Origin of the sequence: Amycolatopsis sp. VS8301801F10 (genome assembly GCF_046195355.1) — a bacterium.
In the GTDB taxonomy this organism is placed as follows: Bacteria; Actinomycetota; Actinomycetes; order Mycobacteriales; family Pseudonocardiaceae; genus Amycolatopsis.
The window spans coordinates 226786-284311 of the sequence record NZ_CP176065.1 but is presented as its reverse complement, the minus strand read 5'-3'; the positions used below and the strand labels follow the sequence as shown (position 1 = coordinate 284311).

The 57526-nt window shown below is 69.5% G+C and carries 49 protein-coding genes, 1 other RNA gene and 1 pseudogene (2 of these 51 running past the window's edge); 34 read left to right on the top strand and 17 right to left on the bottom strand.

Annotation, left to right across the window (positions count from 1 at the left end):
- The 6 genes in view from F9C11_RS01295 to F9C11_RS01270 are tightly spaced (at most 25 nt apart) and all read left to right on the top strand, a layout consistent with a single transcriptional unit that may run on beyond the window.
- Positions 1 to 148, top strand: partial view of an ROK family transcriptional regulator gene (locus F9C11_RS01295; RefSeq protein ID WP_409186784.1) — the 3' portion only. 1049 nt of this gene lie to the left of the window's left edge; the window shows 148 of its 1197 coding nt (coding positions 1050-1197); its start codon lies off the left edge, out of view; its stop codon occupies positions 146 to 148.
- A gap of 25 nt (positions 149 to 173) precedes the next feature.
- On the top strand, positions 174 to 1550 hold the full coding sequence (locus F9C11_RS01290) for an extracellular solute-binding protein (RefSeq protein ID WP_409183124.1): 1377 nt from the start codon (positions 174 to 176) through the stop codon (positions 1548 to 1550).
- On the top strand, positions 1547 to 2536 hold the full coding sequence (locus tag F9C11_RS01285; protein ID WP_409183123.1) for a carbohydrate ABC transporter permease: 990 nt from the start codon (positions 1547 to 1549) through the stop codon (positions 2534 to 2536). The genes F9C11_RS01290 and F9C11_RS01285 overlap by 4 nt, the downstream gene beginning before the upstream one ends.
- Positions 2533 to 3423, top strand: coding sequence for a carbohydrate ABC transporter permease (locus F9C11_RS01280; protein WP_409183122.1), 891 nt, complete (start codon positions 2533 to 2535; stop codon positions 3421 to 3423). The genes F9C11_RS01285 and F9C11_RS01280 overlap by 4 nt, the downstream gene beginning before the upstream one ends.
- On the top strand, positions 3420 to 4685 hold the full coding sequence (locus F9C11_RS01275) for a 6-phospho-beta-glucosidase (RefSeq protein ID WP_409183121.1): 1266 nt from the start codon (positions 3420 to 3422) through the stop codon (positions 4683 to 4685). The genes F9C11_RS01280 and F9C11_RS01275 overlap by 4 nt, the downstream gene beginning before the upstream one ends.
- On the top strand, positions 4682 to 5662 hold the full coding sequence (locus F9C11_RS01270) for an N-acetylglucosamine kinase (RefSeq protein WP_409183120.1): 981 nt from the start codon (positions 4682 to 4684) through the stop codon (positions 5660 to 5662). The genes F9C11_RS01275 and F9C11_RS01270 overlap by 4 nt, the downstream gene beginning before the upstream one ends.
- Positions 5663 to 5705: 43 nt before the next feature.
- Here F9C11_RS01270 and F9C11_RS01265 read toward each other — a convergent pair whose 3' ends face one another.
- The 4 genes from F9C11_RS01265 to F9C11_RS01250 all read right to left on the bottom strand — a co-directional run bounded on the left by F9C11_RS01265 (position 5706) and on the right by F9C11_RS01250 (position 8506).
- On the bottom strand, positions 5706 to 6215 hold the full coding sequence (locus tag F9C11_RS01265) for an SRPBCC domain-containing protein (RefSeq protein ID WP_409183119.1): 510 nt from the start codon (positions 6213 to 6215) through the stop codon (positions 5706 to 5708).
- Positions 6212 to 6553: an ArsR/SmtB family transcription factor gene (locus tag F9C11_RS01260; protein WP_409183118.1), complete on the bottom strand. Its 342-nt coding sequence runs from the start codon at positions 6551 to 6553 to the stop codon at positions 6212 to 6214. The genes F9C11_RS01265 and F9C11_RS01260 overlap by 4 nt, the downstream gene beginning before the upstream one ends.
- A gap of 94 nt (positions 6554 to 6647) precedes the next feature.
- A complete protein-coding gene (locus tag F9C11_RS01255) occupies positions 6648 to 8015 on the bottom strand; it encodes a gluconate:H+ symporter (RefSeq protein ID WP_409183117.1) in 1368 nt (455 codons plus the stop codon).
- A complete protein-coding gene (locus tag F9C11_RS01250) occupies positions 8012 to 8506 on the bottom strand; it encodes a gluconokinase (protein ID WP_409183116.1) in 495 nt (164 codons plus the stop codon). Before F9C11_RS01250 ends, F9C11_RS01255 begins: the two co-directional genes overlap by 4 nt.
- A 126-nt stretch (positions 8507 to 8632) precedes the next feature.
- Between F9C11_RS01250 and F9C11_RS01245 the strand changes: the two genes are divergently transcribed.
- Together F9C11_RS01245 and F9C11_RS01240 are read left to right on the top strand one after the other, a co-directional pair.
- The gene (locus tag F9C11_RS01245; RefSeq protein WP_409186783.1) at positions 8633 to 9316 is read left to right on the top strand and encodes a FadR/GntR family transcriptional regulator; all 684 of its coding nucleotides are present in this window, start codon (positions 8633 to 8635) and stop codon (positions 9314 to 9316) included.
- Positions 9317 to 9341: 25 nt separating this feature from the next.
- Positions 9342 to 10242: pseudogene (locus F9C11_RS01240) on the top strand (cobalamin biosynthesis protein).
- Between the two features lie 4 nt (positions 10243 to 10246).
- Here the strand turns inward: F9C11_RS01240 and F9C11_RS01235 are convergent.
- The 3 genes from F9C11_RS01235 to F9C11_RS01225 all read right to left on the bottom strand — a co-directional run bounded on the left by F9C11_RS01235 (position 10247) and on the right by F9C11_RS01225 (position 12266).
- The gene (locus tag F9C11_RS01235; protein WP_409183115.1) at positions 10247 to 10855 is read right to left on the bottom strand and encodes an FMN-binding negative transcriptional regulator; all 609 of its coding nucleotides are present in this window, start codon (positions 10853 to 10855) and stop codon (positions 10247 to 10249) included.
- Between the two features lie 67 nt (positions 10856 to 10922).
- On the bottom strand, positions 10923 to 11756 hold the full coding sequence (locus F9C11_RS01230) for an SURF1 family protein (protein WP_409183114.1): 834 nt from the start codon (positions 11754 to 11756) through the stop codon (positions 10923 to 10925).
- Positions 11757 to 11804: 48 nt separating this feature from the next.
- On the bottom strand, positions 11805 to 12266 hold the full coding sequence (locus F9C11_RS01225) for a low molecular weight protein-tyrosine-phosphatase (protein WP_409183113.1): 462 nt from the start codon (positions 12264 to 12266) through the stop codon (positions 11805 to 11807).
- Between the two features lie 40 nt (positions 12267 to 12306).
- Between F9C11_RS01225 and F9C11_RS01220 the strand changes: the two genes are divergently transcribed.
- The 4 genes from F9C11_RS01220 to F9C11_RS01205 all read left to right on the top strand — a co-directional run bounded on the left by F9C11_RS01220 (position 12307) and on the right by F9C11_RS01205 (position 16947).
- Complete coding sequence (locus tag F9C11_RS01220) at positions 12307 to 13125, top strand: Nif3-like dinuclear metal center hexameric protein (RefSeq protein WP_409183112.1); 819 nt, start codon at positions 12307 to 12309, stop codon at positions 13123 to 13125.
- Between the two features lie 17 nt (positions 13126 to 13142).
- The gene (locus F9C11_RS01215) at positions 13143 to 13880 is read left to right on the top strand and encodes a zinc ribbon domain-containing protein (RefSeq protein WP_409183111.1); all 738 of its coding nucleotides are present in this window, start codon (positions 13143 to 13145) and stop codon (positions 13878 to 13880) included.
- On the top strand, positions 13877 to 15019 hold the full coding sequence (locus F9C11_RS01210) for a bifunctional RNase H/acid phosphatase (protein ID WP_409183110.1): 1143 nt from the start codon (positions 13877 to 13879) through the stop codon (positions 15017 to 15019). Before F9C11_RS01215 ends, F9C11_RS01210 begins: the two co-directional genes overlap by 4 nt.
- A 182-nt stretch (positions 15020 to 15201) precedes the next feature.
- Positions 15202 to 16947, top strand: coding sequence for a hypothetical protein (locus tag F9C11_RS01205; RefSeq protein ID WP_409183109.1), 1746 nt, complete (start codon positions 15202 to 15204; stop codon positions 16945 to 16947).
- Here the strand turns inward: F9C11_RS01205 and F9C11_RS01200 are convergent.
- Entirely contained in the window at positions 16944 to 18122 is a 1179-nt protein-coding gene (locus tag F9C11_RS01200) for an SLC13 family permease (protein WP_409186782.1), read from the bottom strand. The genes F9C11_RS01205 and F9C11_RS01200 overlap by 4 nt on opposite strands.
- Before the next feature lie 77 nt (positions 18123 to 18199).
- Positions 18200 to 19330: a dimethylsulfone monooxygenase SfnG gene (sfnG, locus tag F9C11_RS01195; RefSeq protein ID WP_409183108.1), complete on the bottom strand. Its 1131-nt coding sequence runs from the start codon at positions 19328 to 19330 to the stop codon at positions 18200 to 18202.
- Positions 19331 to 19440: 110 nt separating this feature from the next.
- Here sfnG and rnpB point away from each other — a divergent pair.
- The 9 genes from rnpB (at position 19441) to F9C11_RS01150 (ending at position 31586) form a co-directional block, all read left to right on the top strand.
- Positions 19441 to 19833, top strand: an RNA gene (gene rnpB / locus F9C11_RS01190) — RNase P RNA component class A.
- Positions 19834 to 19855: 22 nt separating this feature from the next.
- Complete coding sequence (locus tag F9C11_RS01185) at positions 19856 to 20713, top strand: SCO6745 family protein (protein WP_409183107.1); 858 nt, start codon at positions 19856 to 19858, stop codon at positions 20711 to 20713.
- 480 nt (positions 20714 to 21193) lie between these two features.
- Positions 21194 to 21460: a hypothetical protein gene (locus tag F9C11_RS01180; protein WP_009073098.1), complete on the top strand. Its 267-nt coding sequence runs from the start codon at positions 21194 to 21196 to the stop codon at positions 21458 to 21460.
- A 12-nt stretch (positions 21461 to 21472) separates the two neighbouring features.
- On the top strand, positions 21473 to 21961 hold the full coding sequence (locus F9C11_RS01175; protein WP_409183106.1) for a hypothetical protein: 489 nt from the start codon (positions 21473 to 21475) through the stop codon (positions 21959 to 21961).
- Between the two features lie 3 nt (positions 21962 to 21964).
- Positions 21965 to 24922: an ATP-binding protein gene (locus F9C11_RS01170; RefSeq protein ID WP_409183105.1), complete on the top strand. Its 2958-nt coding sequence runs from the start codon at positions 21965 to 21967 to the stop codon at positions 24920 to 24922.
- Between the two features lie 46 nt (positions 24923 to 24968).
- Positions 24969 to 27047: a magnesium transporter gene (locus tag F9C11_RS01165; protein ID WP_409183104.1), complete on the top strand. Its 2079-nt coding sequence runs from the start codon at positions 24969 to 24971 to the stop codon at positions 27045 to 27047.
- A 3-nt stretch (positions 27048 to 27050) separates the two neighbouring features.
- Positions 27051 to 27650: a hypothetical protein gene (locus F9C11_RS01160; RefSeq protein ID WP_409183103.1), complete on the top strand. Its 600-nt coding sequence runs from the start codon at positions 27051 to 27053 to the stop codon at positions 27648 to 27650.
- Positions 27651 to 27652: 2 nt separating this feature from the next.
- The gene (locus F9C11_RS01155; protein ID WP_409183102.1) at positions 27653 to 28651 is read left to right on the top strand and encodes a C40 family peptidase; all 999 of its coding nucleotides are present in this window, start codon (positions 27653 to 27655) and stop codon (positions 28649 to 28651) included.
- A 2737-nt stretch (positions 28652 to 31388) separates the two neighbouring features.
- Entirely contained in the window at positions 31389 to 31586 is a 198-nt protein-coding gene (locus F9C11_RS01150) for a hypothetical protein (RefSeq protein WP_037815747.1), read from the top strand.
- A 553-nt stretch (positions 31587 to 32139) separates the two neighbouring features.
- Here the strand turns inward: F9C11_RS01150 and F9C11_RS01145 are convergent.
- Complete coding sequence (locus tag F9C11_RS01145; protein ID WP_409183101.1) at positions 32140 to 33099, bottom strand: AAA family ATPase; 960 nt, start codon at positions 33097 to 33099, stop codon at positions 32140 to 32142.
- A 113-nt stretch (positions 33100 to 33212) separates the two neighbouring features.
- Between F9C11_RS01145 and F9C11_RS01140 the strand changes: the two genes are divergently transcribed.
- Together F9C11_RS01140 and F9C11_RS01135 are read left to right on the top strand one after the other, a co-directional pair.
- The gene (locus tag F9C11_RS01140) at positions 33213 to 34631 is read left to right on the top strand and encodes an RNB domain-containing ribonuclease (protein WP_409183100.1); all 1419 of its coding nucleotides are present in this window, start codon (positions 33213 to 33215) and stop codon (positions 34629 to 34631) included.
- Positions 34628 to 35392, top strand: coding sequence for a helical backbone metal receptor (locus F9C11_RS01135; RefSeq protein WP_409183099.1), 765 nt, complete (start codon positions 34628 to 34630; stop codon positions 35390 to 35392). The genes F9C11_RS01140 and F9C11_RS01135 overlap by 4 nt, the downstream gene beginning before the upstream one ends.
- Here F9C11_RS01135 and F9C11_RS01130 read toward each other — a convergent pair.
- Both F9C11_RS01130 and gabT read right to left on the bottom strand, forming a co-directional pair.
- Positions 35373 to 36800, bottom strand: coding sequence for an aldehyde dehydrogenase family protein (locus tag F9C11_RS01130; protein WP_409183098.1), 1428 nt, complete (start codon positions 36798 to 36800; stop codon positions 35373 to 35375). The two genes, F9C11_RS01135 and F9C11_RS01130, sit on opposite strands and share 20 nt — an antisense overlap.
- Positions 36797 to 38152, bottom strand: coding sequence for a 4-aminobutyrate--2-oxoglutarate transaminase (gene gabT / locus F9C11_RS01125; protein WP_409183097.1), 1356 nt, complete (start codon positions 38150 to 38152; stop codon positions 36797 to 36799). The genes F9C11_RS01130 and gabT overlap by 4 nt, the downstream gene beginning before the upstream one ends.
- Positions 38153 to 38304: 152 nt before the next feature.
- Between gabT and F9C11_RS01120 the strand changes: the two genes are divergently transcribed.
- The gene (locus F9C11_RS01120; protein ID WP_409183096.1) at positions 38305 to 39732 is read left to right on the top strand and encodes a PucR family transcriptional regulator; all 1428 of its coding nucleotides are present in this window, start codon (positions 38305 to 38307) and stop codon (positions 39730 to 39732) included.
- Here F9C11_RS01120 and F9C11_RS01115 read toward each other — a convergent pair.
- Together F9C11_RS01115 and F9C11_RS01110 are read right to left on the bottom strand one after the other, a co-directional pair.
- Positions 39722 to 40462 (bottom strand): cache domain-containing protein, encoded by a 741-nt coding sequence (locus F9C11_RS01115; protein ID WP_409183095.1) that lies wholly within the window; start codon positions 40460 to 40462, stop codon positions 39722 to 39724. The genes F9C11_RS01120 and F9C11_RS01115 overlap by 11 nt on opposite strands.
- A gap of 32 nt (positions 40463 to 40494) precedes the next feature.
- A complete protein-coding gene (locus tag F9C11_RS01110) occupies positions 40495 to 41238 on the bottom strand; it encodes a FadR/GntR family transcriptional regulator (RefSeq protein WP_409183094.1) in 744 nt (247 codons plus the stop codon).
- 113 nt (positions 41239 to 41351) lie between these two features.
- Here F9C11_RS01110 and F9C11_RS01105 point away from each other — a divergent pair, with 113 nt between their 5' ends.
- From F9C11_RS01105 to F9C11_RS01085, 5 genes are all read left to right on the top strand, one after another.
- A complete protein-coding gene (locus F9C11_RS01105) occupies positions 41352 to 42767 on the top strand; it encodes a gamma-aminobutyraldehyde dehydrogenase (protein WP_409183093.1) in 1416 nt (471 codons plus the stop codon).
- A 32-nt stretch (positions 42768 to 42799) separates the two neighbouring features.
- The gene (locus tag F9C11_RS01100) at positions 42800 to 43876 is read left to right on the top strand and encodes an ABC transporter ATP-binding protein (protein ID WP_409183092.1); all 1077 of its coding nucleotides are present in this window, start codon (positions 42800 to 42802) and stop codon (positions 43874 to 43876) included.
- A gap of 26 nt (positions 43877 to 43902) precedes the next feature.
- The gene (locus F9C11_RS01095; RefSeq protein ID WP_409183091.1) at positions 43903 to 45111 is read left to right on the top strand and encodes an extracellular solute-binding protein; all 1209 of its coding nucleotides are present in this window, start codon (positions 43903 to 43905) and stop codon (positions 45109 to 45111) included.
- A gap of 125 nt (positions 45112 to 45236) precedes the next feature.
- Entirely contained in the window at positions 45237 to 46118 is an 882-nt protein-coding gene (locus F9C11_RS01090; protein ID WP_409183090.1) for an ABC transporter permease, read from the top strand.
- 15 nt (positions 46119 to 46133) lie between these two features.
- Positions 46134 to 46937, top strand: a complete 804-nt coding sequence (locus F9C11_RS01085; protein WP_409186781.1) for an ABC transporter permease — start codon at positions 46134 to 46136, stop codon at positions 46935 to 46937.
- A gap of 56 nt (positions 46938 to 46993) precedes the next feature.
- Here the strand turns inward: F9C11_RS01085 and pip are convergent, their stop codons facing one another.
- Positions 46994 to 47938, bottom strand: a complete 945-nt coding sequence (gene pip / locus F9C11_RS01080) for a prolyl aminopeptidase (protein WP_409183089.1) — start codon at positions 47936 to 47938, stop codon at positions 46994 to 46996.
- A 129-nt stretch (positions 47939 to 48067) separates the two neighbouring features.
- On the bottom strand, positions 48068 to 49042 hold the full coding sequence (locus F9C11_RS01075) for a right-handed parallel beta-helix repeat-containing protein (RefSeq protein WP_409183088.1): 975 nt from the start codon (positions 49040 to 49042) through the stop codon (positions 48068 to 48070).
- A gap of 234 nt (positions 49043 to 49276) precedes the next feature.
- On the opposite strand from F9C11_RS01075, the gene F9C11_RS01070 reads away from it, so the two are divergent.
- A complete protein-coding gene (locus F9C11_RS01070; RefSeq protein WP_409183087.1) occupies positions 49277 to 50233 on the top strand; it encodes an undecaprenyl-diphosphate phosphatase in 957 nt (318 codons plus the stop codon).
- A 16-nt stretch (positions 50234 to 50249) separates the two neighbouring features.
- Positions 50250 to 51188 (top strand): cytochrome c oxidase assembly protein, encoded by a 939-nt coding sequence (locus tag F9C11_RS01065; protein ID WP_409183086.1) that lies wholly within the window; start codon positions 50250 to 50252, stop codon positions 51186 to 51188.
- A 44-nt stretch (positions 51189 to 51232) separates the two neighbouring features.
- Here the strand turns inward: F9C11_RS01065 and panB are convergent, their stop codons facing one another.
- Positions 51233 to 52123, bottom strand: a complete 891-nt coding sequence (panB, locus tag F9C11_RS01060) for a 3-methyl-2-oxobutanoate hydroxymethyltransferase (protein WP_409183085.1) — start codon at positions 52121 to 52123, stop codon at positions 51233 to 51235.
- 295 nt (positions 52124 to 52418) lie between these two features.
- On the opposite strand from panB, the gene lysX reads away from it, so the two are divergent.
- The 3 genes from lysX to F9C11_RS01045 form a co-directional block, all read left to right on the top strand.
- Complete coding sequence (lysX, locus tag F9C11_RS01055) at positions 52419 to 55742, top strand: bifunctional lysylphosphatidylglycerol synthetase/lysine--tRNA ligase LysX (RefSeq protein ID WP_409183084.1); 3324 nt, start codon at positions 52419 to 52421, stop codon at positions 55740 to 55742.
- Between the two features lie 622 nt (positions 55743 to 56364).
- On the top strand, positions 56365 to 56958 hold the full coding sequence (locus F9C11_RS01050) for a hypothetical protein (protein WP_409183083.1): 594 nt from the start codon (positions 56365 to 56367) through the stop codon (positions 56956 to 56958).
- A 7-nt stretch (positions 56959 to 56965) separates the two neighbouring features.
- Positions 56966 to 57526 carry the 5' portion of a DinB family protein gene (locus F9C11_RS01045; protein ID WP_409183082.1) on the top strand. 21 nt of this gene lie beyond the right edge of the window, so 561 of the gene's 582 nt are visible here — the first part of the coding sequence; it begins with the start codon at positions 56966 to 56968; the stop codon falls past the right edge of the window.

The window sequence follows — 57526 nt, the reverse complement described above, 5'->3', positions numbered from 1 at the left end:
CGCTTCGGTGCAGGGCAACGCGGTGCGCGCCGGTGCGCTGCAGTCCGCGCTCGCCACCGCCCGTGAGGACGTCTTCGGCGTCGTCACCCCCACGCTCCTCGGGCCGCGCCGGTCCGCCGGAGAGCAAGCCCCGTCCCCGACCGAGTAGACCCACCCTAAGGACAGGAGGGTTCATGTCCGCTCCGACCCGCATCCGGAGAATCGCGCGCAAGCGCGGATCTCTGCTGCTCAGCGCCTTCGCGGCGAGTTCGCTGCTGGCGACCGCCGCGTGCGGCGCCGCCGCTCCCGCAGGCGGCGGCGACGCCGCGGCCCCGCCGAACAAGGACGACAAGCTCACCATCACCGTCTACAGCAAGTTCACCGACCGCGAGTACGGCGTGGTCACGAAGGCGCTGGACAAGCTCAAGGCGAAGTTCCCCAACATCACCATCAAGCACGAGGGGAACCAGGACGACGACAAGCTCACCCAGTCGATCCGCGGCGGCAACCCGCCGGACGTGGCGATCTCGTTCTACACCGACAACCTCGGCGCGTGGTGCTCCACCGGCAGCTTCCAGGACCTGAAGCCCTACCTCGAGCGCGACAAGATCGATCTCGAGCAGATTCCGCAGGCGGTCCGCGATTACACGTCGTACCAGGGCAAGCGGTGCGCGATGCCGATGCTCGCCGACGTGTACGGGTTCTTCTACAACAAGGCGCAGTTCGCGGCCAAGGGCATCGCCGGTCCGCCGAAGAACACCACGGAACTGTTCGAGGACGTCAAGAAGCTCACCGAGTTCAACCCGGACGGTTCGATCAAGACCGCGGGCTTCCTGCCGTCGATGCCGTTCTACGCCAACCAGGCGCAGTACTGGGCGCCGAACTTCGGGGCCAAGTTCATGGGCCCGGACGGCAAATCGTCGCTCGCTTCCAGCCCCGGCTGGAAGGAGATGTTCCAGTTCCAGAAGAAGCTCATCGACTTCTACGGCGGGCACGAGAAGGTCGAGAAGTTCAAGGCCGGTCTCGGTGACGAGTACTCGAAGGACAACGGTTTCCAGACCGGCAAGCTTTCGATGATCTACGACGGCGAGTTCCGCACCGCGTTCATCAAGGACCAGGTGCCCTCGCTCGACTACGGCACCGCGCCCGCCCCGGTGCTCGACAGCCTGGCCGGCCAGTACGGCGGCGGGTTCGGCACCGGCACGATCATCGCGATCCCAAAGGGCGCGAAGAACCCGGGCGCGGCGTGGGAGCTGATCAAGCAGGCCTCGCTCGACACCGACACTCTGGTCGAGATGGCCAACGGCCTGAACAACGTGCCGAGCACCAAGGATTCGCTCAACTCGCCGAACCTGAAGATGCCGCCGCAGTTCAAGACCTTCACCGACATTTACAACAGCGGCAAGCTGGTCGCCAACCCGACCACGCCGATCGGCGACGCGTTCCTCAAGGCGGTCAACGACTTCGCCGAGAAGTGGCAGGCCGGGTCGGTGCCTGATCTGGACGCGGGCCTGAAGAAGGTCGACGCGCAGATCAACGACGAACTGGCGCAGAAGGGCGCCGGCGGATGACCACGCTGACCACAGCGGAAACCGGAACCCCTGTCGCGTCGAACCAGGCGCGGCGGGGGTCTCCCCGGGCCAAGCGCCGGCGCACGGTGTTCTGGTTCATGGCGCCGGCCGCCCTCGGGTTCCTCATCTTCTTCGCCTACCCGCTCGGCGCGACGCTGTTCTACTCGTTCACCCGCTACGACCTGATCAACCCTCCACAGTGGATCGGGTTCGACAACTACGTGCGCATGTTCACCAGCGAACCGCTGGTGAAAACCGCCGCGTACAACACGTTGTGGCTGGTGATCATCCTGACGATCTGCCGAGTGCTGTTCTCGCTCGGCGTGGCGTCGGTGATCTCGCGGCTGAAGTCGGGCGTCGGCATCGTGCGCACGCTCTGCTACCTGCCCGCGCTCGCCCCGCCGGCGGCCGCGACGCTCGCGTTCGTCTTCGTGTTCAACCCGGAATTCGGTCCGGTGAACCGGTTCCTGAGGCTGGTGGGCATCGACGGCGGACTGTGGTTCAACAGCCCGGAAATGTCGAAGCCCGCGCTGACGCTGCTCGCGCTGTGGGGTTCGGGCGAGCTGATGATCATCATCCTGGCCGCGTTGCTGGACGTTCCGGCCGAGCAGTACGAGGCCGCGGAACTCGACGGGGCCGGTCCGGTGCGCCGGTTCTGGCACGTGACGCTGCCGTCGATCTCGCCGGTGCTGCTGTTCGGCGTGGTCAACTCGATGATCTACGCACTGCAGTTCTTCACCCAGGCGATCGTCGCCGCTTCTGCTTCGGCGGGTACCGCGGACGTCGCGGGCAACTCGAAACTGATTGGTGCGCCGGAAAACTCGACGCTGACGTATCCGATCTGGCTGTACGTCCAGGGTTTCCGGTACTTCAACATGGGTTACGCGGCCGCGATGGCGGTGCTGCTGTTCCTGGTTTCGGCTGGGTTCACCTGGATTCTGGTGCGGCAGATGCGTAAGACGCAACATCAGGAGGACGGAGCATGACGACGCTTTCGGCACCACCGCGTCCGGCTCCTCCGGTGCATCCGCGGGAAAAGTTCAAGCGGCGCTGGGACAAGAACCTGTCCTTTGTGGCCACCCACGCGGTCGGCATCGCGCTCGGCGTGATCTTCATGCTGCCGCTGCTGTTCGTTCTCCTCACCTCGGTGATGAAGAGCGACCAGGCGATGACCTCCAGTCTGTGGCCGACCGAATGGCATTTCGAGAACTTCGTCGAGGTGTTCAAGAAGGCCCCGCTGCTGGAGTACTTCGGCAACAGCCTGCTGTACTCGGCGCTGGCGACGATCGGGGCGCTGGTCTCGGCGATCCCGGCGGCGTACGGACTGGCGAAACTGCGGTGGCGCGGGCAAAACCTGTGCTTCATGCTCGTCGTGGTCGCGATGATGCTGCCGCCGCAGGTCACCGTCGTTCCGCTGTACGACCTGTGGGTGCGGCTCGGGTTCACCGGCACTTTGGTGCCGCTCATCGTGCCGTACTTCTTCTTCGACGCCTTCTCGATCTTCCTGCTGCGGCAGTTCTTCCTCACCATTCCGAAGGACTACCTGGAAGCGGCGAAGATCGACGGCTGCAACGAGTTCCGGGTGCTCACGCGGGTGCTGATCCCGATGGCGAAGCCGGGGATCGCGGCCACCGCGATGTTCTGCTTCCTGTTCACCTGGAACGACTATTTCGGCCCGCTGCTCTACACGGGCGAGAACAAAGACAACTGGCCGCTTTCACTGGCGATCGCGTCCTTCCGAGGCATGCACCACGTCGAATGGAACCTCACGATGGCCGCGACCGCGCTGATCATGCTGCCGGTGATCGTGCTGTTCGTGTTCGCGCAGAAATCGTTCGTCAAGGGCATCACGTTCACGGGAGTCAAGGGATGAAACTGGCAGTGGTCGGCGGTGGGTCCACCTACACGCCGGAGCTGATCGACGGCATCGCCGGACGGCGGGCCTCGCTCGACGTCGACGAGATCGTGCTGATCGACCCGGACGCCTACCGGGTCGAGGCGGTCGGCGATTTCAGCCAGCGGCTGCTGAACCACGCGGGGCATTCGGCTCGCGTGCGCACCACCGCGAACCTGGAGGAGGGGGTCGACGGTGCGTCGGCGGTCCTCATTCAGCTGCGGGTCGGCGGTCAGAAGGCACGCGCGTCGGACGAGACTTTCCCGCATCTGTGCGGGTGTGTCGGCCAGGAAACGACCGGTGCGGGCGGCCTGGCGAAGGCGCTGCGCACGGTGCCGGTGGTGCTCGACATCGCCGAACGCGTGCGCAAGGTCGCCGGCGACGACACCTGGATCGTCAACTTCACCAACCCGGTCGGCATCGTCACCCGCGCGCTGCTGCAGGAGGGGCACCGGGCGGTCGGCCTGTGCAACGTCGCGATCAACCTGCAGCGCAAGTTCGCGAAGCTGCTCGGCGCTTCGACCGGCGACGTTAAGCTGGTCCACACCGGACTGAATCACCTGAGCTGGGAGCGCGGCGTCCTGGTCGACGGCGTCGACCGGCTGCCGGAACTTCTTGCCCAGCACGCGGAATACCTCGGCGAAGAGGTCAGCGTGCCGGTCGAGTGGATGCAGCGGATGCAGGCCGTGCCGTCGTACTACCTCAAGTACTACTACTCGCACGACGCGCAGGTCGCGAAGCAGCAGACCGAGCGGCCGCGGGCCGAGGTGGTCAGCGACGTCGAGGAAGAACTGCTGAAGATCTACCTCGACCCGGAGCAGGTCACGAAGCCGGAGTCGCTGGAGAAGCGCGGCGGCGCGTACTACTCGGAGGCGGCGGTGCAGCTCGTGCACGCGCTCACCTCCGGTGGTGCCGCCGAGGAGCACGTGGTGAACGTCCGCAACAACGGCACGTTCGACTTCCTTCCGGACGACGCGGTGATCGAGGTTTCGTCCACTGTGGATTCCGCGGGCGCGACCCCGATCCCGCAGTCCCCGGTCGAGCCGCGGTTCGCCGGACTGATCGCCGGGGTCACCGCGTACGAGTACCTGGCACTGGACGCCGCGATCAAGGGCGGCCGGGACCGGGTCGCGGACGCGCTGCTCGCGCATCCGCTGGTCGGCCAGTACGCCAAGGCGGACCAGCTCGCGGACGAACTCGTCGCACGCAACCGGGATTTCCTGCCCTGGGCGCGGGCATGAGCGACGCCGTCGTCGCGATCGACGGGGGGAACAGCAAAACCGAGGTGCTGGTGGTTTCGCGGGACGGCGTCGTGCTCGGCGCGTCCCGCGGCCCCGGCGTTTCTCCCCAGCGCGTCGGAGTCGACGGATGCGTTGCCGCATTGGAAGAATTCGTTCAGGAAGCCCTCTGCTCCGGCGGCTTGCCGACTGAACCGCCGTTCGCCGTGCACACGTCGGCCTACCTGGCCGGCCTCGACTTCCCCCGCGAAGAAGAGGCACTGCACAAGGCTTTGTCGGCGCGCGGCTGGAGTTCCACTTTGGACGTCGGCAACGACGTGCTCGCTTTGCTGCGAGCCGGAAGTTCCGACGGCACCGGGGTAGCGGTGGTGTGCGGCGCGGGCATCAACGGCGCCGGCTTCGCCCCGGACGGCCGGTCGTATCGCTTTCCCGCGCTGGGCAAGGTGTCCGGCGACTGGGGCGGCGGGTACCGGCTGGGCGAGGAAGCCCTGTGGTGGGCCGTCCGCGCCGAAGACGGCCGCGGCCCGCGGACGGCGTTGGAGTCGGCGGTGGCGGAGTACTACGGTGCCTCGACGCTGCTGGATGTGGTGCAGGGCCTGCACTTCGAGGAAATCGACGCCGCCTCGATCCACGGCCTCTGCCCGCTGCTGTTCGAAGTGGCCGCGGCCGGTGACGAGGTCGCGCAGGACGTGGTGACGCGGTTCGCCGAGGAAGTGAGCCTGCTGGTGGCCGCGATCATGCGCCGCCTGGACCTCACGACGTCATCCCCCGAGGTCATCCTCGGCGGCGGCGTGCTGACCGGCGTCGGGGCGTCCGTGATCGCGGACATCGAACGGCGTTGTCTGAAGGTGGCACCACGGGCGCAGGTGCGCGTGGTGGAAGTGAACCCGGTTGTCGGAGCCGCACTGTTCGGTTTGGACAAACTCGGGGCTTCTGACGCCGCGAAAGCCGCGCTGAAGGCTGCGACGCAACGCGCGTGAGAAGTGGGGTGGCTGCCCGAAAAGCAGCCACCCCACTCTCGCCTCAGGCGGTGAGGTTCTTGCCCGTCTCCAGAACGGACTTCAGGTCCGACAGGACCCACGCCCAGCCGCCGCCCGCGTTCTCGCCGGGACCGGCGTTGATGTCCTCGTGCACGCCGGACACGAGAGCCGCGTGGTTCGGCGCGCCGGTGACGTCGTGGGTGACGGTGAGCCGGGTGCCCGCGGTTTGCGTTTCCTCGATGTCGTAGGTGAGCGTGGTGTACGGCTCGGCCACGAGGCTCGGGTCCATCCGCAGTTTCCACGTGATCACCAGCTTGCGCGGCGGGTCGACCTCGAGCACCTCGCCGTCGAGGAGATCGCTGGTGAAACCGGAATCGACGAACTCCTGCGTCGGCCTGGTGCGGTGCTTGCCGCCGCGCTTGAGGTCGAACTCCGCCAGTCCGGTGTAGCCGTACTTCTGCGTCCACTCCGGCTTCGTGATGGCGTCCCACACCGCCTGCGGGGTGGCCTTGATGTAGACGCGGTTGACCTGAACGGTCGTGGTGTCGCTCATTTTCCGGGCTCCTTGTAGGTTTCTTCGGCTTCCAGCTGAGCTTTGAGGTCCAGCAGCGCCGAGGTGTGGTGTGCGGTGTACTTGTCGATCCAGCGGTCGTGGATCTGGCGGATCGGGACTGGGTTCAGGAAATGCCGTTTCTCCCGCCCCTCCTTGCGCGAGGTGACCAGTTCGGCCTCCTCGAGCAGCTTGAGGTGTTTCATCACCCCGAACCGGGTCATGTCCACTTCGGACTCCAGCTCGGTGAGCGTGCGGCCGTCGCGCTCGTAGAGCAGGTCGAGCAGGAACCGGCGGGTCGGATCCGCCAGAGCCTTGAAAACCAGGTCCTCGTCGGGCACGCACCGAGGATAGGTGACCAAACGGTCACATGTCAACCGGAAGAACGGCCGCTGGTCTCCGCGCGAGCGGAGTCCAGCGGCCGGAGGGGGAGCGCTAGAGCAGTGCGCCGAGCGGCAGGATCAGCGCGATCGCCACCACCGAGATCACCGTCTCCATTACCGACCAGCTCTTCAGCGTCTGGCCGACCGACATCCCGAAGTACTCCTTGACCAGCCAGAACCCGGCGTCGTTCAGGTGCGAGAAGAAGAGCGATCCGGCGCCGATGGCCAGCACGAGCAGCGCGTTGTGCGTCGGGTCCAGCGTCGCGGCCAACGGGGCCACGATGCCCGCCGCGGAGACCGTCGCGACCGTCGCCGAGCCCGTCGCCAGGCGGATCGCCACCGCGACCAGCCAGCCGAGCAGCAGCGGGGACAGGTTCGCGCCCTTGGACAGGCTGGTGATCACGTCGCCGACCCCGGCGTCCACGAGGGTCTGCTTGAACCCGCCGCCCGCGGCCACGATCAGCACGATCCCGGCGATCGGGCCGAGGGAATCGCCGATGATCGACGACAGCCGTTCCCGGTTCAGCCGCGCCGGGCGGCCCAGCACGACCATGCCGACGAGGACCGCCAGCAGCAGCGCGACGAGCGGGTCGCCGATGAAGTCCAGGACGCGGCGGACCGGGTTTCCCTTCTCCGCCAGGATGTCCGCGAGTGCCTTGGCCAGCATCAGGACGACCGGCAGCAGCACGGTGGCCAGCGTCGCGGCAAAGCTCGGCCGGTGCTTTTCGTCGGCGCCCCCGGATTCCGGCACTAGCCGGGCGGGCGGCGCGGCGTCCGGCACCATCTTCGCGGCGAGGCGGCCGAACAGCGGTCCGGCGATGATCACCGTGGGAAGCCCGACCAGCAGGCCGAGGCCGAGGGTGAGGCCGACGTTGGCGTTCAGCGAACCGGCGGCGGCCAGCGGGCCGGGGTGCGGCGGGATCAGGCCGTGCAGCACCGACAGCCCGGCCAGCGCCGGAATTCCCAGCAGCAGCACCGGTTTCCCGCTGCGCTTGGCGACCAGCAGCACCACCGGGATCAGCATCACGAGGCCGATCTCGAAGAACATCGGCAACCCGATCAGCGCGGCCACGAGCGCCATCGCCCACGGCAGCCCCGGCCCGCGGACCCGGCCGAGCACGGTGTCCACGATCCGGTCCGCGCCGCCGGAATCGGCGAGCAGTTTCCCGAGCATCGCGCCGAAAGCGATCAGCACGCCGACCGAGGCGACGGTGCTGCCGACGCCGTTCGTGAAGCTCTTCAGCAGTTTGTCGACCGGCATCCCGGCGACCAGGCCGAGCACGCCGGAGCCCAGCGTGAGCGCGAGCAGCGGATGCAGTTTGACCTTGCTGATCAGCACCACGATCACCGCGATGGCGAGCACCGTGGCGAGGATCAGGCGGGTGTCGTGGCCGGTCCAGCCGGCGGCGAGGGTGGTCATGCGCGCTCCTGGTACGCGGCGAGGGCCGACTTGACGAGTTCGGCGGGAGGACGGCTGATGTCGAAGGTCTGGCCTGGCTCGTCGGGCTCGAGCGGTTCGAGGTCGGCGAGCTGGGAATCGAGCAGCGAGACCGGCATGAAGTGGCCGCTGCGGGTCTTCATCCGCTCGGCGAGCAGGTCGCGGGAGCCGTGCAGGTGCAGGAACCACACGTCCCAGCCGCCGCGCAGCACGTCCCGGTAGCGCCGCTTGAGCGCGGACGAGCTGACCACGCCGCCGCTTTCCTGGTGCTCGGCGATCCACAGCGCGATCGCGGCCAGCCAGGGCTCCCGGTCCTCGTCGGTGAGCGGATGGCCCGCGGTCATTTTCTCGATGTTGGCCTTGGGGTGGAAGGTGTCCGCCTCGGCGTACTCGACCCCGAGCTCCTCCGCGACGGCTTTGCCGACCGTCGTCTTGCCCGAGCCCGATACGCCCATCACCACGATGACCGTCATGCGCACCTCCCACGTCTTTGTGCCCTGGAGAGTCAAACTCAAAAGTACTACTTAATCAAGAAGAAGTAGTACTTAATCGAGTCAGAGGGTTAAGTTGAGCCGGTGGGGAATGATCGGCACGAGGACATGCTCGACGAGCTCGGCGCGGCCATCGCGAGCGGCGAGCTGGCGCCGGGCGCGGTGCTGCGCTCGGAGGAGCTGCAGGAGCGGTACGGGGCTTCGCGGACGGTCGCCCGCGAGGTCGTGCGGGTCCTCGAGACGATGGGGTTGACCAGCAGCCGCCGCCGCGTCGGGGTCACCGTCCGCGAGCCGGCCGAGTGGAACCACTATGACCCGAGGCTGATCCGCTGGCAGCTCGACGGCGCGGACCGGCCGGCCGCGCTGCGCACGCTGACCGAACTGCGCTCGGCCGTCGAACCGTGTGCCGCGCGGTTCGCCGCGATCCGGGCGACGCCGGAGGAACGCGGCCGGCTTCGCGCGCTGGCGGTGCATCTCCAGCGCACGGCGCGCGCCCGGGACCTCGACGCCTTTCTCGGCCACGACGTCGCCTTCCACGATCTGCTGCTGTCCGCGTCGCGGAACCCGATGTTCGCGCAGCTGTCCTCAGTGGTCGCCGAAGTGCTCGCCGGTCGCACCGGGCACGGCCTGATGCCGGCAGAACCGCAGCCCGAGGCGGTCGCGCTGCACGTCGAGGTCGCCGAGGCGATCGACCTGGCCGAGCCGGAGCGGGCCGAACGCGCCATGCGCGACATCGTGGAGCAGGCACGCGAGGAAATCGCCGCCGCGGTGTCGAGTAATCTCGGCGGCTGAATCGTCCACGTTCAGGGGGCTACAGGTGAGCGCGGCGCGCGCGATCGGCTTGATTCTGGGTTTGGCCGCCGACGGTGCACTCGGCGATCCGCGGCGACGGCCGCCGGTCACCGCCTTCCGCCGGGCGGTCGCGGCCACCGGCTCGCGCCGCGCGGCGGGCTTGGGGATCGCGGGCGCGGCAGTCGCGGCCGGGGTGCTGGCCGAGCGCGCCGGCCGGCGCAGCCCCGTGCTGCAGGCGACCGCGACGGCGGTGGCGACCTGGGCGGTCGTCGGCGCGGCCGGGCTCGCCACGCAGGGCACGGAACTGGCGCGCGATCTCGAGGAAGGCCGTCTCGATCCGGCGCGCGACACACTGTCCGAACTGGACCCGCGCGTGACGGACGGGCTGAGCACGATCGGGCTTTCCCGTGCGTCCGTGGAAACCCTGGCCGAGAACACGTCCGAAGTGGTCGTTACCCCGTTGCTGTGGGGCGCGGTCGCGGGAGTGCCCGGATTGCTCGCGGCGCGGACCATCGGCTTGCTGCGCCGGCTGCTTCCCGGACATTGGGTGCTCGACCGGCTCGACGAACTCGTGCACCTCCTGCCGACCCGGGCCGCCGCCGCGCTGACCGTCGCGGGCGCGCCGGTGGTCGGTGGTTCGGCGGGCGGCGCGTGGCGGGCTTGGCGGCGGGACACGATCGCGCATCCGAGCCCGAACGCCGGTCGCGTCGAGGCCGCTTTCGCCGGGGCGCTGGAGATCCGGGTCGGCGGGCGGACCGAGTATCCGCACGGCGTGGTGGAGTTGCCGGTGCTCGGGGGTCGGGCGGAATCCGGACGCCGGGCACGTGACGCGCGCGGTGGAACTGTCCCGGGTGGTCGGTTGGCTGGCTGCCGGAACGTCGGTGATCGTGGCCGTGCTGTCCGGAATACGCCGCCGAAACCCTTGAGCCGTCAGGGTTTCAGGTGGGCGATGGCTGCCGCGTCGCCGTAACCGTCGCGTTCGGACAGTCGCGCCTTGATCCGCTGCCGGTCTTCGGATTTCTTGTTGCCGCCGTACTTGAACTTCGCTCGCACGTCGGTCACCGTCAGCTCGACGCCGCGAATCCCGGGCAGCAGCCGCCGGTCCGGAGCGTCCACAGCGGACACTGGGGTGCGTTTGCCGTCCGGTTCGAAGTGCGCCAGCTGGTGGTTCAGCAGCGCGGCCTTCTCCTCGGGATCGTCGATGACCCGGACGTCGCAGGCCAGTTGCACGCTCGCGTAGTACGAAGTCGGCACGCCGAGCGCGGGGTCGTCGGCGGTGTTCCAGTCCGAGCGGATGTAGGTGTAGTCGCCGGTCACGGTCAGCAGGGCGCGCGGGTGTTCCTCCAGCAGCGGCCATACCGGGTTCGGCCGGGCGAGGTGCAGCCGGACGGTCGCGTCGCCGTCGAAGACGAAGTGCGTCGGCACGACCACGGGCAGATCACGGCCGCGGCCGCCGGCGACCAGTTCGCCGAAATCGTGTCCGGCGAGCCATTCCCGCCATTCGTTCTCGTCCGCGGTGTCCCAGGGGTGGATCAGCATACGGCCAGTATCAGCGGCGGAAGTGGCCCGGACAAAGAGCCATTTTCCCGAGAAACGACCAGGCCACTCAGGCGGTCGGAGAGTACTCGTCCTCGGAGTCTTCGGCGAGCATCTCCGCGACGGACTTGCGCCGGCCGCGCTGCGGGCGCTCGGTCGTCAGCGCGCCGCCCGGACGCAGTTCGCGGATCGTGAAGTACAGCCAGCCCAGCAACGCCATCGTGCCGAACGCCAGCCACTGCAGCGCGTACGAGAAGTACGGGCCCGACTCGAGCTGCGGCAGCGGCAACGCCTTGAGCACGCCGGGCTGGCCGTTGTCGAGCTGGAAGTACCCGGGCCGGATAGTGAGGCCGGAAGCCTTCGCCACCACGCGCGAGTCGACGGTGTAGCTCTGCAGCTTCCCGTTCGTCGACGCGTCGGCAAACGCTTCGCGGTTCTTCGGGTCTGTCTCGTCGCTTCGCACGCGCGCGACGACCGTCACCTGTCCGCCCGGCGCCGCCGCGTACGGGAGCACGCCGGAGTCGCTGTTGAGCCCCACGTAGCCGCGGTCGATGAGGTACACAGTGCCGTCGGTGGCGCGAAGCGGCGTAAGGACTTCGTACGCGCCTTGGCCCTGGACAGTGCGCAGCCGCGCGACGACTTCCGCCGAAGGCAAGTACGTGCCGGTGATGGACACGAGATGCCACTCGGTGTTCTTGTCCGGCTTCGTCCCCGGCGGCAGCAGCTGGGCCGCGGGCGCGGGTTTCGCGGTGAACGACGTGGTCAGCGCGTTGTTCTGGGTGACCTGCTCGCTGTCGCGCCGGAACTGCCACGGGGCCAGCAGCGTGTAACAGCAGATGGCGAAGGTGAACACCACCACTGTCAACGCCAGCCATCCCGGCCGGAGCAGAAACCGCAACCGCACCCCTCTACGGTAGGCCGTCGCGTTCCGTGCGCGCACCCGGACCGGACGTCACGCCTGTTCGCGGACCCAGTCCAGCAGTCCCGGCACGCTTCGCTCGATCATCCCGAGCACGTCCTCGAAGCCGTCGTCGCCGCCGTAGTACGGATCCGGCACCTCGGCGCCCTCCGGAGCGGACGGGTCGAACGAACGCAGCAGCCGCACCCGCGAAGGGTCTTCGACGCGGGACTTCAGGAAGTCAAGGTGGCTCCCGTCGGCGGCGAGAAGCAGATCGGCTTCGAGGTCCTCTTCGCTGACCTCGGCCGCGACGTGCTCGGTGGGGTAGCCGTGCGCCTTCAGCGTGGCGCGCGCCCGCCGGTCGGCCGCCTCGCCGACGTGCCACGGCCCGGTGCCCGCGCTGGACACCCGCACGGCGTCGGCGAGGCCCGCGTCGGCGAGCTTCTTGCGGAAGACCAGCTCCGCCATGGGCGAGCGGCAGATGTTTCCGGAGCAGACGAACACCAGCTTGGGCATGGCCAGCAGTGTTCCAGAGCAGTCGTGCGAGGATCCCCAGGTGCCTGCCTTAGCCGAGATCATCGCCGTCCTCGAACGCAGTTACCCGCCCCGGCTGGCGGAAAGCTGGGACGCGGTCGGGCTCGTCTGCGGAGACCCGGCCGAGAACGTCGACCGCGTGCTGTTCTGCGTCGACCCGGTCGAGGAGACGCTCGCCGAAGCCGAGGAGATCGGCGCGCAGCTGATCGTCGCGCACCATCCGCTGCTGCTGCGCGGCGTGCACGGCGTTCCCGCGGACACCGCGAAGGGCTCGCTCGTGCACCGGATGATCCGCGGCGGCATCGCGCTCTACTGCGCGCACACCAACGCCGACTCGGCCGACCCCGGCGTGTCCGACGCGCTCGCGCAGGCCATCGGCCTGGAGGTCGACCGGCCGCTCGACCCGCACGAACCCGGCGGAGCCACCGGGATCGGCCGGATCGGGCACCTGCCCGAGGCCGAGCCGTTCGCCCAGTTCGTCCAGCGCGTCGCCGACGCGTTGCCGGCCACCGTGCCCGGCGTGCTCGGTGCGGGCGACGCGGACCGGCCGATCCGCACCGTCGCGGTGTCCGGCGGCGCGGGCGACTCGTATCTCGCGAAGGCGACGGCCGAGGGCGTCGACGCGTACGTGACCGCGGATCTGCGCCACCATCCGGCCGGCGAACACCTCGCCGCCGCCGGAACTGTGCCCGCGCTGGTCGGCCTGACGCACTGGGCCAGCGAGTGGCCGTGGTGCGGACAGGCCTCGGCCCTTGTCGGCGCGGCCTTTGCGGGTACCGTCGAAGCTCACGTCTCCACGCGGTGCACCGACCCGTGGACCATCCGCGCTACCGCCCAGTAACTAAATCAGGGAGCACAGTGAAGGCCGACCCCGCCGTCCAGCGTCAGCTGCTCGAACTCGCGAAGGTGGACGCCGAGCTTTCGCGCGTCGCGCACCGCCGCCGCACTCTGCCCGAGCTCGCCGAGATCGAGGCGGGGGAGAAGACCGTCCGGGAGAAACGCGACGCGCTCGTGTCCGTCGAGACCGCGACGTCCGACCTCGACCGGGAGATCGCCCGGCAGGAGAAAGAGGTCGAATCGGTGCGGGCGCGCGAGGACCGCGACCGCAAGCTGCTGGAATCCGGGTCGGTCGGCGCCAAGCAGATGACCGACATCGAGCACGAGCTGCAGACGCTCGGCCGCCGCAAGGGCGCGCTCGAGGACGACCTGCTGGAGCTGATGGAGCAGCGCGAGGCGCTGGGCCTGGACGCGCAGCGCACCAGCGCCGAGGTCGAGAAGGCGGAGCAGGAAGTGCGGGCCGCGCAAGCCCGTCGCGACGAGGCGTTCAAGGACCTCGACACCACCGAGGCCCGGCGCAAGGAGGACCGCGCGAAGCTGATTCCCCGGTTCCCGGAACCGCTGCTCAAGCTGTACACCCGCGTCCACGAGCACAAGGGCATCGGCGCGGCGCTGCTGCGGGCCCGCCGGTGCGGAGCCTGCCAGCTGGAAATCGACCGCAACGCCATTTCCGAGATCAAGACCGCGCCCGAGGACGCCGTCGTGCAGTGCGAGAACTGCGGCGCGATCCTGGTCCGCACGCTGGAGTCGGGCCTGTGACCGAACGGGCGATCGTCGAGGCCGACGGCGGTTCGCGGGGCAACCCCGGCCCGGCGGGGTACGGCGCGGTCGTGAAGGACGCGGCCACCGGCGAGGTGCTCGCCGAACGCCACGAGTACCTCGGGGTCGCCACGAACAACGTCGCCGAGTACTCCGGGCTCGTCGCCGGGCTCGCCGCGGCCGCCGAACTCGGAGTGTCCATTGTGGACGTCCGGATGGATTCGAAGCTCGTGGTCGAGCAGATGTCCGGACGCTGGAAGATCAAGCACGCCGCGCTGCAGCCGCTCGCCGCGCAGGCGCGCGAGATCGCGGCGGGCTTCGAGCGGGTCAGCTACACCTGGATCCCGCGTGCGGAGAACTCGCACGCGGACCGGCTGGCGAACGTCGCGATGGACAGCGCCGGCTCCGGAGCGACCTCGCCCGCCCCGGTTTCCGAGGCGCGACCGAAGGACCAGGCCGCCGAGCCGGACCGGGTGTCCCCGGCGGGCTGGACCGGCGCCCGCGGCACGCCCACCAAACTGCTCCTGCTGCGGCACGGCCAGACCGAGATGTCGGTCGGCCGCCGCTACTCCGGGCGCGGCGACGTCCCGCTCACCGAGCACGGCCGGGGTCAGGCCGCCGCGGCCGCCAAACGGCTGGCCGCGATGCCCGGGCTGATCGGCGAGGACGGCGAACCGGCTCCGATCGTCTCGTCGCCGCTGATCCGCACCAAGCAGACCGCGCAGGCGGTCGCCGACGCGCTCGGCGGCCGGGTCGAAACGCACCCCGGCCTCATCGAGACCGACTTCGGCGAATGGGAGGGCCTCACCTTCGGCGAGGCCGCCGAACGGGACCCGGAACTGCACCGCTGCTGGCTCAGCGATTCCTCCTGCCCGCCGCCCGGCGGCGAGAGCTTCGACGCGGTCCACGAGCGGGTCGGCAAGGCCCGGCGCGACCTCCTCCAGCAGTACGACGGGCGGACGGTCGTCGTGGTCAGCCACGTGACGCCGATCAAGACCCTGCTGCGGATGGGGCTGGACGCCGGGCCGTCGCTGCTCTTCCGGCTGCACCTGGACCTGGCGTCGCTGTCGATCGTCGAGTTCTATCCGGACGGCAACGCCTCGGTGCGGCTGGTCAACGACATCTCGCATCTGTCCTGACCAGGACATCTGTGAGGTGGATCACGGTCGGGGATGACGTGTGAAACGGCCCGGATGAGGTATTGGCTAGAGTGCGGTGTCGACCGCGGCGCCGCGGCGCAGGTCCCGGCCGGGACTTCAAGGGGGGCGCAGGCTCGTGCGTTTCTTCGGCAGAATCCGCAAGTGGAAACAGTGACGAGGACATGACGGCTAGCGCACTCACCGCAGTATCCGAGCCCGACCTGCCGGGGGAGGAGACGACCGACCCGCCCGCGCGGTTCAAGCTCAGCTGGCTGGCGTCGACGCTGGCGGTGCTGGCCGGCGTGGCCGCGATCGCCTGGCACACCACCCGCTACGGGCACTGGATCGTCGACGACGCGGCCATCACGTTCTCCTACTCGCGCAGCGTCGCCGATGGCCTCGGCCCGGTGCTCGCCCCCGGCCAGCCGCCGGTGGAGGGCTTCTCCGACCCGACCTGGATGATCCTGCTCGCGCTGGGCAAGGTCGTCGGCCTGTTCGACAAGGGCCTGCTGTTCGGCATCCCGGACTACGTGCTGTTCCCGAAGCTGCTCGGCCTGTTCTTCGCCGCGGGCATCCTGGTGCTGTGCCACCTGGTGGCCCGGCAGGTGTTCCGCAGGCACGCGTGGGCGATCACGCTGGCCACCGGCCTCGGGCTGGCGGCGATCCCGTCGTTCGTGATCTGGGTGGTCTCCGGCCTCGAGAACTCGCTGTTCGCGTTCTTCACCACCGCGCTGGCCGCGCTGCTGTTCACCGCGCTGCGCAAGGAAAACTCGCTGTCGTTCAAGGTCGCGATCGGCGCCGGCGTGCTCGTCGCCGCGGCCGCGCTGACCCGGCCGGAAGGCCTGATCTACGCCAGCGCGTACCCGATCGTCCTGCTGTTCGGCGTGAAGCGCGAGGGTTTCTGGCGGAGCTTCCGGCCCGCGCTGGCGTCCGTCGCCGCCTTCGCCGTGCTGTTCGGCGGCTATGTCGTCTGGCGGTACACGGAGTTTCACCGGCTGCTGGCGAACCCGTCGGTCGCGAAGAAGCAGGGCCTGCCGACTTTCGCCTCGATCATCCGGCCGCACCAGCTGGTGGAGTACGCGGGCATCGCGCTGACGCTCGTGCTGCTCGCCGCGGTCATCTGGGCGCTGGTCAAGGTGCCGTGGCGACGTCCGCTGATCGGGCTGGTCACGCCGCTCGCGCTGGGCGTGATCGCGTACGGCGTGATGGTGCCGGACTGGATGGCGCAGTACCGCTTCGCGACGCCGGTGTGGGTGCTGGGCACGCTGTGCGGCGTCATGGCCTTCGCCGAGCTGCTGCGTTCGCTGGCGAAGGTGCAGTGGCGCGCGGTCGCGGCGCTCGTGCTCGTGGCCGCGGCGGTCCCGTCGGCGATCGGCTTCGTGCAGCACGACGAGGAATTCGTGAAGAGCCCGACCGTCCCGGCCTGCCTGATCGCCGACCGCTTCGGCCGCGGCTTCAACACCTACGCGGACATGCTGGGCCTGCAGCACGCGTCGCTGCTGCTGCCGGACCTCGGCGGCTCGTCGATGACGAGCCGGCTCGAACTGGTCGACATGGCCGGCCTGGTCAACGCGCCGATCGCGGACCTGACGCACAAGGAAGACATCGCCGGCCTGCGCGACTACGTGTTCGACACGGTGAAGCCGACGTTCATCCACTCGTGGGGCCCGTGGGCGGACGGCAACGGCATCAGCGTCGACCCGCGTATCGACCGCGATTACGTCCCGATCCTCGTGTACCCCGGCCCGGGCAAGCGGCAGGGCGACTTCGTCCGCAAGGACGCGGTGACCGACCCGGCGAAGCTCGCGGCGGTTCAGCACTACGCGCAGGTGACCATGATGGACGTCGAGGCACAGCGCTTCGGAGACGGCCTGGACGACTGCGGCCCGACGTTGTCGCGGGGAAGCACGATCGCTCCTCGCGGCTAGAGGGCCAGCCACAGCGCGCAGGTCGCCGCTGCCAACGACAGCGGCGTGGTGAGCGCCCCGAGCCGCAGGAACTCGCCCACCGGCGGGTGTTGTCCATGCCGGACCACGACACGTCGCCACAGCAGGGTCGCCAGCGAGCCGAGGTACGTCGCGTTCGGGCCGATGTTCACGCCCAGCAGCACGGCTAGCAGCACGCCCTGGTTCGGGTGCGGGCCGAGGACCGACAGAAGGATCAGTGTCGCGGGCAGGTTGTTGACGACATTGGCCAGCACCGCCGCGACGGCCGCGGCGAGCAGCAGTTCGGGCAGCCCCGCCGTCGTCGGCAGGATGGTGCGCAGCAGACCGCCGAGGACGTGTTCGTCGACTGCTTCGACCACGACCGCGAGAGCGAGCACGAAGAGGACCAGCAGCGGGGACGCCTCGGTGACCACCTGCCAAGGCCGGATCTTCCGCTCTGCCAACGCTTTGGCGGCCAGGACGAGCGCGGTCAGCGCGGCGATCCAGACCGGTTCGACGTGCACGAGCTGTCCCGTCGCGAAGCCGACCAGCATGACTGCTAGCACGACGAGGGTGAAGACCGGTGCGCGCCGGTGTTCGGGCTGGCGCGTGCTGACCGGTTCCCGGAGGTCCTTGCGGAAGAACCAGGCGAACGCGGCGAGTTCGACGGCGAGCGTGACGAGCCAGGGCAATGCCATCAGCGCGGTGAAACCGGCGAAGGTGAGGCCGGACGCGGTGAACGCGAGCAGGTTCGTCAGGTTGGAGACGGGGAAGAGCGTGGACGCCGAGTTCGCCAGGTGCGCGCACGCGTAAACATGCGGACGTGCGGTGAGTTTCAGTTCCGCCGCGGTGGCGAGGACGACCGGGGTCAGCAGGACGACTGTGGCGTCGAGGCTGAGCACGGCGGTGACGATCGCGGCCGCGGCGAAGGTGAGCAGCAGGAGCCGAGGTTGCCGTCCTCGGCAGATTTCGGCGAGTTCGGCACCCAGCCAGGTGAAGACGCCTTCCGCCGCCGCGAGGTGGCTGACCAGCAGGATCGCTGCGAGAAAGCCCATCGTCGGCAGCATCTGGACGACCCGCTCGCCTGCTTCGTGCGGCGAGGTCAGGCCGAGCGCGAGTACGGCACCGGCGGCGGGGACCGCGAAGACGGCTTCCGGCAGGCCGCGCGGACGCGCCATGGCGAACCACAGCGTTCCGGCCAGAAGCAGCAGGGACAGGGGACCGTTCACCCCCGAACGCTAGCCGCCGGGAAAATTCAGATCCCCGCCGGTTCCGGCACTCCCGCGCCGCGGGCCAGCACCCGCTCCTTCTCCCGGATCACCGGCAGCACCTCCCTGCCGAAGTGCTCGACGTCCTCCAGGTAGTGCAAGAACCCGAGCAGCAACAGGTTCGCGCCGCGCTTTTTGTACTCGATCGCCCGGTCCGCGATCTGTTCCGGCGTCCCGATCAAGCCGGTCCGGAAGCCGTCGTTGTATTGCACCAGGTCCGCGAACTCCGAATCCGCCCACATGCCCTTGGCGTCCGAAGTGGACTTGCCGGCCTGCGCTACCGCGGAACGGAATCCTTCGACGGCGGGCACGTTCGCCTTCGCCACGATCTCCCGCAGCACCTCGCGGGCCTCGGCTTCGGTCTCGCGGGCGATCACGAACCCGTTGAGCCCGAACCGCACCGCGTGGTCGTTCTCCGCGGCGTACCCGCGCACCTCGTCGACCTGCTCGCTGAACCCGGCGAAATCCTTGCCATTGCTGAAATACCAGTCCGAAACGCGGCCGGCGAGCTTGCGCGCGGCGGTGGAGTTGCCGCCCTGGAACACTTCCGGATGCGGCCGTCCGGGACCGGCGACCGGTTTGGGTTTGATGTCGAAATCGTGGATCCGGTAGAAGTCGCCGCGGAACTCGGCGTGGTCGTCGGTCCACAATTGCTTGAGCACCCGGATGAACTCCTCCGAGCGGCGGTAGCGCTCGTCGTGTTCGAGCCACGGTTCGCCGAGCCCGGTGAACTCGTCTTTGAACCAGCCGCTGACCACGTTCACCGCGGCCCGGCCGCCGGAGATGACGTCCGCGCTGGCGACGAATTTCGCCAGCACGCCGGGCTGCCACAGTCCGGGATGGACGGCCGCGATGACCTTCAGCCGCTGCGTCGCGAGCAGCAGCGCCAGGCTGAAACCGGTGGATTCGTGCTGGTAGGCAGCGCCGTAACTGGCGGTGTAGCGGACCTGGGTGAGCGCGTATTCGAAGCCGTTGTTCTCGGCGAGCACGGCCAGTTCGCGGTTGTACTCGTAGCCCCAATCGGTGCGCTGTTCGATGTCGCTGGTGACCAGGCCGCCGCTCACATTCGGGACCCAGTAAGCGAATTTCAGAGGTTCCTGCTCTTCGGGTGCGGTCATGGCGGGAGTGAAACAGCGGGCCGGAATGGGGTCAACGCGCGTCCACGCGATGGAATGTGCCAGCCCGGACCCGGGGCCGGGCGGTCTCCCGGGTACGCTGTTTCGGCGGACGAGCTGGCAGGACGGTCGCGGCCCGGGGTCTCCCGGTCCGAGGAAAGTCCGGACTCCGCAGGGCAGGGTGGTTGCTAACGGCAACCCGGGGCGACCCGCGGGACAGTGCCACAGAAAACAGACCGCCCCCGTCTCGCGACGGGGGTAAGGGTGAAACGGTGGTGTAAGAGACCACCAGCATCCCGGGTGACCGGGATGGCTCGGTAAACCCCACCCGGAGCAAGGCCAAGAGGGAGTTCGCTCCTGCGCAGGCGATCGAGGGCGGCCCGTCCGATGCCTGCGGGTAGGCCGCTGGAGCCTGTCGGCAACGGCAGGCCGAGATGGATGACCGTCGCCCGGTCCGCCGCGAGGCGGCCCGGGAACAGGATCCGGCTTACATGCCAGCTCGTCCGCCCGATCGCTACGATCGGGCGCATGGGTCAAGCCGTCGCCGCCGCTGTCGCCTTCCGGACCACTTTCGACGCTCTGCACGCCCCCGTCTACTTCGCTCCAGAAACCCAGCAGCGGCTCGCCGCCGCCGGGCTCAAACCCGGGTCGATGACCTACTTCGCCAGCCGCGCCGCGGCGATGGGCCAGGTCGGAGCGGGCACAGTCACCGCGACCTTCTACAGCTTCAGCCCCAGCCTGATCGCGCACTTCATCCCGCGGGTCTGGACCATCGCGAGCCCCGAAACAGTCCTCGAAGCCCGGCTCGCCGCCGTCGACGAGATCTACCGCAGGCTGTTCGGCGACGAGACGCTCGCGTCCGCCGAAGTCGCCGAAGCCGCGGCGCTTGCCCGCGAAGCCACCGAAGGCTGCCGTCCGGAAGGGCGCCCGCTCTACGCCGCCCACGCGGACCTGGCGTGGCCCGAACAGCCGCACCTCGCGCTCTGGCACGCGATCACGCTGCTGCGCGAGCACCGCGGAGACGGGCACGTCGCCGCCTTGACCACCAACGGCCTGTCCGGTCTCGAAGCACTGGTCACGCACAGCGCGACCAGCAACGGAACCCCGCCGGACACAGCCAAGCGCACCCGCGGCTGGAGCGACGAGGAATGGGACGCGGCCGCGGCCCGGCTGTCCGTGGACGGAATCCTCGACGCGGACGGCGCGCTGACCGAGCGCGGGCAGGAGTTGCGCGAACGCGTCGAGACGGCGACGAACGCGGCGGCGGAAGGTCCGTGGCGGCACCTCGGCGAGGAGAAGACGGCTCGGCTGGAGCAGCTGTGCGCTTCGCTCAGCCGCCGGGTGATCGAAGCCGGCGCGATCCCGAGCGCGGCGTTCCGGGCCTGAGCCGCGGGACGGTCCGGAACTGCCCGGGATCACGCTTTGTAGTGAACAAATGCGCACATCGGACGTGATGGTGACCGTTATCGCATCAGAGAGTGATCAATTCCGGATTGTTTTCCAGTCCGGTTGTCACTCACCGGACTCGCGGCGGAACGCCGATCGGGGCATGCCACACTGGTGCCTGCCCGACACGCCGGTCCGGAGCGCACCGAGAGTGAGCGTCGCGCGTTTTGCGGAGCCGCACCGCCGGAACACTGCGCAATCCGGGTGGCTTGGGTTATTCCGGAGCACCCTTGCCACGATGATGGAGGGCGAGGAATCCTGACCATCGGACCGCAGTACCCGCCCCATGACCACAAGTCGACATCCACCGATATCTACGCAGCGCGCTTTGACCATTACCCCTTGTAACGCCATGATGGTGTTCGTAGCTTCGCCGAAGCCAGAACAGCACGGCGCCAGCCGTGCACCGGGAGTATCGCCATGACCAGCATGACCGCCCTCGAGACGTTTGTGGCCGAAGGGATCAGCACCGGCAACGTCCGGACCTGGCTGCTCGACAACATCATCCCGCTCGTGCTGCTCGCGGTCGCTCTGCTCCTGCTGTGGCTCGGCGGCGGCAAGGGCGACAACGCGGGCGTCATGCGGCGGCTCGCCGGCGTGGTCATCGCGCTCGCGATCATCGGACTCGCGGTCAGCGGCGCGGGCGTGAACGTGGGCCAGTGGATCGCCGGCCTGTTCACCGGCTGAGGCGGAGCAGGCGTGCGGATCAGGACCGATGACGAGGTGTACCGGGTCGATGCCGTCTGGCTCGGCCCGCCGAAGGCGACTTTTCCCTGGCGAGCCCGCTACGTCGCGTGGCTCGTCGGCATTCCGGTCTTCCTGGTCGTGCTCACCGTGGAGCGGTGGGTCGGCTGGAGTTTCGGGTTCTTCTCCACGGCGTGGGCGTTCGTGGCCACGATCGTGATCACCAGGCTGATCACCGCCAAGATCAGCCACGAGCGCCCGCTGGGCGCGGTGATCGCGATGATGGGCCAGGAATTGCGCACGCCGAGGGAGCGGACCTCGGGCACCGGCGGCGCGGTGAGCGCCAGCCGGGTCCGGGTGCGGGCGCAGCGCCCGCTGCCGAAGCACAAGAGAAGGCGGCAGTACCAGCACCGCGACCCGCGTCGCGGAGCCGGTGCGAGTGCCGGGAAACAGGGAGCACCACGAGCGCGCCGGAGCCGCCCCGCGGCTCGGGCCGGGAGGTAGTCGTTGTTCGGTCGCGGCGGAAGCCGAGGGAAGCGGGAGCAAGACGTCCCTGCCGGTGCGTGGACCACGCCCGCGGGAGGCCGTCCTCCGTCCGGCGGCAAGAAATCCGGCGGCAAGGGCCGCAGGCTGCCCGGTGAGCAGGCGATACCGGCGTACACGCCGTCGATCGCCGCGCGCAGCATCGACGGGCACCTGCTGCGCACCGGATACGAGGTGTACGCCTGGTACCGGCTCGCGCCGCAGCGCTGGTCGTTCCGTTCCGATTCGCAGCGCCGCGACCTGATCGCGGCCATCGCCGGCCAGTACGCCGAACTGCAGGGCCGCTGGCTGCACCTGCGCGTCACCAACCGGCCGTACCCGATCCGGATGTGGGCCGAGGCGCACGTGCACAACGCGGTCGGGCGGCCGAACGACGTGCCCGGCGCGCTGTCGTTCGACGACTACCTGATCGGCGAGCAGCAGCAGCTGATGGGCCGCTCGATGGCGGAGAAAGAGGTCTATCTCGGCGTTCAAGTGCAGACCCGGCGCATGGTGGACCGCGCGGTCGAACGCGCCGCGCCGGTGCTGCGCCGGATCCTGCCCGAGGCGGTCGACGCCGAACTGGCCGCGCTCGACTCCGAGATCGAGCACCTCGACCAGGTCATCGGCAGCGCCGGGCTGGAAGGCCGTCCGGTGCACGCCGAGGAGATGTCCTGGCTGATGCACCGCTCGTGCTCGCTGGGCCTGCCCGCGCCGCGCAACATGCCCGCCGTGCCAGGAGCGGCATGGGAGCCCGAGGACCTCGCCAGCTTCACCGACGCGGCGGATTTCCACGCCGACCCGTACGCGCCCACGGTCACCGTGCGCGGCCGCACCGGGTCCAACGCTGGGGTGTCGCGGCATCTCGCGGTGCTCACCGTCGGCCAGATGCACGGCCTGCAGATCCCCGAGGTCGACGACCCGTGGATCCAGCACGCGGACCGGCTGCCGGCGGCCGTCGAGGTGTCCGCGCGAATTTACGTGCGGCGGCCGGAAGAGGTGTCCGGCGAACTGCAGCGGCAGATGAACAAGGTCCGCTCGCAGGTCAAGCACTACACCGACGAGCACGAGCTGGAACCGCCGCAGTCGCTGGCCCGGCAGGCCGGCCGGGTGCTGGAGATCGACGACGAGATGACGTCGGGCTTCACCGCGCTGGCCACCCGCGTGCGGTCGTGGTGGCGCCTGGCGGTGTCCGGCCCGACCGAACGCGACGCGCTGCGGCTGGCCCAGCAGCTGCTGGATCTGTACAAGCCGAAGATCGCCATCGAGCATCCGGAAGCGCAGTACGCGATGGCCCGGGAATTCATCCCGGGCGAGCCGCTGGCGTCGGGCGCGTACATGCGCCGCGGTTCGGTGGTGTGGACCGCGTCCGCGGTGCCCACCGCGACCGCCGAGGTCGGCGACCGGCGCGGCATCCTGCTCGGCGAAACGGTCACCGCGACGAGGCGTCCGGTGGCCTGGGACCCGTGGATGGCACAGGAAATCCGCGACGGATCCGGCCTCACCGCGATGGTCGCCGGGCTGGGCGGCGGCAAGTCGTTCCTCGGCGGCGGCATCGTCTACAAGACGCTGCGGGCCGGGGCGCACTGGACGATCCTCGACCCGTCCGGCCCGCTGTCGAGGCTGTGCGAGCTGCCCGAACTCCGGCCGTACGCGCGGCCGATCAACCTGCTCAACGCCCAGCCGGGCATCCTCAACCCGTACCGGGTGGTCGCCGATCCGCTGATCGAGCACTTCATGGACGAGGAGGACCCGGAACGCTCGTGGCGGCGCGAAAAGGCGCTGGCCGGAGCGACCCGGCGGCGGCTCGTGCTCGACGTGCTCACCGGCGTGCTGCCGTACGAGGTGTCGCGGATGGCGCAGACCCGGATCGTGCTGCTGCGTGCCGTGCGCGCGGTCGGCGGCCGGTTCGACGCCGACCCGGGCCAGGTCATCGACGCGCTGCGGCGGGATTCGAGCGAGCACCACGAGCACGCGGTCGTGGTCGCGGACTTCCTCGACGAGATGCGCGAGCGGATGGCGCTGCTGATCCCGGAGACCGACGCGGACCCGTACTCCGAGACCCGCGACGACCGGATGACCGTGCTGACCATGGCGGGGCTGACCCTGCCGAAGGACGGCGTGCCGCGCGAGTACTGGACCGACGCCGAATCGCTCGGCGTGGAAATGCTGAACCTCGCGGCGTGGCTGACCCAGCGGTCGGTGTACGAGAAGCCGAAGGAACTGCGCAAGGGCGTCTGGATCGACGAGGCGTTCTTCCTGTCCGAGGTGCCGACCGGGCGCGTGCTGATGAACCGGTTCGCGCGCGACTCGCGGAAGTGGAACGTCCGGGTGCTGCTGTCGTCGCAGATCCCGGCGGACTTCCTGAAGATCCAGGGTTTCGTGGCGCTGCTGGACTCGGTGTTCGTCGGCAGGCTCGACGACGACGACGCGCAGGCCGACGCGCTGCGGTTGCTGAAGGTGCCGGTCGGGGTGGGCTACGAGCAGGTCGTCGCCGCGCTCGGCCGCCGCCCCGGAGCGCAGCGCGGGCTGGAACGCGACATGGAACCCCGGCAGTTCATCTTCGGCGACGGAGCAGGCGGCGTGGAACGGATCCGCGTCGACTTCTCCGGCCCGCATCTCGACGCGTTGCGCGCGGCGATGGACACCACTCCGGGCTCGCCCGACGCGCGCGGCAAATCCGGCAAGGAACTCGTGGCGCCCCACGAGGACGAGGCCAAGCCGTACGTCCCCGCCCCACCGGAGGACGACGAGCTGGAACACGACTTCGAACTCCAAGCGGAACTCGAGGTCGGGCTCGCCGACGAGCAGCTGCTGGGCTCGCCGGACCCGCTCGCGTCCGAGACCGGCGAGGTGGAGGGTGCAGTGCGCGACGGACGGCAGGAGGACCGGCACGCCCGGGCCGGCGGCAAGAGCGGCGGCACCGGAAGGGATGCCGCATGAACCCCGGTGATCCGGGCCGGCTCGCACCGGCCGTGAGGAGGCCTGCGTGAACACCGTCTTCACGCTGGCGTCCGTCCTCGCGTTCGCCGCCGGCTGGCACGCGCTGCGCAAACGGGTCAAGGAAGGCCCGAAACCGGTTGGCCGCCGCCCGAGCAGGCGCGCGTCGCTGCTGGCCGTGGTGGCGGTGATCGGGCTGCAGACTGTGCTGTTCGCCCCCGCGGCGAACGCGGCGGCGTGCGGGGAATCGCCGAACCCGGAAAGGCCGGGGGCGGGGATGGTCGGCGCGCTCGACCCGCCGGAGGGACACGGCGAGCCGCAAAGCGCCTACATCGACTACAGCTACGCGGGCATGGTCTGGAACACCTACCAGACCAACTGCACCGCGCTGTCCGCCATCGCGTCCCCTAGCTCGACCATCGACACCTGGGCCGGGAACCAGCTGTTCAACGTCGGCAAGAACATCGTCGGCGCCACGAACTCGCTGCACTACACCGTTCTCGAGGGCGGGCTGCTGAACCCGATCTACAACGCGGTCAAGTCGGGCGCGGAGAAGGTGTACAACAACATCTACGCCCAGCTGTTCGGCCTGGTCGCGCTGATCTTGTCGATCATGTTGTTCCGCAACATCTGGCGCGGCGACCTCGCCGGGGTCAGCAAGCGGGCCCTTTACGCGATGGCCGGGGTCTGGCTGGCGGCGTCCTCGCTGGCGATGCTGCGGTATTTCGATCCGATCGACAAAGCGATCGTCCAGACCACCACCAACATCCAGGCGGGCTTCGTCGATTCGTCGCAGGACCGGATCGTGCGCGACATCCTGCCCACGGACCTGCACAACCAGGTCGTCTACGACAACTGGCTGCGCGGGGAGTTCGGCTCGCCCACCGCTCCGCAAGCCCAGCAATACGGCAGGCCGCTGCTGGACGCGCAGGCGTTCACCCGGGACCAGCTGGTGAACGGCGACGACGGCAAGCAGAACGTCGTCGACGCCAAAAAGGCCGCCTTCAAGGACATCTCCACCAAGCTCGGCCCCGCCACCGGCTACTTCACCGGCGAGGCCGGCGGCCGTACCGGAGCCGGGTTCCTCGCCCTCGGACAGAGCCTCGTCTACTCGCTCTTCCAGTTGCTGGCCAAGGCTTCCGTGCTGCTCGCGCAGGTGCTGATCCGCCTGTTCGCGCTCACCGCGCCGCTGATCGGGCTGGTCGCGCTGCTGAACCCGGAGATCCTGCGCCGCGTGCTCAAGGTCGCCGGCGGCATCGCGTTCAACCTGGTCGTGCTGTCGGTGCTGGCCGGCGTGCACGCGCTGCTGCTGCAGGCGATCTTCGCCGCGGGCGACGGGCTCAACCTGCTCACCAAGATGGTCCTCGCCGGGCTGATCACGGTGCTGCTGTTCCTCGTCGGACGCCCGGTGCGGCGGCTGTGGCAGATGGTCGAGATGTCGGTCAGCATGGTCGGCGGCGCGGTGCCGACGCCGGGCGGCGGGCTGTTCTCCCGGTTCCGCCGGAAGAACGAGCCGACGCCGCAGGACCAGTTCTGGCAGAACGTCCGCGACACCGACGACGTCGTGGACGGCGACCAGCGCGGCCCGATCGGCGCGACCGTCGGCGGCGGCCGGTACCGGCCCGAGGCGGCGGTTTTCGCCAGCTCGCAGCGGCTCGACAACGGCTCCCGGGCAGCCCGGCCCGCCGCGGCCTGGTCCGGTGCTCCGTGGCCGGGCGCGGTCGGTCCCGCGCAGTCCGCCGCGGGTGCGCTGCCCGCGGGCGGCCGGGGCGGCGCGCCGGTGTTCGGCCAGTACCACCCGGTGGCCGGTGCGCCCGGCGACTACGTGATGGCCGGCGCGCGCTGGCCGGTCAAGGAAAGCCGTCAGGTCGACACGTCCCCGGTCGCCGACCGGCGGTGGAGCGACGAGCCGGAACCGGTGGTCGTCCCGTCGCGGATGGCCGCGCCGGACCGCGGTTACTCGGCCCCGGCCCCGGACCAGCCCGGGTTCACCGTGCCGACGCAGGGCATCCGGGCCCAGCCGCGCCGGGTGGACCCCGAGGTCGTGGCCGGGAAACCGGTGTTCGTGCTGTACCGCCCGTCGCGCGGCATCGAGGTCCGCGACACCGACCAGGTCATGGGGCGGTAGCCGATGCCGATCCGCACCAACCGCGGCCGGACCGCGGTCTACCGCCGCCTGTGGGGTTTCCCGCTCCGCTCGCCCCGGCACCTCGTGGGCACGCTGGTGTTCCTCGCCGTGGTGATCACCGCGCTGGGCGTCGGCCTGCCCAAGGTGCTGGGCAAACCGGCGTCCGCGCATCCCGGCGCGGCTCCGCCGAACTCGTCGGCCGGCCCGCGCACCGGCGTCGCCGCCCCGGTGCCCAGCACGGAAACCCTGCCGACCCGGCTGACCCAGCCGCTGGTCACCCCGACCTCGGCGGCTCCGAACCCGGAGGCGCTGAACGTCGCGAAACAGTGGGCGACCGCCTGGGTGCGGCATCCGGCGGGCATCTCGAACGCCGACTGGCTCAACGGGATGCGCGCGCTCACCACCGACGAGTACCTGCCCGTCATGTCCACTGTGGACCCGGCGAACATCCCGGCGACCAAGGTCACCGGGGAGCCGACGGTCGCGCAGTCCTACTCCAGTTCGGTCAAGGTCGTGGTCCCCACCGACGGTCCGAGGCTCAGCATCACCGTGGTCAAAACGGCCGCGGGGTGGCGAGTGTCGGACTATGACCAGGCGAGCTGACCGTGAAGCTGGCCATTCTCGTCTCGGTGGTGATCGCCGCCGTTTTCGCCACGGTGCTCACCACCAACGTCGTGCAGAAGGCGGTGACCGACCAGCAGCAGGCGGCCGCCGGCGGGATCGCGCTGACCTCGTGCGACGCCGCGATCGGCCCCACCCAGCCCGGGCAGCCGGAGCAGGGCGGGGCGGACGCCGCGGAACTCGACCAGGAGTCGCGCGGCACGGTGTCGCTGATCATCGCGATCGGCAAGCAGCGCAACCTCTCGCCGCGCGCGTGGCAGGTCGCGATCCAGGCCGGGATGACCGAATCGCGGCTGCACAACCTGAACTACGGCGACCGCGATTCGCTCGGCATCTTCCAGATGCGCCCGTCGATGAACTGGGGCAGCGCGGCCCAGGTCACCGACCCGAACTACGCGATCAACAAATTCTTCGACGTCCTGCTCGGCGTCCCGGACTGGGAGAACCTGCGTCCCGGCGACGCCGCGCAGCGAGTCGAGCGATCCGGTTTCCCGGACCGCTACCACCGGTGGGAGGCCATGGCGGCCACGCTGGTGCAGAACCTGGGCCAGGTCGCCGACGTGGTCGGCTGCGGGCAGGGCATGGGAGCCGCACTGCCGCCGAGCCAGGCCGCGGCGCAGGCAATCAAGTTCGCGCTCGGCGAGCAGGGCAAGCCCTATGTCTGGGGCGCCACCGGGCCGAATTCCTACGACTGTTCCGGCCTGATGCTGCGCGCCTACGAGTCGGCCGGGGTGATCCTGCCGCGCGTCTCGAAGGACCAGTACAAGGCGGGCGCGATGCTGCCGGTGCGCGACGCACAGCCCGGCGACCTGATTTTCCTCGCCACCGACCCGGCCGACCCGACGACCATCCACCACGTCGCGATGTACCTGGGAGACGGCAAGATCGTCGAGGCCCAGCAGACCGGCGTGCCGGTGCACGTGCGCCCGTTCTCGTTCGACGAGCACGAAGTCGTGCCGCAGGCGGTGCGCCCCGGCGTCTAGCATGGGTGCGGGAGGCACCGGCTCTTGACCCGCGGATGCCCAGTGCCGCGGGTCCGGATTCACCCCGAAGTCGCGGCCTGTCCACGAGCACGTGGCCGCGCGCTGGCAGAGGATGGCACACGTGGCACGGAAATTCGGCAAGCGAGGCAAGACCGGCCAGAGCGAGCCCCAGGACCCGGCGGCGCTGTTCGGCGCACCGCAGCCGCCGCGCCAGTCCGCGCACCCCGCGTCCAGCACCCCGCTGGCGGACCTGCTGAACCAGGGAATGCCCGGCGTGGACAGCGGGTACGTCGTCCTGCCGCGTTCCCTGGCGGAAGGCATGTCGCTTCCGTGGCAGCAGCAGATGGCGGCGCTGCTGGCCCAGTTCCACGGCGAGCACGCCCGGCTGTCGTGGCCGGTGTACCGGGTGGTCCCGTCGCGCTACGAGCGTTTGGTCGATCTCGACGAGGAACAGCTCGCGGAGGCGGGCTACCTGGTGGAGATGGACGCCGAGGGGGAGATGGTCTACCGGGAACGGAGCGGCCGCAAGGTCCAGGACCCGGACCGGACCACGGTGCTGGTGTCCTGCCTGGACCCGATCCCGCGCCCGGCCGCGGCGGGCCCGGTGCCGCCCGGGGAGGCGCCGCCGATGGGCCCGCTGGCCGCGGCGGTGCCGATGAACATCGGACCGGCCCCGGTGTGGCGATCGGTGCCGCATGGTTCGGAGGGTCCGGCTGCTTCGGCTGGCCCGGCTGCTTCGGCTGGTTCCGCTGCTCCTGCTCACGATCCGGTGGCAAACCCGCCGGAACAGCCCCCGGCAGCCGCGCCGTCTCCTCCGCAAGAGCCGGTTCCGCCGACCGGTCCAGAAACGACCTCGATCCCCGACGAACCCGCCCAGCCCGGCCCGGCTGCCGCGGACCAGGCCGAGCCTGCCGCTCCGCCCGCACCGGAAGGTGCAGCACCGCCTGCCGTTTCCGACACCGGCGGGACGCCCCCGGTGCCTGCTCAGTCGGGTGCGCCAGCGCCGGGTGATCCGCAGTTGCGCGCGAGGCAGGCTTGGCAGCCGAAGCCGTACGTGCATGAGCCGCGTCAGCCCGCACGTGCGGGAGAAGCGTTGCCGCCGCAGGGAAATCCAGTCGGCGGGGTCCCGGCGCACGGTCGGCAGGAGGCAGCCCCCGCGCCCGGGTGGCAGGGACAGAACCCGGCGGTCCAGCAAAGCCAAGCTCCTCAGCCCGGGGCGCAGCAGTACGGCCCGGGCTCGGCTTCCGCACAGCACTCTCCACCGTCGGCGACCCCGCCGCCCGCCGCTGCTCCGCAACAACCCCCGGCGCAGCCAGCAACCCCGCCGACGAATCAGCCCGCTTCCGGTGCGGCGCAACCACTCCCGAGTCTTCCGGCGCAGCACCAGCCGCCGACAGCTCCTGCCGCGGAATCGGCGAGCCCACCTGCAGCCGGTGCGGCGCAGCCGGTTGCGAATCCTCCGGCGCAGTACCAGTCGCCGACAGCTTCTCCCGCGCCCAGCACGGAACCGGCACAGCCTGCTCCGGCCGCGGCGCAACCGGCCCCGCCTGCTCCCGGTGTGGAGCCGGTGAATCCGTCTGTGCCTGGTGCGGCACAGCCGGTTCCGCCTGCTTCCGGCGTGGAACCGGCAAACCGGCCTGGTCCGGCTGCGGCGCAACCGGTCCCGCCTGCTCCCGGCACGGAACCGGCACAGCCTGGTCCGGCTGCGGCGCAACCGGCCCCGTCTGCTCCCGGTGTGGAGCCGGTGAATCCGTCTGCGCCTGGTGTGGCACAGCCGGTTCCGCCTGCTCCTGGCGTGGAACCGGCAAACCGGCCTGGTCCGGCTGCGGCGCAACCGGCCCCGTCTGCTCCCGGTGTGGAGCCGGTGAATCCGTCTGCGCCTGGTGTGGCACAGCCGGTTCCGCCTGCTCCTGGCGTGGAACCGGCAAACCGGCCTGGTCCGGCTGCGGCGCAACCGGCCCCGTCTGCTCCCGGTGCGGAGCCGGTGAATCCGTCTGCGCCTGGTGTGGCACAGCCGGTTCCGCCTGCTCCTGGCGTGGAACCGGCAAACCGGCCTGGTCCGGCTGCGGCGCAACCGGCCCCGTCTGCTCCCGGTGTGGAGTCGGTCAATCCGTCTGCGCCTGGTGGCGCGCAGCCGGTCCCGCCTGCGGTGCAGTCTCAAGTCGCGCCTGCGCCCGGCGCGAACCCGCCCGAACCTGGTGTTGCGCAATCGGTTCCGCCTGCTGCGCAGTCCCACGTCCCGCCTGCTTCCGGTGCGGAGTCGGCGAATCCGCCCGCGCCTGGTGTCGCGCAGCCCGCCCAGCCTGCGGCGCAGCATCCAGTCCCGCCCGCCTCCAGCGCTCAGCCGAATCCTCCCGCGGCAGGTGCACCGTTCCAGCTGCCGCAGCCCAGCGGGCGTCGGCGGTCCAGCGAGACCGGCCCGGACGGGCGGGCGTTGCCGGTTTTCCCGGGGCAGGAGGCCGGGCCGTCTGGGCCGCCGCCGGCGCGGGCGTACCGGGACGAGTTGCCGGTCTTTCCGGGCAAGGAGTCCGCCGTCCCGCCGGTACCGGATCACGGTGCCCCAGCGGACGACGCGGCCACCCCGCCCCGCGGCATTCCGGTCCGGGACGCTCGCGGGTGGTTCGACGAGCACCCCGACCACGAGGACGACGGTCCCGCCGACTTCGGGCCCACCGGGCAGCCCACGGAGGTCCCGTTCCGCTGGCGCAAGTGAGCGGGCAGGTGTCAGGCTGAACCCATGTCTGACGACCCGAACCCGGACCAGGGCTGGTACTACAACACCCGCACCCACGAAGTCGAGCACCTGGAACGCAGCCGAGGAGTCGACCTCCTCGGCCCCTACCCGGACGAGGCCACGGCCCGCCGAGCGCTCGACATCGCCCGCGAGCGCACCCGCCAAGCCGACGCCGCCGACCGCTCCTGGGACGGCGACTGACCCGCTGGACCTGCCAATCCTGGTGGGGCGGGAGGCGGGGCAGCACGCCTGCCGTCCGCGTGGGGCGGTGGCTGGCTGTCGGCAGCGGGAAGCCTTGCCCGCGCGGTTTTGGTGGACAGGGCAGCACGACACTGCCGCCCGCGCATGGGCGGCAGCTGGCTGCCCGCAACCCGCCCGCGCGGCTCCGGCGATCTGGGAAGCGGGACGTGGCGTCGCCGACCGTGCGGGGCGGTGACCGGCTGCCGGGAGCGGGAAGCCCTGCCCTCGCGACTCCGGCGGACTAGGAAACAGGGCCAGCGTGACGCAGTCGGCGGGCCGGGGTGGTGACTGGCCGCCCGCCGCGTGTCTCCGGCGGGGTTAGCAGTGCGGAACCGCTGACGGGCCGGGGCGGTGACTGGCCGCCCGCCGCATGCCTCCGGCGGCCCAGCAGCACAAAAACCGCCGACAGGCGTGGCGCAGCAACTGACCGCCCCCAGCGTGACCCAGGCGGCCCAGCAGCACGAAACCGCCGACCGGACAGCACAGTCCGGTCGGCGGTGGGAACCTCAGCGAATCACCCGGCCACCAAAGCCGGGTCCAGCACGAACTCCGGATCCACCTGCTGCTCCAGATCCGCCCCCACTCGCCCGTTCCCCCAGGCTCGCGCGTTGCGCAGGTGGAACTCCACCCCCTGCCGCTGGTACCGCGCCCAATCCCGCGGCGTCGCGTCCACCAGGTCCTGCATCGCGGCCAGCGTCGCCAGGTTGCGCGGCTCCAGCTCGCCGATCGGCCGGGTCTTGCCGCGTTCGGCGGCTCGGACGTGGCTGGACGTCGTCATCCAGCCCAGCAGCGCCGAGCCCAGTTGCTCGGTCAGGAAGTCGACATCGTCGCCGTCGGTGACCTTGTTCCCGACCGCTACCAGGTGAACCCCGAAGTCCCGCGCGTGATCCGCGTACTGGCGGTAAACGCCCACGCTGCGCAGGGTCGGCTCGCACACCAGGAACGTCACGTCGAAGCGCGTGAACAGGCCCGAGGCGAACGCGTCCGCGCCGGCGGTCATGTCCATCACCACGTACTCGTCCGTGCCGTCCACCAGGTGGTTCAGCAGCAGCTCCGCCGCGCCGACCTTCGAGTGGTAGCAGGCCACGCCCAGGTCGTCCTCGTCGAATTGGCCGGTCACGCCCAGCCGGACGCCGCCTAGCGGGCGGAAGCAGGCGTCGAAGATCGGGTTGTCTTCGAAGGGGCGCACCAGACGCGAGCCGCGGCCGGGCGGGGTCGTTTTGATCATCGCGTCGGCGGACGGGATTCGCGGGTTGTCGCCGCGCAGGTATTCCTTGATCAGCGGCATGTGGTCGCCGAGGGTCGGCCACGCCAGTGCCTGCTCCTCGGTCGCGCCGAGGGCCACCGCAAGGTGCTGGTTGATGTCCGCGTCGATGGCGAGCACCGGTTTGCCCGCTGCGGCCAAGTAAGAGACGAACAGCGACGAGAGCGTGGTTTTCCCGCTGCCGCCCTTGCCGACGAACGCGATCTTCACCGATCCGGCCCCTTCTGAAAATGAAGACGATTGTCAATGTCAGGCAGGCTACACCCGACCGGCCCGCGCCCGAACGGGCGATCACCGGCGGTTCGGCGGGATAGTGTTGGACCGTGCCGCCACTCGTGCTGAGGACACCAGCGTCGGGAGGGGACTTCGGTCGTCTCCGGGCGGAGTTCGCGCTGCCGGAGTCGTTCGGGCCCGCGGTGCTCGCGGAGGCCGAAACGGCGGTGCTCGATCCGCTCGCGTCGGCGGGCGGCCGCGAGGACGCCACCGACCTGCCGTTCGTCACGATCGATCCGCCCGGGTCCAAGGACCTCGACCAGGCGATGGTGCTGGAGCGGCGCGGCAGCGGGTTCCGGGTGCAGTACGCGATCGCGGACCTGGCGGCGTTCGTCCCGCCGGGCGGGGCGCTCGACCACGAGGCACGGCGGCGCGGGCAGACGCTCTACCTCCCGGACGGCAACGTCCCGCTGCATCCGCCGGTGCTCTCCGAGGGCGCGGCCAGCCTGCTGCCGGGCGAGACCCGGCCGGCGGTGCTGTGGACCATCGACGTCGACGAGGCCGGGGAAATCGTCGCCACCCGGGTCCGGCGGGCGCTGGTGCGCTCGACCGAGCAGCTCGACTACGAAGGGGTCCAGTCTTCGCTGGACGCCGGGCGGCCGCATCCGTCGGTGGCCGCGCTGCCCGAGCTGGGCCGGTTGCGGCGCAGTCTCGCGGTGCAGCGCGGGGCGGTCGAATTACAGTTGCCGGAACAGGAAATCAGCGGCGACATCGACGGCGGCTGGGTTCTCGCGCGCCGGCCGCGGACGGTCGTCGACGCGTGGAACGCCGAAATTTCTTTGCTCACCGGGATGGCCGCGGCGCGGATCATGATCGACGCCGGGATCGGGGTGCTGCGGACGCTGCCGTCCCCGGAGCCGGACGCGGTGGAATGGCTGCGCCGGTCCGCGGCGGCGGTCGGGCTGGCGTGGCCGGTCGAGCTGACCGTGTCCGAGTTCCTGTCTACTTTGGACCCTGGACAGCCCGCGTCGATGGCGCTGTACGCGGACACGACGCGGCTGTTGCGAGGTGCGGGCTACACGGCCTTTGCCGGGGAATTGCCCGCGGTTACGACGCACGCGGGAATCGGCGGGGCGTACGCGCACGTCACGGCACCGATTCGGCGGCTCGTCGACCGGTTCGGCACCGAGGTGTGCCTGGCGGTGACGGCTGGCCGCGAGGTGCCGGATTGGGTGCGCGAGGCATTGTCCGAGGTGCCCGCGCAGATGTCCGCTTCGGACAGTCTGGCGGCGCGGGTCGAGCGTGCGTGCATAGACCAGGTCGAAGCGTGGGTACTCGCTGAGCATGTGGGTCGCGAGTTCACCGCGGTGGTGCTGCGTGCGGACGAGACGCGGGCGGAGATCCTGGTCGAGGATCCGCCGGTGATGGCGAAGTGCTCCGGCGAGAACTTCCCGGAGGGCGAGCGGATCGGGGTGCGGCTGACCGAAGTGGACGTCGAGCAGCGGAAGGTGTCGTTCGAACGGGTATGAGGAACGCGGAACTGGTCGATGATCTCGGCGAGCCGGTGCCGATCGAGGGCCCGCCGCGGCGAGTGGTGTCTTTGGTGCCGTCGCTGACCGAGGCGGTCGAGGCGAGCGCGCCGGGACGGCTGGTCGGGGCGACGGATTACTGCACGCATCCGGCCGATCTGGACGTGGAGCGGGTCGGCGGGTCGAAGTACCCGAAGCTGGACCGGATCCTGGCGCTCGAGCCGGATCTGGTGCTGGCGAACTCCGAGGAGAACCGGCCGGAGGACGTGGAAACCCTGCGCGCCAACGGGATTCCGGTGTTCGTGATGGCCGCGGCGGAGTCCGTGCCCGCCGCGCTGGGATCGTTGCGGCGCATTTTCGGGCAGGTGTACGGCATCGACGAACCGGATTGGCTCGACACCGCGGACGAGCTGTGGCGCGACGTGCAACCGGTGCGCTACCGGGCGGTGATTCCGGTGTGGCGCAAACCGTGGATCGTGCTGGGCCGCGACACTTTCGCTGGAGACGTGCTGCGCCGGGTCGGGGTCGAGAACGTCTACTCCGGACACTCCGAGCGGTATCCCCGGCCGTCGCTGGAAGAACTCCAGAAGACCGGGGGCGACCTGGTCGTACTGCCCGACGAGCCGTACGAATTCACCCAGGACGACGGCCCCGGCTTCTTCCCGGAGATGCGCCCGGTGCTGGTTTCCGGGCGCTACCTCACGTGGTACGGACCGTCCCTCGTGGACGCCTACACGGCGCTCAGAGAGTCAGTCCGGTAAGGACAGTCACGCGCTCCTCGGTGAAGTCCGCCATCGCCGCCGCCGGGCCTTCGCGCCCGACACCGGAGTCCTTCACGCCGCCGTAAGGCATCTGGTCGGCGCGGAAGCTCGGCACGTCGCCGACCAGCACGCCGCCCACCTTGAGCCGCGCGGACACGTCGAACGCGGTCGGCAGGTCGCGGGTGAACACGCCGGTCTGCAAACCGAAGCGTGACGCGTTGATCCGCTCGACGCCGTCGTCCACAGAGGACACCCGGACCAGCGAGACCACCGGGCCGAACACCTCGTCCGCCATCACCGAAACGTCCTCGGGAACCTCGGCGAGCACGGTCGGCTCCACCGTCGCACCCGTACGGCCGCCGCCGGTCAGCAGTTTGGCGCCGGCGACAACCGCGTCGGTGACCCATGATTCGACCCGCGAAGCGGCCGCCTCGTTGACCAGCGGGCCCACGTCGACACCGTCCTCGCGCGGATTTCCGGTGCGCAGCGCGGCGACCTGCTCCAGCACCTTCTGCTGCAGTTCGTCGTAGACATCGGTGTGCGCGTACACCCGCTGCACGGAAATGCACGACTGTCCGGCCTGGTACATGGCGAACGTCGCGATCCGCTGCGCGGCGAAGTCCAGGTCAGTCCAATCCGGACAGACCAGCACCGCGCCATTGCCGCCGAGTTCCAGCGCGACGTGCTTGCGCGGCACGCTGTCGCGGATCGCCCAGCCGACCGGCACCGAGCCGGTGAACGACACGACCGGCAGTCGCGGATCCTTGACCAGTTCGGCGGTCGCCTCGTTGCCCAGCGGCAGGATCGACCAGCTGCCCGCGGGAAGATCGGTCTCGGCGAGGATTTCCCCGAGCAGCAGCGCGGTCAGCGGCGTCGCCGGGGCGGGCTTGAGCACGATCGGCGCGCCGACCGCGATCGCCGGGGCGACCTTGTGCGCCACCAGGTTCAGCGGGAAGTTGAACGGCGTGATGCCCAGCACCGGACCGCGCGGCACGCGCCGGACGAGCGCGAGCCGTCCGGTGCCGCCCGGGTCGGTGTCGAGGCGCTGCAGGTCTCCGGAGAACCGGCGGGCCTCCTCGGACGCCCAGCGGAACGTCGAAACCGCACGGCCGACCTCGCCGCGCGACCACTTCAGCGGCTTGCCCGATTCGGCGGTGATCAGCTGCGCGATCTCCTCCGTCCGCTCGGAAAGCCGCCGCGAGATGTGGTCGAGCGCGCCCGCGCGGACGTGCGCGGGCAGCGTCGCGTACTCGTCGGCGACGTCCGCCGCGGCCTGGACCGCTTCCTCCACTTCGGACGGTCCGGGCACATAGTGCGCACCGGCTTCGGAACCGTCGAACGAATGCCGGACGACGGTCGTTTCGCTGCTGGTTACCGGCTTCCCGGCCACCCAGAACGGGAAAGTCACTTGCGGGCCTCCGTGGCGATCGCGTACTCGAGAACGGCGAGGCCTTCGTCGAGCAACTCGTTGGACAGGGACAGCGGGGGAAGCAGCCGGACGACGTTGCCGTATGTGCCGCAAGTCAGCACCACGACGCCCTGTGCGTGACAGGCGGCGGCGATGCGCTTGGTGAGGTCAGCGTCCGGTTCATTCGTGCCCGGCTTGACGAACTCGGCCGCCAGCATCGCGCCACGGCCGCGGACATCGCCGATCACGCCAGTTTCCGTTGCCAGCGCCCGAAGTCGCGGCAGTACCAGCTCCTCGATGCGCTTCGCGGAACCGGTGAGGCCGTCGTTACGCATGGTCTCGATCGCGCCGAGCGCCGCGGCGCACGCGATCGGGTTGCCGCCGTAGGTGCCGCCGAGCCCGCCCGGGCCGACCGCGTCGAGCAGCTCCGCGCGCCCGGTCACCGCGGCGAGCGGCAGGCCGCCCGCGATGCCCTTGGCCGTGCAGACCAGGTCCGGGACGACGTCCTCGTGCTGCGAGGCGAACCAGTTTCCGGTGCGGCAGAAGCCGGTCTGCACCTCGTCGGCGACGAACACGACGCCGTTCGCCTGGCACCACGCGGAAATCGCGGGCAGGAAGCCGGGCGCGGGCTCGATGAACCCGCCCTCGCCCTGGATCGGCTCGAGCACGACGGCCGCGACCTGGTCGCCGCCGATCTGCTTCTCGATCCGGTCGATCGCCTGCCGCGCGGCCTCCGGGCCGGCCAGCCCGTCGCGGTACGGGTACGAGCCCGGCACGCGGTACACCTCGGGCGCGAACGGGCCGAAACCGTGCTTGTAGGGCACCGATTTCGCGGTCATGCCCATGGTCAGGTTGGTGCGGCCGTGGTAGGCGTGGTCGAACACGACGACCGCCTGGCGGCCGGTGGCGGTGCGGGCGATCTTCACCGCGTTCTCGACCGCTTCCGCGCCGGAGTTGAACAGCACCGACTTCTTCGCGTGGTCGCCCGGCGTCAGCTCGGCCAGCGCCTCGCACACCTCCACGTAACCCTCGTACGGGGTCACCATGAAGCAGGTGTGGGTGAACAGCGCCGCCTGCTCGCGCACCCGGTCGACCACCTCGGGCGCGGAATGCCCGACGCTCGTCACCGCGATCCCGGAACCGAAGTCGATCAGCACGTTGCCGTCGGCGTCGGTCAGCAGGCCGCCGCTGGCGGAGGTGATGTAGGCGGGCAGCGTCGACGCGACCCCGGCGGCGACCGCGTTCGCGCGGCGTTCCTGCAGCGCGCGGGACGCGGGTCCGGGGATCTCGGTCTGCAGCCTGCGCTGCCGGGGCGCCGGAGCCTGCGGCTCGGCGGCGGTGCTGGTGGTCACGGCGCTCCTACGTCGCGGGTCGTGAGTGGTGATCCCGGTTAGAACCGCGATAGGCACTCACGAGCTTTGAACTGGTCCACCTCAGGATGGGGCTTGCCCCGCCTGCCGTCAGCTGGCCGTTCTGTCCAATTCGGCAGCTACAATTGGCCGTTATGGCACTCACCCTGCGGGCGCTGGCCGCCGAACCCGCGCTCGGCCTGCGCGTGGTCGCGGGCGAGGCCGGGCTGGACCGCCCGATCGGCTGGGTGCACCCCACCGAACTGACCGATCCGCAGGTCTTCCTCGAAGGCGGGGAACTGCTGCTCACGACCGGTCTGACGCTCTACAGCGCGACGTACGCGCCCTACATCCGGCGGCTGGTCGACGCGGACGTCGCCGGGCTCGGTTTCGGTGTCGGGCTCAGTCACGCCAAGGTGCCGGACGCGTTGGTCGCGGTCGCCGACGAGGTTGGGCTGCCGGTGCTGGAGGTGCCGCGGAAGACGCCGTTCATCGCGATCACGCGCGCGGTGTCCCGGTCGGTCGCCGCCGACGAGTACGCCGCGACAGTGCGGATCGGCCGGGCGCAACAGGAGCTGACCCGGACCGCGGTCGGCCGCAGCGGGGCCGGGGGAGTGGTGCGGCGGCTCGCGCGGCTCATCGACGGCTGGGCCGTCCTTTACGACTCTGCGGGACGCGTGCGCGAGGCGTCATCGACCAAAGCGCGCGGCGTCAAGCTGGACGTCACCGGGCTACGCGCGGGCACCCGCGTGGTGTCCCATGGAGACGACGAGGTCGTCATCCAGACTCTGCATACGCGGGGTGCGTTGGCGGTGGGTACTGCGGAACCGTTGGACAGCACCGGACGCTACATCGTCAACACGGCCGTCTCGCTGCTTTCCCTTGCGCTGGAACAGGATCGGGCACAGCGGCTCTCGCTGTCCCAGCTGCATACCGGAGTGCTGGAGCTGCTCGCCGCCGGACACAACGAGCTGGCCCGCGAGGTGGTACCGGATCTTCCGCCCGAGCCGTGGACGGTACTCGCGGTGGCCGGGAGCAAGTCCGCCCGGAACACGTTGTACGAACGCTTGGAAACCCTTGCTGGGCAAGTGTTCGCCGCGCATCGGGGAGACAAGCTGATCGTGCTGGCGGAGAACGACGACGTGAGCGCGATCGTCGCGGAAACCGGGGAATTCCACAGTGGACTGTCCGCTGCGAGTGAATTCCCCACTGCGTTAAGGCAAGCGGAAGAAGCGGCCGAGGCGGCGCGAACCCAGCGCGTGGAGCTGCTCCGCTACGCCGACCACGCCGGAGCCGGACTGCTCGGCTTGCTCGATCAGCAAGCCGCGCAAGCGTTTTCCGACCAGCTCCTCGCGCCGGTGCGGGAATTCGACCGGACCGGCCGCGGCGACCTGGAGCTGTCGCTGCGCTGCTGGCTCGAACACCACGGCCACTGGGACCTCGCCGCGACGAAACTCGGCGTGCACCGGCACACCTTGCGCAACCGGGTCGCCAAAGCCGCCGAGCTGCTCGGCCGGGACCTCGACGCCCCCGGCGTCCGCGCGGAACTGTGGTTCGCCCTGCAGGTCCAGATCAGGTCGTGACCAGCAGCGTGATCGGGGAATCCCCGCACCGCCGCAACGTCATCCCGTCCGGCGCCGTATACGGTTCCGCGCCGGACGCCCACCAGGCGGGCACGTCGATTTCGCGCACCAGCGACCCGGTCGCCTTCCGCACGCTGTTCGACACGATCACCCGGCCCTGCGCGTTGAGCAGCGCGGCGGTCCGGCCGAGCGCGCGCAGCCGGCGACTCACCGTGCGCTCGAACTCGCGCACATACACGTCCGCACCAACGACTCCGGCGAATTCCTCACCGCGCGTGACGGGAACGGTGAAGGTGAGCGTGTACTCGTCGGTGCAGAGATAGTCCACGTATGGCCCATTGACATGCCGTCGCCCGCTGTCGCGCGGGACGGTGAACCACGATTGCCGCGTGTAGTCCAGGAAATTGGGGCTTTCCGGATCGAGGCTGATGAACAGCTGTTCCGGCGACCCGTCGTCGGTGCGGCAGGAGGTCCACCATTCGAAACCGAGTTCCTGATCGGCCAGGACGTTCGGCGCGCTCACGAAGCCCGCGCCGACCACGAGGCCGCCGAGCGCCTCGATGACCTGCGGTCGGATCTCGTGCAGTGCTTCGGCGGACAGGTCGCCGGACTCGGCGAGCAGCGTCTCGGCGGCGGCCAGAACTGGTTTCAGGCGCGCGAAAATCTCCTCGACGAGGGAGGAAACCTGGGTCACTACCTCTTCGCCGGTCAGCGTGCGGGTGTCGGGCACGATGCTCACCTCGTGGTGCGGGTCATCGGAGCTTACGGCGTTTCGAGGGTCAGGTGCAGATCTGCGAGCCGGTCGAGCGCGCCGAGGAGGTGCTCTTCGGTCAAGGCGCGCGCCCGTTCGCCGTCCGCCGAGGCGATCGCGGAGACGATCGCCTGGTGCTCAGCGTAAGACCCGCGGCAGGTTTCCTTGTCGCCGAGGGGCGCCCAGAGCAATACGCCGTGTTCGCTCTGCAGCTGAACTTCCTGGTTGGTGAGCCGCGGGGACTGCGCGGCGGCGGCGACTTCGAGGTGGAAGTGCCGTTCCGCGCGGGTCGCCTCGGGTCCGGTCGCGCCGAGGAGGTCTTCCGCGGTGAGCCGCAGCCGTTCGAGATCTTCGGGGGTGCTGCGTTCCGCGGCGAGTTTCGCCGCCGAGCCCGCGACGGCGAGGTAGTGGTCGCCGAAGTCGCGAAGTTCAGCCATTGAGACCAATCGCAGGCGCTCGGCCCACGAACTCTGCGCTGGCCAGTCGGGCGTGCGCACGAAGCTGCCGCCGCCGCGTCCGCGCCGGGTTTCGACGAGGCCCTGCTGCCGCAGCACCGCGAGCGCCTCGCGCACGGTGACCGTGGAGACGCGGAACTGCGCGGCGAGTTCGGCCTCGCTCGGCAACTGCTCGGCGTCGTCGAGGAGACCGAGCGTGATGGCGTCGAACAGCCGCGCCGCGACCGCCTCCGCGCGCCCCACCTGTTCCAGCGGAGCGAACATCGCCAGTCGTGCGCTGTTCGACATCTCCTTGCGCATCGTTGGTCCACCCGTCTCGGCATCCGTTGGAGCCAATCCTGCCCCAGGGCCTTGTCATTTGAAATATGGAGTTATATGTTTCATCCTGCCACGGAGAGTCAGGAGGCGCACGCGTGCAGGAGTTGAAGCACTACGTCGGCGGGACCTACGTCGACTCGCTGTCCGGAAAGGTCGCGGAAATCGTCGACCCGGTCACTGGACGTGCGTACTGCACCGCGCCGGTGGCCGGCGCCGAGGACGTGGACCGCGCGCTGAAGGTCGCCGCGGAAGCGTTCGAAAGCTGGCGCGAGACCACCCCGGCGCAGCGGCAGCTCGCACTGCTGAAGATCGCCGACGCGCTCGAGGCGCGCGGCGAGGAGATCATCCGCGTCGAAGCGCGGGACACCGGCAAGCCGTTCGCGCTGACCATGGAGGAGGAGCTGCCCGCGGTCATCGACCAGGTGCGCTTCTTCGCCGGTGCCGCGCGCGTTCTCGAAGGCCGCTCGGCCGGCGAGTACATGGAAGGCCACACGTCGTTCATCCGCCGCGAGCCGGTCGGCGTCTGCGCGCAGGTGACGCCCTGGAACTACCCGCTGATGATGGCGATCTGGAAGATCGCGCCGGCGCTCGCCGCGGGCAACACCATCGTGCTCAAGCCGTCCGACACCACGCCCGCCTCCACGCTGCTGCTCGCCGAGATCTGCGGCGAGCACCTCCCCGCCGGCGTGTTCAACGTGATCTGCGGCGACCGCGACACCGGACGAGCGTTGGTGGAGCACGACATTCCGGCGATGGTGTCGATCACCGGCTCGGTGCGGGCGGGCATCGAGGTCGCCGGTTCGGCGGCGCACGACGTCAAGCGCGTGCACCTCGAACTGGGCGGCAAGGCCCCGGTGATCGTGTTCCCGGACGCCGATCTCGAAGCCGCCGCGGAAGCCATCGCCGCGGCCGGGTACTTCAACGCCGGCCAGGACTGCACCGCCGCCACCCGGGTGCTGGTACACGACGACGTGCACGACACGTTCGTCAACGCGCTCACCCGCCAGGCCGAGGCGAACAAGACCGGCACCGGCGACGACGTCGCGTTCGGCCCGCTCAACAACGCCGCGCAACTGGAAAAGGTCTCTGGTTTCATCGACCGGCTGCCGGAGCACGCGACTGTCCACTGTGGAGGACGGCGCTCCGGCGACGAGGGCTACTTCTACGAGGCCACCGTGGTTTCCGGCGTCCGCCAGGACGACGAGATCATCCAGAACGAGGTCTTCGGCCCGGTCATCACGGTGCAGCGGTTCACCGACGACGACGAGGCGCTCAAGCACGCCAACGGGGTTCCCTACGGCCTGGCCTCCTCGGTGTGGACCAAGGACCACCAGCGCGCCATGAAGTTCTCGGCGAAACTCGACTTCGGCTGCGTGTGGATCAACACGCACATTCCGCTCGTGGCCGAGATGCCGCACGGCGGGTTCAAGCGGTCCGGCTACGGCAAGGACCTCTCGCTGTACGGCCTCGAGGACTACACCCGCGTCAAGCACGTGATGAGTGCGCTGTAGCCGTCGTGACCAGATCCATCGGAAGGCCTGTCATGCCCCATCAAGCCCCCGCCGAGACCCGGCCGCCGGGAAGGCGTCCGCAGTCCGCGCAGCCGGCGATCCGGCTCACCGGACTGGAAAAGCACTTCGACAAGGTGCGTGCCGTGGACGGGGTCGACCTCGACATCCCGCCCGGCGAGTTCTTCTCGATGCTCGGCCCGTCCGGTTCCGGCAAGACCACCGTGCTGCGGATGATCGCCGGATTCGAACTGCCCACCGCGGGCACGATCGAACTCGAAGGCAAGGACGTGAGCCAGCTGGCTCCGTTCGACCGCGACGTGAACACGGTTTTCCAGGACTACGCGCTCTTTCCGCACATGACGGTGCAGCAGAACGTGGAGTACGGGCTGAAAGTCAAGCGGGTAGCCAAAGCCGAACGCCGCGAGCGCGCGAAGGAAGCGCTGCGCACGGTGCGGCTGGAGGACTACGGCGACCGCAAACCCTCGCAGATGTCCGGTGGGCAACGGCAACGTGTAGCACTTGCCCGCGCTCTAGTGAATCGCCCGAAAGTGTTGCTTTTGGACGAACCCCTTGGCGCGCTTGACCTCAAGCTGCGCCAGACCATGCAGGTCGAGCTCAAGCAGATCCAGCGCGAGGTCGGCATCACCTTCGTCTTCGTCACCCACGATCAGGACGAGGCGCTCACGATGAGCGACCGGATCGCCGTGTTCAACGCGGGCCGCATCGAACAGGTCGGTACTCCGGTCGAGGTGTACGAACGCCCGGCAAGTGCTTTCGTGGCAGGGTTTGTCGGCACGTCGAACCTGCTCAGCGGGCGTAGTGCGGAGGCGGTGATCGGCAGGCCGGGCGTGTACAGCATCCGGCCGGAGAAGATCCGCATCGACGGAGACCTTGCGTCTCCGGCCGGTCCCGGAGAGACTTCCGCGACCGGTTCGGTCACGGATGTCGTGTATGCCGGTTCGACGGTGCGCTACGCTGTCGCGCTCGATGCCGGGGGCCAATTGTCCGTTGTCCGCCAGAACACCAGCGAGCCGACCGAGTTCGCCGACGGTCGCGTCCGCCTGCGCTGGCGCCGCGAACACAGTTTCCGGGTCCCCGAAGCCGGCTAGTTCCTCACGGGAAGGTTTCTCTCGCTATGAAGAACAGGAAGACGCTGCTCGCAGGGCTGTGCGGCGTGAGCCTCCTGCTCGCCGCCTGCGGCACCTCGGGCTCCGACTCCAAAGCGGGGTCGGCGCCGGGCGCACAGGGCTTCACGCCGCCGAAGCTGAACGCGCTGACGCAGCTCGGACAGCCGGAAGGCCAGCTGAACGTGCTGGCGTGGCCCGGCTACGCGGAAAACGGCTCGAACGACGCGAAGGTCAACTGGGTCACGCCGTTCGAGCAGCAGACCGGCTGCAAGGTCAACGTCAAGCCGTTCGGCACCTCCGACGAGGCCGTGACGCTGATGAAGACCGGGCAGTACGACGTGGTTTCCGCGTCCGGCGACGCCTCGCTGCGGCTGGTCGCCTCGGGCGACGTCGAGCCGGTCAACACCGCGCTCGTGCCGAACTACAACGACATCTACCCGTTCCTCAAGAACAAGTCGTGGAACAGCGTCAACAACGTCGCCTACGGCATCCCGCACGGCTGGGGCGCGAACGTCCTGGCCTACCGCACCGACAAGGTGCAGCCGGAGCCGAAGTCGTGGTCGCCGATGTTCGACGAGAAGTCGCCGTACAAGGGCAAGGTCATCGCGTACGACTCGCCGATCTACATCGCCGACGCCGCGCTGTACCTGATGGCGCACCAGCCTGACCTCGGCATCAAGAACCCGTACGCGTTGGACGACAAGCAGTTCAAGGCGGCCACCGACCTGCTCAAGAAGCAGCGCCCGCTGGTCGAGGAGTACTGGTCGGACTACCTCAAGGAAACGCAGTCGCTCAAGAGCGGCGACGGCGTGATCGGCACGGCCTGGCAGGTGACGGTGAACCTCGCGAAGAGCGAGGGCGCGCCGGTCGCGGCCACGGTGCCGAGCGAGGGCGCGACCGGCTGGTCGGACACCTGGATGGTCGCCGCGAAGTCGCAGCACAAGACGTGTGCGTACAAGTGGATGGACTACATCACCAGCCCGAAGGTGAACGCACAGGTCGCCGAGTACTTCGGCGAGGCCCCGGCGAACTCCAAGGCCTGCGCGGAGTTCAAGGACAAGTCGCTGTGCGACACCTACCACGCCAACGACGCCGCGTACGCCGCCAAGATCCAGTACTGGACCACGCCGATCCCGCAGTGCCTCGACGGCCGCACGGACGTCAAGTGCAAGGACTACGGCGACTGGACCCGGGCCTGGACCGAGATCAAGGGTTGATCGACTCTCGCGGATGCCGGTTCCCACCGCGCCGGCATCCGCGAGTCCGCCGGGGGCTGCGGGCCCTCCCCAATGTTCCCGCAGCCCTCGGCTTTTCTCCCTTCCGCACCCGAAAGCGCTAAGACATGACCGCCGTGAGCCCGCCGAGTCACCGCATCTCGGCTTTCTTCCACCGCAAACCCCAGCTGCGCCTCGGCCTTCTCCTCACCGCTCCGATGCTCTGGCTCGGCCTGGCCTACCTCGGCGCGCTCGCCGCCCTCTTCATCACGGCCTTCTGGTCCACCGACGTCTTCACCGGCAAGGTGGTCACCGACTGGTCCTTCGACAACTTCGTCACTCTTTTCAGTGATTCTGTGTACCGCACGATCACGTTCCGCACCGTCGGCATCGCGCTGCTGGTGACCGTGATCGACGCGGTGATCGCGTTCCCGATGGCCTTCGCCATGGCCAAGCTCGCGTCGCCCAAGGCGCAGCGCGTGCTGGTGATCATGGTGATGACGCCGCTGTGGGCGAGCTACCTGGTGAAGGCGTACGCGTGGCGGACCCTGTTGTCCGGCAACGGGGTGCTGAACTGGCTGCTGGACCCGCTCGGCCTGTCCGGCCCGGGATACGGCGTCACCGCCACCGTGATCACGCTGTCCTACCTCTGGCTCCCGTACATGATCCTGCCGATCTACGCGGGCCTCGAACGGCTTCCGGTGTCCCTGGTGGACGCTTCCGGCGACCTCGGCGCGAAATCGTTCCGCACGTTCCGCTCGGTGATCCTGCCGCTGACCTTCCCGGCGATCGTCGCGGGCTCGATCTTCACCTTCTCGCTGTCGCTCGGCGACTACATCGCGGTGAAGATCGTCGGCGGCACCTCGCAGATGCTCGGCAACGTCGTGTACGACAACATCGGCGCGGCCAACAACCTGCCGTTCGCCGCGACCGTCGCGACGGTTCCGGTCGTGATCATGCTCGTCTACCTGGCCGCGGTGCGTCGCACCGGTGCGCTGGACAACCTCTAGGAGACCGCCGTGCGGATGTCGAAACCCGCCCGGGTGCTGTTGTGGACCGCGCTCGGCGCCGGATTCGCGGTGATCTATTTCCCGCTGCTGGTGGTCCTGCTGAACTCGGTGAACGCCGACACCACGTTCGGATGGCCGCCCAAGAGCTTCACGCTGGAATGGTGGGGCCGGGCGATCACCAACGAGGGCGCCCTGCACGCCTTGTGGACCAGCGTCGTCGCCGGGCTCTCGGCGACCGCGATCGCCTTGGTGCTCGGCACGATGGCCGCGTTCGCGTTGCAGAAGTACCGGTTCTTCGGCCGGAACTCGTTGTCGCTGCTGGTGATCCTGCCGATCGCGCTGCCCGGCATCGTCACCGGCATCGCGCTGAACAACGCGTTCCGGACGATCTTCGGCCTCGACCTCGGGCTGATGACGGCGATCGTCGCGCACGCCACCTTCTGCATCGTGGTGGTGTTCAACAACGTGGTCGCCCGGTTGCGCCGGATGGGCGGGAATCTCGAAGAGGCGTCGATGGACCTCGGCGCGGACGGCATGACGACGTTCCGCCTGGTGACGTTCCCGATGCTGCGGTCCGCTTTGCTGGCAGGCGGATTGCTCGCGTTCGCGCTGTCGTTCGACGAGATCATCGTGACGACGTTCACCCTCGGCACCGGCATGGAAACGCTGCCGATCTGGATCTACAACAACCTGTTCCGGCCGAACCAGGCCCCGGTGGTCAACGTGGTCGCGGCGGTGCTGATCATCGTCTCCACGGTGCCGGTTTACCTGGCACAGCGGCTTTCCGGCGGCGACAGCTCCAGCGGCGGCCGGATCTAGCTCGGTACAAGTCCGTGAGGGGAACCCTGAGGGAATCAGGGTTCCCCTCACGGCTTTCAACGGAAGCTGTCGGTCGCCTCGCGGAGAGCGGCGAGAATCCCCGGGTCGGTGACCGCGTGCCCTGCGGACTCGGTGAGTTTCAGCGTTGAGCCAGGCCAAGCCCGATGCAGCTGATACGCCGTGATCGGCGGGCAGACCGCGTCATAACGCCCCTGCACCAAAACTCCCGGGATTCCGGCGAGTTTCCCCGCGTCCCGGATCAGCTGGCCTTCTTCGAGCCAAGCACCATGTCGGAAGTAGTGCACCGCAAGGCGAGCGAAGGTCAGCGCGAACTGCGGATTCGCGTATTGGTTCACAAAGGACTGTTGCGGCAGCAATGCCACCGTCGCGCCTTCCCAGACACTCCAAGCGATCGCGGCCCGCTCCCGCACCGCGCGGTCGGGGGAGTGCAGTAGTTCCGCGTATCCCGCGAGCGGATCTTCCCGCTGCTGCTCGTTCAGCGGCTCCAGGAAGTCGTCCCACTCCGCGGGGAAGAGATTCGCCGCGCCACCGCGGTAAAGCCAGTCCAATTCTCGCTGGCGCACGGTGAAAACGCCGCGCAAGACCATTTCGGACACTCGCGAGGGATGGGTTTCCGCGTACGCCAGGGCGAGCGTCGAACCCCATGATCCGCCGAACAGCTGCCAGCGCTCGATGTTCAGCCGTTCGCGCAGCTTCTCCATGTCGGAGACCAAGTGCCACAACGTGTTCGCCGACAGGTCGTCGCCCGCGTTGGGCGTGCTGCGGCCGGCGCCGCGCTGGTCGAACAGGATGATCCGGTACGCCTCGGGGTCGAAGTGCCGCCGGGTCATCGGGGCGGTGCCGCTGCCTGGCCCGCCGTGCAGCACCACCACCGGTTTGCCGCGCGGGTTCCCGGCTTCCTGGCAGTAGATCCGGTGCCCGTCGCCGACGTCCAGCATGCCGTCGGCGCGCACCGGGGTCGGCGGGTAAAGCTCGTCCATGCCGGACACTCTTCCCGAAGCCAGGCGCCGCCGCTCCACGTGGGGGTCGGGAGTGCCAGCACTCATGAGGAAAAGGGTGGGGGCCCGCCCCCGCCGCCGGGCTGAGCGGGCCCCCGTCTGTGATCGCGGTCAGCAGCCTGGTGTCGCGGCTACGTTCGCGAAGCCCTTCCCGGCGTTCGTCACCTTGTTGCTGGCGCAGACCTTGTTCCCGGTGGCCGCTTTGACCACGTAGAACCCGTAGGCCGAGGGCGCCTGCACGTCCGCGGTGTTGTCCGAGAAGGTGTTGTTCCGGCCCCAGCCGTCGAGCTGCACGTGGACCTCGAACGCGCCGTAGGTCGCGTCGTGCACGAAGACCTTGCTGCCCTTGTTGCCGGTGACCAGGTATCCGTTGCCCTTCACGTCGACCCAGCTGTCGGCGTAGTTCTCGCCGCTCTGCCCGGTGCCGTCGAAGGTGTTGCCGCGCAGTTCGCCGCCGGTGGTGCCTTCCTTGACGTCGATCGACTCCGCGCGCACGTTCGGCCCGATCTTGTTGCCGATCGCCTTGTTGCGGTCGCTGTGGTCGGGCTGCCCGTCCGGCCAGTTGCTCTTGGCCGAACCGAAGTAGATGCCCTCGCCGAACCCGCCGTTTTCCTTGCCGGTGTCGGAGATTTCGGAGTTCTGCACGACGTTGTCGCTGCTGCCGTGCTGGAAGTGGATGCCCTCGTTGCCGATGCCGGTCACCTTGAGCCCGTCGACCAGCGTGTGGTTGACGCCGAGCGCCATCACGCCCTTCTGGCCGCCGGTGACGGTGAACCCGGACAGCGTCCAGTAGCTGCCGGTCAGCTCGATGGTGCGGCCGCCGGACGCCTGCACGACCGCGCTGCGCGGGCCGGTGAGGGTGATCCGCCCGTTCGCGGTGCCGTTGGCGGCGGCCTTGAAGTTGCCGGTGTAGGTGGTGTTCGCGGCCAGCTGGATCGTGGTGCCCGGCTTGGCCGAGGCCAGCGCCGTCTTCAGCTCGGCGGAGTTCTTGACCGGGACGGTCCCGGCCGACGCCGCGGGCGTGGCGAGTGCGAGCAAAACTGCGGCTCCGGCGGTTGCCGCCAGAACTCGATCGCGGACGCGCATTCCAACCCTCCTCGTCGAGGCTCGATGACTTCGGATGCGGCGTGCGCTCACGCTAAGACATCGGGAGAACACTGGTCAAGTACATGATTGATGTTCATGGATGTGAACAGGGTGAACAAGGGGTGGCCGGAAAGTGTCGCCCGCCTCTGTTCCGGCCCGGCTTGCTCGGAGTTAACCCGAACCTCGGTAGCTTTTCCGCGGAATGCCCGAACTGCGGCAAGAAAGGCTTCGCGAATGTCCGCGGTCAGCTACCTCGAGTCCATTGTCGTCGGCGCTTTGCAAGGCGTGTCGGAATTGTTTCCGGTGTCCAGTCTCGGGCACAGCGTCCTGCTGCCCGCGCTCGTCGGCGGCAGCTGGGGACGCGACCTGAGCATCGGAAAGGATTCGCCGTATCTCGCCGTGCTCGTGGCGATGCACGTCGCCACCGCGATCGCGTTGATCCTCTTCTTCCGGCGCGACTGGGTGCGCATCGTCACCGGCCTGTGGACGTCGATCCGCCGCCGCGAGGTCCGCACGGCCGACCAGCGGCTCGCGTGGCTGCTCATCCTCGCCACGATCCCGGTCGGGATCGCCGGGCTGCTGCTGGAAAGCCTGCTGCGCGACGTCCTCGGCAAACCGGTGCCGTCGGCGATCTTCCTTGCCCTCAACGGCGGGGTGCTCTACGCCGCGGAGAAGTTCTCCCGGAAGCCCAAGGCGGAGGTCTCGCGGGTCGCGCGCGAGGAGGAGACGATCGACTTCAGCGCCGAGGACACGATGGTGCTGCGCGCGGTGACCGTCGACGAGGCCACTGACGTCCGGCTGTCGAAGCTGAGCGTGAAGGAGGCCGTGCTCATCGGTTCGGCCCAGATTTTGGCTCTGCTGCCCGGAATCAGCCGCTCCGGCATCACCATGGTGGCCGGCCTGCGGCGCGGGCTCGACCACGAGGACGCCGCCCGATTCGCCTGGTTGCTGGCGACCCCGGTGATCCTCGCCGCGGGTGCGCTGAAGATGCCGACGCTGTTCACCCCGGAGAACAAGCCGTCGCTCGGCCCGGCTCTGGTCGGCAGTGCGGTGGCCTTCGTGGCGTCCTACATTTCTGTCCGTTTTCTGACGAAATACTTTGAAACGCGCACCTTGACCCCCTTCGCCATCTATTGCGCGGTCGCCGGAATCGGCAGTCTGGTCTTCTTCGGGGTGTCGGGGGCGGCGTAAGGCGCAATTTCGGCGGGTGCACACTGAACGCATCGAAATCGTGCCTGACCTGCCGCCGCTGAGCGGATCGACGTTGTTGACGGCCTGGACCTTCGACGTCCCGGCCGTCCTTGTCGCGCTCGCGTTCGGCGTCGGCTACCTCGCGGCCGCTCGCCGTCAGGAGTGGACCGCCGGCCGGACGATGGCGTTCCTCGCCGGGCTGGCCACGCTCGTCTTCGTGACGTGCTCGTTCCTCGGCGTCTACGACACGACGCTGTTCTGGGTCCGCGCTACGCAGAACACCGTGCTGCTGATGGTCACGCCGTTGCTGCTCGCGCTCGGCGCGCCCGTGACGCTGCTGATGCGCACCGCGCCGCCCACGCTCGCCGCGTGGCTGCGTACGCACGGCCGTGGTCGCTTCGCGCAGTTCATCACCTTCCCGCTGTGCGTCACCGTGGTGCTGATCGCGCCGTTCCTGCTCATCTACCTCACGCCGCTGTACGAGCTTTCGCTGGAGTCAGCGGTCATCGGCGGTCTCGTACGCGTCGCGCTTGTCCTGGCAGGCTTCCTGTACTTCTACAGCCGCGTACAGCTCGATCCGACGCCGCGCCACGGTTCGCACCTGGTGTCGGTGTGGATCTCGTTCACCGAAGTGGTGTTCGATGGCGCGCTCGGGCTCGTGCTGTGGCTCGGCCCGCTGCTCGCGCCCGCGCATTACGACGCGGTGCACCGCGACTGGGGACCGGACCGGCGCACCGACCAGATCATCGGCGCGGGCGTGCTGTGGATCGGGGGAGACGTCGCCGGGCTGCCGTTCGTCGGCGCGCTCTTCCTCCGATGGGCGCGCGACGACGAGCAACGCGCGAAACGGCTCGACCGGAAACTGGACGAGGAGGCAGCGGCGGGCGAGGCCCCGGCGAAGGGATTGTGGTGGGAAAACGATCCGGAACTCGCCGAACGGTTCCGCCGCTCGTGAGTGCTGATCACGGTTCTAACCGCGATCAGCACTCACGAGGCAGCTCAGTGGAACGCGTGTTCCGGCGCCGGGAACTCGCCGCGCCGGACGTCCTCGGCGAACGCCGTGGCGGCGCTCTGCAGCACCCCGGCGACGTCGGCGTACCGCTTCACGAACCGCGGCGCCTTGCCGCGGCGCAGCCCGGCCATGTCCTGCCAGACCAGCACTTGGGCGTCGCAGTCCGGACCGGCCCCGATGCCGACCGTCGGGATCTTCAGCTCGTGCGTGACGCGCTTGGCCGCCTCGGCGGGCACCATCTCCATCACGACCGCGAAGGCGCCGGCTTCCTGCAGGGCCAGCGCGTCGGCGAGCAGCTTCTCCGCCGCTTCGCCGCGCCCCTGCACCCGGTAGCCGCCGAGGTTGTGCTCGCTCTGCGGGGTGAAGCCGATGTGGCCCATGACCGGGATCCCGGCCGAGGTGAGCGCCTCGACGTGCGGCGCGAACCGGTGCCCGCCCTCGAGCTTGACCGCGTGCGCGCGGCCCTCCTTCATGAACCGCACAGCCGTGGCCAGCGCCTGCTCCGGGGACAGCTGGTAGGAACCGAACGGCAGATCGGCCACCACGAGCGCCCGTTTCACCGCCCGGGTGACCGAGCGGACCAGCGGGAGCAGTTCGTCGACCGTGACCGGCAGCGACGTGTCGTAACCGAACACGTTGTTCGCCGCGGAGTCGCCGACCAGCAGCACGGGGATGCCTGCTTCGTCGAAAAGCTCGGCGGTATACATGTCGTAAGCGGTGAGCATCGGCCACGGTTCGCCGCGGTCCTTCAGCTCGCGCAGATGATGAATCCGGACTTTTCGCGGCTTGCTCGGACCGGCGCCCGTCGCCGGGCCGGTTCCGTAAGGGGCAGCCACCTCGCCGGAGGCGCCGTCGGGTTGGGCAGACTGGGCAGACATCGTCGTCGACCGTCCTTCCCTCGAGGCCTCGCGGAGGTCCCCGGGTCGTGGAGTCAGTACCGGACACAGCGTGACACGCGCGCCGGAGGGCCCCAAGGTCGTGCGACCAGCTTCACACGGCCGGGTAGCGACAACCGTTTTGCTTCCTGTGACGTCTTGTTAGGCATCGGGCCGATATGCGCCCGGTGGTGAGAAGGTCCGGCGCGTCCCCTGACCCGGGTGCGCCGCAAGAAAGCCCGGCTGCCGCCCCACCCCCTCCCTCAACGGAGCGGCTGCGCCGCACAGGAAGGATCCGATGGGAACCCCAGTGAGCGCCCGCTCGCGCAGCCTCGGCTGGAAGGCCCGCGCCGGCGGTCTCGTGGCCACTGTCGTGCAGCTGGCAGCGCTTTTCTCGGTCGTGCTGCTGCTCGCCGGCGGACGGCACGGGCACCTGCTGAACGGCATCGACATGGCCTTCGGCGTGCTGAGCGTGCCGACCAGTTCGAGCCTGGTGATCGTGCTGCTGCTCGTCGTGCTCGGCGCGGCGTTGCGCAGGCGCAAGAAGGCCGCGCTGTACGTGCTGGTGCTGTTCCAGGTCGCCGGGCTGGTGACCACGCTGATCCTGCAGGCGCTGCTGCTGTGGGCTCCCGACCTGCTGACTCTCAACGCCCGGCAGATGCGGCACATCCCCACGCAGGTGGGCGCGCTCGCCGTCGCCGACGTGATCTCGATCCTGCTGATCGTGTTCCTGCTGTCGCTGCGTCCGGCGTTCCCCGCCCGGCTCGCCCCGGGGGCCTGGTGGAACGGGCTCACCGTGCTGTTCGTCGGGTTCCTCGGGGTGATCGTGCTCGGCTGGGCACTCACCGAGGTGTTCCCGGGCAGCCTTGGCGACGCGTGGGAGCGGTTCGCCTGGGTGGTCAACCACGCCACCGGCGAGAACTTGCAACTGCGCCGGATCGGCGTCGGCGAAGGTCCGGCGTGGATCGACGTGGTTCTCGACCTCGGCGCGACCTTCGTGTCCACCGCCGCGCTGTACACGCTCTTCCGCGGCGTACGCAGCCGTCGCATTCGGACAGACGACGAAGAGCTGCAGTTGCGCCGTCTGCTGGGAGAGTTCGGCGAGGACGACTCTCTCGGCTACTTCGCCACGCGTCGCGACAAGAGCGTCAAGTTCGCGCCCAACGGCCGCGCCGCGGTGACGTACCGCGTGCTCGCTGGCACCACAGTGGCGAGCGCGGACCCGATCGGCGACCCGGACGCGTGGCCGGACGCAGTGCAGGCGTGGCTTCACGAAGCGCGTACGTACGGCTGGACGCCAGGCGTGCTCGGCGCGAGCGAGAAGGGCGCGAAGGTGTACGCCGCGGCGGGGCTGCGCGCGCTGCAGATCGGCGACGAAGCGGTCCTCGACGTCCGAGAGTTCTCGCTCACCGGCCCTGAGCGGAAGTCCGTGCGGCAGGCGGTGAAACGGATTCAGCGCGCCGGGTACACCGCGCAGGTCCGGCGGCACAGCGAAATCCCCGAAGACGAGATGGTGCAGCTGCTCGCTCGCGCGCAGCAGTGGCGTGTCGACGAGACCGAGCGCGGTTTCTCGATGGCGCTCGGCCGCCTCGGCGACCCGAGCGACGGCCGCAGCGTGATGGTCGAGGCGTACGACGGGCGCGGCGAACTGCGCGGCCTGCTGTCGTTCGTGCCGTGGGGCCGCCGGGGTCTTTCGCTCGACCTGATGCGCCGTGACCGGGACGCGGAAAACGGGCTCAACGAGTTCATGGTCGCCGAGGTCGTCGCGGCCGCACAGCACATCGGCGCGCAGCGGATCTCGCTGAACTTCGCGATGTTCCGCGCGGTGTTCTCCGAAGGCGAGCGCATCGGCGCCGGCCCGGTGCTGCGCGCGTGGCGGGCGGTGCTCGGCGTCGCGTCGCGGTTCTTCCAGCTGGAATCGCTGTACCGCTCGAACGCCAAGTACGGCCCGGACTGGGAACCGCGGTTCCTCTGCTACTCCTCGGCGCGCCGGCTCCCGCGGGTCGGCATCGTCGCGGGCGCGCTGGAAGGCTTCGTGCCCACCGGACGCGCGCGGTCGCTGCGGCTGGAGAACGTGGGGGAGGACTTCGTCGCCCAGGTCCGGCGGATCGACGAGGAGGCGGCGCAGGTCGTGCCGCGCGCCAAGCGTCGTCCGGAACAGGTCCGCGTGCGAGTGGCCAAAGTGGACAAACTGCGGGAACTCGGGGTCGACCCGTACCCGGTCGGCTTCTCCCGCGAAGACCACCTCGGCGACATCGCGCACGCGTTTTCCGGCCTGGAACCGGATTCGCACACCGGAAAACGCGTCCGGGTGGCCGGGCGGGTGCTCGCCCTGCGCACCCTCGGCGGGCTGTGTTTCGCGCGGATCAAGGACTTCTCCGGCGAACTGCAGCTGATGCTCGACGCGAAGGTCCTCGACCTGACCGGCTGGCGCACGGGCGTAGACCTGGGCGACCACGTCGGCGTGAGCGGCGAGGTGATCACGACCCGCCGCGGCGAGCTGTCGGTGCTCGTGGACGAATGGACCGTCACCGCGAAGTGCCTGCACCCGTTGCCGGACAAGCGAAAGGGCCTGACCGACCCGGAGACGCGCGTCCGCCAGCGTTACCTGGACCTCGCGGTGAACCCGGACTCCGCGAATATGCTCCGCCTGCGCTCGACGGTCGTCCGCGCCGTCCGCGAACGCCTGCACCAGGGCGACTTCCTCGAGGTCGAAACCCCAATGCTGCAGACCATTCACGGCGGCGCCAACGCGCGGCCGTTCGTCACGCACATCAACGCGTACGACATGCGGATGTACCTGCGCATCGCTCCGGAGCTGTACCTGAAGCGGCTGTGCGTGGCCGGCGTCGAGCGGGTTTTCGAGCTGAACCGCAACTTCCGCAACGAGGGCGTGGACGCGACCCACAACCCGGAATTCACGATGCTGGAGGCGTACCAGGCGTACGCGGACTACAACGCGATGCGCCACCTGATGCGCGACCTGATCCAGTACGCCGCCGAAGCAGCGTACGGCGCACAGATCGTGCGACGCCCCGACGCCGACGGCCGCATCGTCGAACACGACATCTCCGGCGACTGGCCCGTGATCCCGGTGCACAAAGCCGTGTCGGATGCCCTTGGCGAGGAGATCGACTCAGGCACACCGATAGCCACGTTGCGAAAACTGTGCGCCGCCGCCGGAGTCCCGGCCCCGGAAGAAGCCAGCGCGGGCGACCTGGTCCTGAAGGCACACGAGCACCTGGTCGAAGGCTCGACGGTCCTGCCGACCTTCTATACGGACTACCCCACCGAAGTCTCGCCGCTGACCCGCCAGCACCGCACCGACCCCCTCCTGGCCGAACGCTGGGACCTGATCGCCTTCGGCTCGGAAGTCGGAACCGCGTACACGGAGCTGACCGACCCGCTGGAACAGCGCCGCCGATTGGAAGCGCAATCGCTGCGCGCGGCGAGCGGTGATGTCGAGGCGATGGAGCTGGACGAGGACTTCCTGCTGGCCCTGGAACACGGCATGCCCCCAACGGGCGGTTTGGGGCTGGGGGTGGACCGGCTGCTGATGATGCTGAGCGGGACGTCGATCCGGCAGACGGTGCTGTTCCCGTTCGTTCGTCCGCAGGGGTGAGGCTGGGTTCTGCCGGTCGGGTTCGCGTCTGCCGATGGGCAGGTCGGGGCTTGGGGTGGACCGGTTGGCGGTGATGGTGAGCGGGTCGTCGGTTCGGCAGATGGTTGCTGTTCCCGGTTGTTCGTCTAGCAGGGAGGCTGGTCTCTGTCGGTCGGGTTCGCTCCCACGTGGTTAAACGGGGTTGCGGCGGCGCGGGCGCAGTGCTGATCTGGCCCCGCCAGCCGCCAGCCGCCAGCCGCCAGCCGCCAGCCGCCAGCCGCCAGCCGCCAGCCGCCAGCCGCCAGCCGCCAGCCGCCAGCCGCCAGCCGCCAGCCGCCAGCCGGAATCCAGCGCCCGCGGAATTCCGCTGCTTCCCCCGGCCCCGCAAATGTCGGCACTTGCCGACACACGCCAGCCCCACAACCGGCCCCGCCCACCCTGCCCGTCCAAACCCCGAGGTCCCCGGCCCGGAGGCAGGTATTGGCCGTCCGCCAACCACGATCCGGTAGCCTCCACCAGGGATTCGGTGCGTGAGTTCGTGGTAGCGGATGGTGTCCGGAACCTCCGGTAAGTCACGGGTGTGACACCATCCGGCACTTCGTCGCAGAGATTCGCTTAGGGTGGGCAAGTGCATGCTGCGCGGGTGGCTTCGATAGTCCTGCTCGGACTGGGTTTGGCGGGCTATTCCGCGTGGCTGCTGGAGTTCTTCATGCAGACCGGGGTGTCGCTGACCGACCAGCCGGTCTGGGATTTGTTCTACGCGCAGCCGGTCTTCCCAGTCCTGACGGCCATCGGCGGCCTGGCCTTCTTCCTCACCGGCCCGGCCCTGATGCGGCTCGCGCCAGTGCACTGGACCGGGCGGCTGACGTCAGCTTCGGTGTCGGCGTTCGGGATCGTGCTGATGGTGTACGCCGGGGTCCCGGAGACCGTCGTGACCCCGCATCTGCTCAGCGCGGCCTTCGTCCTCGGCGCGCTGAGCCTGGTGTTCTGGTGGCCCGAGGGCTGGCGAGGCTGGGCAGTCGGCGGCCTGGTGCTCGTGCTGATCGCGTGGGCGCTGGTGGTGGTGTCGACGCTGGCCGGGCACCTGGAGGGCGTGTTCACCCGGGTTCAGCTGGTGGTGCACGCGGTGGAGATCGTGCTCGGTGGCGCGTACGTCGTGCAGACTCCCGTTCCGGTCAGCGGCCGGAAATTGTCGGTGGCGGGTGCGATGCTGCGGAGCAACAGACACCGGAAGTGAGGCCACCATGGCTGGCAAACTCTCCCCGACCCCCGACGAACGCAGCGGGCTGCTCGGTTTCCTGGCACAACAGCGGCAGGCGATGAAGATCGCAGCGTACGGCCTGACCGACGACCAGGCGCGCGCCGTGCCCAGCGCGAGCGCCCTGAGCGTAGGCGGCCTGCTGAAACACGTGTCGTCCACCGAAAGCGGCTGGATCGACCTGGTGCTGAAAATCGAGCCGAAGCCCTTCGCCGAAAGCATGGCGGCCTACCAGGAAAACTACCGCCTGGGCCCGGACGAAACGCTGGATTCGGTCATCGCCGCCTACGACCAGGTAGCGGCCAGGACCGAAGAGGTCATCACGGGGATCGAGGACCTGAACCAGGAAGTCCCGATCCCGAAGGACGTCCCCTGGTTCCCGGACGACGCGTCGGCCTGGTCCGTGCGCTGGGTGCTGCTGCACCTGATCGAAGAAACCGCCCGGCACGCCGGCCACGCCGACATCGTCCGCGAGTCCATCGACGGAGCCACCGCCATGCCCCTGCAAGCCGCGGCAGAAGGCTGGCCGGAGACGGCGTGGCTGAAG

Coding starts and splice junctions, on each gene's coding strand:
- F9C11_RS01270 (WP_409183120.1), top strand. CDS start 4,682: ATGAGCGACGCCGTCGTCGCGATCGACGGGGGGAACAGCAAAACCGAG.
- F9C11_RS01275 (WP_409183121.1), top strand. CDS start 3,420: ATGAAACTGGCAGTGGTCGGCGGTGGGTCCACCTACACGCCGGAGCTG.
- F9C11_RS01255 (WP_409183117.1), bottom strand. CDS start 8,015: ATGACCACCCTCGCCGCCGGCTGGACCGGCCACGACACCCGCCTGATC.
- F9C11_RS01100 (WP_409183092.1), top strand. CDS start 42,800: ATGCCCCATCAAGCCCCCGCCGAGACCCGGCCGCCGGGAAGGCGTCCG.
- F9C11_RS01185 (WP_409183107.1), top strand. CDS start 19,856: ATGGGTCAAGCCGTCGCCGCCGCTGTCGCCTTCCGGACCACTTTCGAC.
- F9C11_RS01265 (WP_409183119.1), bottom strand. CDS start 6,215: ATGAGCGACACCACGACCGTTCAGGTCAACCGCGTCTACATCAAGGCC.
- sfnG (WP_409183108.1), bottom strand. CDS start 19,330: ATGACCGCACCCGAAGAGCAGGAACCTCTGAAATTCGCTTACTGGGTC.
- F9C11_RS01245 (WP_409186783.1), top strand. CDS start 8,633: ATGCTCGACGAGCTCGGCGCGGCCATCGCGAGCGGCGAGCTGGCGCCG.
- F9C11_RS01225 (WP_409183113.1), bottom strand. CDS start 12,266: ATGCCCAAGCTGGTGTTCGTCTGCTCCGGAAACATCTGCCGCTCGCCC.
- F9C11_RS01090 (WP_409183090.1), top strand. CDS start 45,237: ATGACCGCCGTGAGCCCGCCGAGTCACCGCATCTCGGCTTTCTTCCAC.
- F9C11_RS01200 (WP_409186782.1), bottom strand. CDS start 18,122: ATGGCGCGTCCGCGCGGCCTGCCGGAAGCCGTCTTCGCGGTCCCCGCC.
- F9C11_RS01160 (WP_409183103.1), top strand. CDS start 27,051: ATGCCGATCCGCACCAACCGCGGCCGGACCGCGGTCTACCGCCGCCTG.
- F9C11_RS01075 (WP_409183088.1), bottom strand. CDS start 49,042: ATGCGCGTCCGCGATCGAGTTCTGGCGGCAACCGCCGGAGCCGCAGTT.
- F9C11_RS01205 (WP_409183109.1), top strand. CDS start 15,202: ATGACGGCTAGCGCACTCACCGCAGTATCCGAGCCCGACCTGCCGGGG.
- F9C11_RS01290 (WP_409183124.1), top strand. CDS start 174: ATGTCCGCTCCGACCCGCATCCGGAGAATCGCGCGCAAGCGCGGATCT.
- F9C11_RS01150 (WP_037815747.1), top strand. CDS start 31,389: ATGTCTGACGACCCGAACCCGGACCAGGGCTGGTACTACAACACCCGC.
- F9C11_RS01120 (WP_409183096.1), top strand. CDS start 38,305: ATGGCACTCACCCTGCGGGCGCTGGCCGCCGAACCCGCGCTCGGCCTG.
- F9C11_RS01095 (WP_409183091.1), top strand. CDS start 43,903: ATGAAGAACAGGAAGACGCTGCTCGCAGGGCTGTGCGGCGTGAGCCTC.
- F9C11_RS01110 (WP_409183094.1), bottom strand. CDS start 41,238: ATGCGCAAGGAGATGTCGAACAGCGCACGACTGGCGATGTTCGCTCCG.
- F9C11_RS01180 (WP_009073098.1), top strand. CDS start 21,194: ATGACCAGCATGACCGCCCTCGAGACGTTTGTGGCCGAAGGGATCAGC.
- F9C11_RS01235 (WP_409183115.1), bottom strand. CDS start 10,855: ATGCTGATCCACCCCTGGGACACCGCGGACGAGAACGAATGGCGGGAA.
- F9C11_RS01135 (WP_409183099.1), top strand. CDS start 34,628: ATGAGGAACGCGGAACTGGTCGATGATCTCGGCGAGCCGGTGCCGATC.
- panB (WP_409183085.1), bottom strand. CDS start 52,123: ATGTCTGCCCAGTCTGCCCAACCCGACGGCGCCTCCGGCGAGGTGGCT.
- F9C11_RS01285 (WP_409183123.1), top strand. CDS start 1,547: ATGACCACGCTGACCACAGCGGAAACCGGAACCCCTGTCGCGTCGAAC.
- pip (WP_409183089.1), bottom strand. CDS start 47,938: ATGGACGAGCTTTACCCGCCGACCCCGGTGCGCGCCGACGGCATGCTG.
- lysX (WP_409183084.1), top strand. CDS start 52,419: ATGGGAACCCCAGTGAGCGCCCGCTCGCGCAGCCTCGGCTGGAAGGCC.
- F9C11_RS01085 (WP_409186781.1), top strand. CDS start 46,134: ATGTCGAAACCCGCCCGGGTGCTGTTGTGGACCGCGCTCGGCGCCGGA.
- F9C11_RS01070 (WP_409183087.1), top strand. CDS start 49,277: ATGTCCGCGGTCAGCTACCTCGAGTCCATTGTCGTCGGCGCTTTGCAA.
- F9C11_RS01280 (WP_409183122.1), top strand. CDS start 2,533: ATGACGACGCTTTCGGCACCACCGCGTCCGGCTCCTCCGGTGCATCCG.
- F9C11_RS01250 (WP_409183116.1), bottom strand. CDS start 8,506: ATGACGGTCATCGTGGTGATGGGCGTATCGGGCTCGGGCAAGACGACG.